The following is a 55,683-nucleotide window of genomic DNA, read 5'->3' as shown; positions in this document are numbered from 1 at the left end:
CTGCCGCAACTCCGTCTTTGTGGTCCTGAGCGGACAATCTTGAGCGTGCCATATCCACGCTAAGCGACACAGTACACTAGTATGAATAGTACTAGAGGGTGACGATACGGACAAGGGGTGACAACCCTCCTGTGGACACAGATCTCCGTCGAGCCAACTACTGACGGGCCCCGGCCCCCGGCGCCGCACCCCGCAACCCGCGCGTCCACCCGCGCCAGAACGGATCCCGCTACCGCCCAGCCATGAGGTCGCCGTCGCGGTCGAGCCGGTCGAGCACCTCGTCGGGGGACAGCTGTTCGAGGTCGTCGTCGGCCAGCTCGTCCCAGGTCCGCGGCGCGGCGACCGTGGGCACCTCGCGACCTCGCAGCGAGTACGGCGTGATCGTCGTCTTGCCCGGGTGGTTCTGCGACCAGTCGAGCAGCACCTTGCCTCCGCGCAGGTCCTTCCGCATCACCGCGACGATCCGGGACGGGTGTGCCTTCGCGAGCTCGAGCGCCAGTCGCCGTGCGTACTGCCGCACGTCCTCGGCCGACTGCTGCCCATCGAGCGACGCGTACAGCTGAAGTCCTTTGCTCCCGGAGGTCACGGGGACGGTCTCGAGCCCGTCGTCGCGCAGCCGGTCGGCGACCAGACGAGCGACCCGGATGCAGTCCCGGAGCGTGGCGGGCGCGCCGGGATCGAGGTCGATCACGAGCCGATCGGGGGTGCGGATCTCGCCCTCGCTCCCCACCCGCCACTGCGGCGTGTGCAGCTCGAGGGCCCCCTGGTTGGCCGCCCAGACCAGCGCCGCGAGATCGTCGAGGAACGGGAAGGTGACCTCCCTTCCCTCCTCGGGGGCCTCCGGCGCGGTGGGCATCGTCTGGCGGCGCAACCACGCCGGGGCACCCGCGGGGACGTTCTTCTCGAAGAACCGCTCCCCGTCGACCCCCTGCGGGTAGCGGATCCGGGTGACGGGACGGTCCAGCAACTGGGGGAGCAGCGCGCCGGCGACCCGGGAGTAGTAGTCGATCACCTCCGCCTTGGTCATGCCGACGGCGGGGTACATGACCTTGTCGAGGTGCCCGATCCGCACCTGACGCCCCTCCACATCGAAGAGCTGACCGTCGTCGTCAGGACTCATGGCTCCTCCCAGGGGTCCGCGGCGCTGTCGTCCCTGATCGCGCGGATGACGGGGTGGCGGAGCCGGCCGGACGGGGTGCGCGTGAGGTAGACGACGTCGACCAGCACGTCGGGGCGGACCCAGTGCGCGCCCCGGGCGTCGACCGCAGGAACCTCGTCCGTGAACGGGCTGCCGGGCAGGGGCGGCGAGGTGAGTGCCGCGACGAGGCCGTCCGCGAGCACCCTGCCCAAACCGCTGCCGGCACGGCCGAGGTAGCGCAACCCACCCGCGGCGTCGGGCGCGCCGAGCAGCACCGCCCCCAGCCGGCCGGTCCCCGTGGACTCCTCCCGCCAGCCGCCGACGACCGCCGTGCGGACGCTGCGGTGCGCGGCCTTGATCCAGTCCCGCGAGCGGCGCCCCGGCTGGTACGTCGACGCGCGCCGCTTCGCGAGGACCCCCTCCAAGCCGTGCTCGCGGGTGACGCGCCACAGGTCGTCCCCGTCGTCGTACACCGGCGAGAGCAGCGCCCGGGCGGGCAGGCCGAGGCGCTCCAACGTCGCGCGCCGCTTGTCGAACGATCGCGAGGTCAGGTCGACGCCGTAGAGGCGCAGCACGTCGAACACGATGTAGGTCACCGGGAGCCGCTCCGCCAGCACGCGCGCCCGGGCGGCGTCGCGCACGTGCATCCGCTCCGCGAGCGCCGCGAACGACGGGACACCCTCGACCATCGCCACGACCTCGCCGTCGAGCACCGCGCCCTGGATCCCGGCCAGGTTGGCGAGCTCCGGGTAGGCAACGGTCACGTCGCGCCCGGTCCGGCTGAGCAGTCGCAGGCGCGCGCCGGTGGTGTCGGCGAGCAGGCGGACGCCGTCCCACTTGACCTCGTAGACCCACTCGGGCCCGGTGGGCAGGTCGGCCGGATCGGCCGCTCGGGTGGCGAGCATCGGCTGCACGGGTCCATCCTGCCCAGACAGGCTCGTTTCGGCGCGGGGACACCCGCCGCGGGCTTCAGCCACGAGGAGGCGACGACGGTGCGAGCGATCTGGAAGGGCGCGGTGGCCTTCGGCCTGGTCAACGTCCCGGTCAAGCTCTATGCGGCCACGGGGGAGCACGAGGTTCCGCTCCATCAGGTGCACCGCGCGGACGGTGGCCGGATCCGCTACCGCAAGACCTGCGGGGTGTGCGGCGAGACGGTCGAGATGGGTGACATCGCCAAGGGCTATCAGACGGACGACGGCGAGCTCGTCGTCCTCACCGACGAGGACCTCGCAGAGCTGCCGCTGGCCACGGAACGGGAGATCTCGGTGCTCGAGTTCGTCCCGTCCGAGCAGGTCGACCCGATCCTGCTCGCCAAGACGTACTACCTCGAACCCGAGAAGACCGCCGCGAAGCCGTACGCACTCCTGCGGGAGGCCTTGGCGGCGAGCGAGCGGATGGCCGTCGTGAAGGTGGCCCTGCGCCAGCGCGAGTCGATGGCGGTGCTGCGGGTGCGTGGGGACGTGATCTGCCTGCAGACGCTCCTGTGGCCCGACGAGGTCCGCGAGGCCGACTTCCCGGTGCTCGAGACCGACGTCGCGGTCCGCCCGCAGGAGCTGACGATGGCGTCGTCGCTGGTCGAGTCCCTCGCGGGGGACTTCGACCCGTCCGAGTTCCACGACGCGTACGCCGGCGCGCTGGAGGCGCTCATCGAGGCCAAGGTCTCGGCAGGCAGCACCCAGGCGGTGCCCGCGCAGGACGCGCAGGGCGGCGCCCGCGGCGGCGGCGAGGTGATCGACCTGCTCGCTGCCCTGCAGCGCAGCGTCGACAAGGCCCGCGAGGCCCGCGGCGCACCGCCGCGCGAGCAGGCGGCGTCCGCGGCGTCGGCCGGCTCGAAGCGGGCCCGGCCGACGACGAAGCCCTCCGCACCGGCGGCGTCGACCTCGGTACCGAAGCCGGCGAAGAAGGCCGCGCCGCGGGCGGCGGCGCAGTCCACGCCGAAGCCGGCAGCCAAGCGGGCCGCCAGGCCCGCGGCCAAGCAGGCCGCCAAGCAGGACGCCGGGTCCGAGCCCACGTCGGCAGCGGCAGAAGCAGCAGCAGAACGAGCGTCCACGCCTGCCGCGGGCGAGCCGGCTGCCAAGGCCCGGGCTCGCTCGACGACCCGGCGCCGCGCGTCCTGAGCCGGGGCACCGATGACGCCTTCGGCCGCGAGCGAGGCGCAGGACGCTGCCGGGCAGACCCTGCGCCGGATCGCCTACCTGCTCGAACGCGCCCGGGCGACGCCGTACCGCAGCGAGGCGTTCCGCGGCGCGGCCCGCGCGGTCGAAGCGTGCGACCCCACGCGGTTCGGCCTCCTCGCGTCGTCGGGCCGGCTGCGGGACCTGCCGGGGGTGGGGGAGAAGACGGCGGGAGTGGTCGACGCCGTCCTGCGCGGCGACCCCGTCGAGTACCTCGAGCGGCTCGAGCGCGAGGCGGTCGCCACGCCCCCGTCCGGCCCGGCGGCGGCCTTGCGCGCGGCCCTGCGCGGCGACCTGCACTCCCACACCGAGGCGAGCGACGGCGTGAGCCCGCTGCCGGAGATGGTCGCGGCCGCGATCGACCTCGGGCACGACTACCTGGCGGTCACCGACCACTCGCCCCGGCTGACGATCGCCCACGGGTTGAGCCCGGCGCGGCTGCGCGCCCAGCTCGACCAGATCGCGGCCCTCAACGCCGCCCTCGACGCGGCCGACAGCTCGTTCCGGGTGCTCTCGGGGATCGAGGTGGACATCCTCGAGGACGGTTCGCTCGACCAGGAGCCCGACCTGCTCGCCGAGCTCGACGTCGTGGTCGCATCCGTGCACTCCCTGCTCCGGATGGAGTCCGGGCCGATGACCCGTCGCCTGCTCACCGCCCTGGCCGACCCGAACACCGACGTCCTCGGCCACTGCACCGGCCGTCAGCTCACCGGAAAGCTGCGGCCGCCGAGCACCTTCGACCGCCACGCCGTGTTCGCCGCCTGCGCCGAGCACGCGGTGGCCGTGGAGATCAACTGCCGCCCCGACCGGCTCGACCCGCCGCACGCCCTGCTGCAGACCGCGATCGACGCCGGCTGCCTCTTCTCGATCGACACCGACGCGCACGCCCCGGGGCAGCTCGACTGGCAGGCGGCCGGGTGCGACCGGGCCGCGGCGCACGACCTGGCGCCGGAGCGGGTCGTGAACACGTGGCCGCTCGAACGGCTCCTGGCCTGGCACCGATGAGGGTCGCGGTCGTCGGGGCGAGCGGGAATGTCGGCACCGCGCTGCTGCGCCGGTTCGCCGACGACGCCACGGTGACCTCGGTCGTCGGAATCGTCCGCCGGCCGCCACCGGCCGCCGTCGTCGCCGCGCGCGACCTGCCCGCGCCGTACGACGTCGCACGCTGGGTCGGGTGCGACCTGGCGGCCCAGGAGTCGGACGACGCCGTCGTCCACCGCCTCGCCGCGGCCTTCGCGGGGGCCGACGCCGTCGTCCACCTCGCGTGGGCGCACCGGCCCAGCCACGACCGGGCCGGCCTGCACCGCGCCAACGTGCACGGTGCGCGACGGGTGGCCGACGCCGCCGTGCTGGCCGGGGTGCCCCACCTCGTGGTGGCCTCGGCGGGCGCGGCGTACTCGCCCGCCGACGACGACGAGCCTCGGACCGAGTCCTGGCCGACGGGCGGTCACCCGGACTCGGCCTTCAGCGCCGACAAGGTGGCCGTCGAAGGGGCCCTGGACGACGTCGAACGCCTGCACCCGGGGCTGGTGGTCACGCGGGTGCGCTCCGGGTGGGTGGCCCAGCGGGCCGCGGGCCGGCAGGTCATGGACACGTATGTCGGCCGGTTGGGCGCCCTGACCCGGCTGGTGCCGGGCCGGCCCGTGCCCCTGCCGCGCGGGCTGCGGCTGCAGGCGGTCCACGCGGACGATCTCGCGGCCGCGTACCGAGAGATCGTCGTGCGCCGCCACGGCGGCGCGTTCAACATCGCGGCCCCCGACCTCGTGCGCGAGGACGACATCGCGGCGCTCGTCGGCACGGCGCGCGTACGGGACCTGCCGCCCGGTCTCGTGCGGGCCGCCGTCGAGACGGCCTGGCGGGCCCGGATCGCACCCGCGCCCGGCAGCTGGATCGGGCTGGCCCGCTCGGTCCCGGTCCTGGACACCGCGCGCGCCCGCCGACTGCTCAGCTGGACCCCGCTGCACTCGAGCGCGTCGGCCGTCGCCGAGCTGGTCGCCGGGATGATCGGCGCGGACGGGACCGCGAGCCCGCCGCTGCGTCCTGGCCGCGGCGTGCCCCCGAGGTGACGCACCGAGGTACTCACCGCGGGTTCGCTGCGGGCTCACCCCGTTCGAGGCACCGTCAGGTCAGATCGATGTCGGCCTCGCGCAGCCCTTCCGCCAGGCGCGCGCCGTTGCGGGCTGCGATCACCGGCACCCCCGCGGCAGCAGCGAGCCGCAGCGCGACGTGACCCGCCGTGGGCTTCGCGGGGGAGCCGTGGACGATCACCTGCTCGGCGCCGGACAGCTGGCGGATCGCGATCGCCCGCACCCGGTCAGGCTGCTCGAGGGCAAGCTCGGCGTAGATCTCGGGGTCGCGTTGTCCGTCGTCCCCGACGAGGATCCAGCGGATGTGCGGGAACTCGGTGGTCAGCCGGCGCAGCGCTGCGCGTTTGTGGTCGAAGCCGTCCCGGAACCACCCGGTGCGGGTCGGTCCCCAGTCCGTGAGCAGCAGCGGCCCGGCGGGGTAGTCGAACCGGCGCAGGAACCGCACGAGGGCCGGCGCGGCGTTCCACGCGCCGGTCGACAGGTAGATCACCGGAGCGCCCGGGTGATCGCGCAGCAGGTCCCCGTAGAGGTCCGCCATCCCGGGCACCGGTCGGCGGGTGCCCTCGTGCACGACGAAGGTGTTCCACACCGCGAGCAGCGGCCGCGGCGCCGAGGTGATCATCACGGTGTCGTCGATGTCGCTGACGATCCCCGCCGTCACGTCCGGCGCGACGACGTACACCGGCGCGCTGACCCGACCGCCCGCGTAGGTGAGCTCGACCTGGTGCCAGCCCGGCGCCAGATCGACCGGCAGGGTGACATCGAGATAGCCGCCGTGGTCGGAGACGGTCCGGTGGGAGCTCGACCCGGCCCGTACCTCGACCGCGACGCCCTCGACCTGGGCCGTCACGAGGTGGCGCCACCCACGGATCCGTGGCACGGCATCCGGAGGCAGGTCGACCGGGTCCGCGGCCCCGCCCCGGGCGGGGCCCGGGGGAGCGGCCGGCACGAGCGCGGCGCGAGCCAGCACCCGGATCCAGCCCTGCCCGCCGTACCCGGCGTAGGGCAGCACCGTCGTGCGCCAGCCCCGTCGCCACAGCACCCGCGCGACGACCCGGTTCATCGCGTCCTCGATCCGGCCACCACGGTGTCGGCCCATGGACCGCGCGGCGCCGCCGGCGTCGGGCCGCGGTGGAGAGTTCGTCACGCGCACCAGTCTGCCCACCCAGGTCGGGGCGTGCAGGATCGCGCTCAGCTGGCGGGCTCCCATGCGCCGCCCGATCGGCGCTGGCAGACCGCTGCCGGGACGCTCTCGTGCCCGGCGGCCACCTTGGCGTTCCATCCGGCGACCTGGTCGCGCACGCGAGCCTCGGTGTCCGGGGCGCCGTAGCGGCCCAGGCTAGGGAAGCCGGCGGTCCATTCGACGTCGAGCAGGCCGAGCAGCGCCTGGGCCGCCGCGCGCAGGCTGTCGCGCTCACCGGAGTCGGCGAACGCCAGTGCGTTGGCCGCCACGTCGGTGTGCCCGCCGAGGAGCGCGTCGATCGCGGTTGCCCCGCGCGAGCGCGGCGACCGGCGGATCAGCGGCATGTCGGGATGGGCGACCGCGAGCAGGGCCTCGTACTTGACCTCGGCGCGATGCAGCCTCAGGTGCTCGTCGAGGGACCAGCCCGGGCCGTTGGTCAGGGTCACCCCGCACGCGCAGTCGAGCTGGTTGACGGCTCCGGGCAGCGTGCGCACCACACCGGCCGTATGGTGCTCGGCTCGCACCTGCGCACCCACCCGACGAATCCCGGCGCTCACCGGCTCGACCTCACCCACGCCTCTGCTCCCCTTGCCTCGACTGCGCTGAACATCTTGCCGCATCGCCGGGCAGGGCCGACCTCCGGAGCGCCCGACTCACACGATCGCGCGCAGGTCGATAGGAGACAAGTCCTCTAGTCGATCGTGCCCGACGACGTCGCAGCGCGTCAGGCGGGAGGGGAGTACGTCCAGTGCCACGACTCACGCGGCGTGTCCGCGACGAAGCCGTAGGTGCCGGCGTTCGCCTTCATCCAGGCGAGAGCCTTGGCGTCGAGATCGAGGTCGAGGCTGCGACCCCAGCCGTGGTCGGAGGTTCCGGGCGCTGCGGCAAGCCCTCCCTGGGAGTACAGACCCTTGCGCTCGGCGACGTCGACCTGGCTCTCGTAGGACCGGTAGGAGTCCGTGATGCCGATCGTGACCCCGTCGCGTGCCGCGGCGGCGGTGAGCTGGTCGTACGCCTTGGTCGCGGGTGCCCAGAGGCGGTGACCGGTCGAGCCGATCGAGGCGAGCGCGTCGGCCGGGATCCGGCCGTTGCCATAGGCCGCGAGCTCCACCGGGGCGCCGTCCGCGGTGAGCCTGCCGGTGCTCGTCGCCACCGACGACCCGCCCGCGACCTCACCTGCGAGCACCGAGGCGAACGAGTCACCTGTGACAGCCGTGGTGGCGGTCAGCGTGCTGGCCCGCTCCGGAGCGAACACGGCGAGGGTGCCGCGGATCTCGGCGATGCGGTTGTTGATCGCGGCGATGCCGTCCACTGCAGTCCTGCCGCTCGTCGGGGATTCTCGCCCGGCCCATCGGCCGCCGGGGCGCGGGTATGAGAGGTCGTCGGCGGGAGGAGACGTGAAACGATGCGCACATGACCACGACCCACGTCGCCCTGCTCCGCGCCATCAATGTCGGAGGCGTCACGGTCCCGATGGAGCACCTGCGGGATCTGGCGTTCGAGCTCGGCTGGACCGACGTCATCACCTACCTCGCGACGGGCAACCTGCTGCTGTCGACCACGCAGACCGCGACGGCCGTCGCCGAGCGCCTGTCGGCGGCGCTGCGGGCCGAGTACGCCCGTGAGGTGCCCGTGGTGGTGCGTACGCCCGCACAGCTGCTGGCGACCCTCGACCGCGTCCGGCCGGTGTTCGCGCACGCCGAGCCCCGGCGGGTGCAGGTCGCCTTCCTCGACCGCGATCCCGGCCCCGACGCCGACGAGCTGCTCGGCGCGTTCGCGCCCGACGAGCACCGGTACCTCGGCGGCGAGCTGGCCCTGCACTACCCGAACGGCCAGGCCCGCACCAAGATGACCACCTCCGCCATCGAGCGCCGCCTCGGCGTGGTGGCCACGGTGCGGGGCGTGGCGACGATCGAGGGCATCCTCGTACGTTCCGGCGTGACGCCCGTCCGGGACGACCTGGACCGGGACAGCTGACCGGTCGCAATCGTTGACCGGGCGCCAAACCGGACCGTACCGTGCAGTAACCGTCATCTGCGTACCGGCGCTCGGCCCACCAGGCCGGCTCCGCGAGGAGTCCGTGACGGTCCGCCCACACGGCTGCGAGGAAGCACGATGACGCTCTTCCCGACGGTGTACCTGCCCGAACCGCTGCGCGTCGGCGCCCCCGCGCTGCGTGACCACCTGGTCTCCCACGGTCTGTCCCTCGTCGATCGGCCCGGCGTGGCCGATGTCGTCGTCGCGATCGGTGGCGCCGACGAGAGCGCCGTCCGCCGCGAGGGTGCCGGTGTCGTCGTCCTGGTCGGCGCGCAGCCGGTCGCCGAGGGACTGCTGGCCGCGCGCGGCATCATGACTCGCCCGCAGGAGCACCCGGCCCGACGCCGCATCGTGCCGGTCGAGCCCGGACCGGCCACGTCGGCCGAGGATCTCCTCGCCTGGACGACGACGCCCACGTTGCCCGTCAGCGCGGATCTCGCCGTCAGCCTCCCCGCGGTGGCGGCCCTGCGCCAGGCTGGTCGTGCGGGCCAGCCGGGCCCGGTCGTGGCCGCCGTGGCCGACGACGACGGCTGTCGCCTCGTCGCGCTAACGGTCGACGTCAGCGACGCCGCGCACCCGGACGAGCCGCTCGACGGCGTCCTCCCCGACCTCTCCACCGGCGCCGAGCTGCTCCTCAACGCGATCTTCTGGGCCGCGCCGCGCCCCGCCCCGGCGGTCCCCGCCACCGCCACCGCCACCGGGACCGGTGCGATCGCCGCCGACCCGGCCTGGCTGCGGCTGAAGGAGGCCGTCACGGCACTGCAGCCGCTGCAGGCCCCGGACGGCTCGGTGCCAGATCCGCGCCACCACGCGCACGCGCAGATGCTCGTCGAGACGATCTGCACCGCGACGGCCGAGCTGGCGCCGCGGCTGCCGCACGACGCGGACTACCTCGACGGCCTGGTCAAGGACTTCCACCGGTGGTGCGACCTCGGCCTGGGCGTACCCGACTTCCTCGACTCGCTCACCGCGTTCCACCCCGAGCTCCAGCGCACCGACGGACTCGACCACCTGGTCGTGTTCCCGATGTACACCCAGAACGGCAGCACCGAACGCAAGGTCGAGGCCGTGCTGCTGCGGGTGTTCTGGCCCGAGTTCGTCGCGGACCTCGAGGCCGGCGGGTACTCGAACCCGATGTTCGTGCCGATCACGTTCCTCGACTTCACCGCCGGGTACGACACGAACTCCGCGGTGCTCTTCCCCGAGACGGTCGCGATGCGCGAGATCCCCCGGTTCACCTGGGGCGGGATCTTCGCCGACCGCGAGGCGGCCCGGTTCCGCCGGGTCGTGCGGGCGGCAGCCGACACCACCCGGCTCGCCCTGCCGCCCGACGCCGCCCGGCTCCTGGCCGACCAGACGCTCGCGCAGGAGACGTTCGTGCTGTGGGACCTCATCCACGACCGCACCCACATGCGCGGCGACCTGCCGTTCGACCCGTTCATGATCAAGCAGCGGATGCCGTACTTCCTGTACTCGCTGGAGGAGCTGCGCTGCGACCTGACGGCGTTCCGCGAGGCGGTCACGCTCGAGGCCGAAGGCGTCCCGCACGCGCGGCTGGTCCAGTACGCGGTGATCTTCGACCGGATCTTCCGGTTCGCGGTCTCCGGGTCGCGGGTACGCAACTACGACGGCCTCGGCGGTCAGCTGCTGTTCGCCTGGTTGCACCAGCACCACGTCCTGCACTGGACCGACAGCCGCCTGACGATCGACTGGCCGGACGTCCCCGCGGCCGTGATCGCGCTCGGCGACGAGATCGACACCCTGTACTGGCGCTCGATCGACCGGCCGAAGGTCGCGCACTGGCTCGCCGCCTATGCGCTGGTCGCCGGCACGCTGACACCGCACCCGGCGTCGGCCTGGGCCCGGGCGGGGGAGGCACTGCCGCTCGACGGGCCCCCCAAGGGCCTGACGGACGCCGTCCTGCCCGACGAGTTCCCGCTCTCGATGTTCTACGAGGCCTTGGCCCGCAAGATCGGTGACGTGGTGGCCTCGACCTCCGGCATCACGGCGTGAGCGGCACGCGGGCGCCGTTCCGGACGCCGTCGCGCACGTCGCCCGATCGCCCGCACCGGCCGGGCGCCCGAGTGGGGGAGGATGTCGCCGTGACGACTCTCCACGACCCCGAATCCCGCGGTTTCGCCTCCGACAACTACGCCGGCGCCCACCCCGAGGTGCTCGCCGCCATCGCGGCCGCCAACGGTGGGCACCAGGTCGCCTACGGCGAAGATGTGTACACCGCCCGCCTCCAGGAGGTCATGGCCGGCCACTTCGGGGACAAGGCCCGCGCCTTCCCGGTGTTCAACGGGACCGGCGCGAACGTGCTGTCGTTGCAGTCGATGCTCCCGCGCTGGGGTGCGGTGATCTGCGTCGAGACCGCCCACATCAACATGGACGAGAACGGTGCACCCGAGCGGATCGGCGGCCTCAAGCTGCTGACCGTGCCCGCGCCCGACGGCAAGCTCACCCACGAGCTGATCGACCGACAGGCGTGGGGGTTCGGCGACGAGCACCGCGCTCAGCCGGGCGTGGTGTCGATCACGCAGACCACCGAGCTCGGCACCGCCTACACCCCGGGCGAGATCGCCGCCTTGACGACGCACGCGCACGACCTGGGCCTCACGGTCCACCTGGACGGCGCCCGGATCGCCAACGCGGCGGCCAGCCTCGACCTCCCGCTGCGCGCGTTCACCACGGACGTCGGCGTGGATGTGGTCTCGTTCGGCGGGACGAAGAACGGCCTGCTGTACGGCGAGGCCGTCGTCGTGCTCGACCCCGCGGCGTCGGCCGGGCTGCCCTACCTGCGCAAGATGGACATGCAGCTCACGTCGAAGATGCGGTTCGTCTCCGCACAGCTCCTCGCACTGCTCGACGGCGACCTGTGGCTGCGGTCCGCCCAGCACGCCAACGCGATGGCGACCCGGCTGAGGGCCGCGGTCGAGGGCACCGAGGGTCTCGTGATCACGCAGCCCACCCAGTCGAACGCAGTGTTCGCGATCCTGCCCGCCGGGGTGGCCGACCGGCTACGCACCCGGTTCCGCTTCTACGACTGGAACGAGGCGACCGGCGAGGTCCGCTGGATGTGCGCGTTCGACACCACCGAAGCCGACGTCGACGCCTTCGCCGCCGCGATCCGCCACGAGCTCATCCCCTGAGGCTCCGCGGCGGGCTGCCTTGTACAGTGGATTACCAGGACGAGGGCTTGTAGTCCTTGAGGAAGACGCCGTACAGGTCCTCGCCGGCCTCGCCGCGGACGACCGGGTCGTAGACGCGGGCGGCGCCGTCCACCAGGTCGAGCGGGGCGTGGAAGCCCTCCTCGGCCAGGCGCACCTTGGTCGGGTGCGGGCGCTCGTCCGTGATCCAGCCGGTGTCGACCGCCGTCATGAGGATCCCGTGCTCGGCGAGCTCGCCGGCGCTGGTCCGGGTCAGCATGTTCAGGGCGGCCTTCGACATGTTCGTGTGCGGGTGCCCCGGCCCCTTGTACCCGCGGGAGAAGACCCCCTCCATCGCGGAGACGTTGACGATGTACTTGCGCCGGGCGGCCGCGGCTTCCATCGCGGGGCGTAGCCGGCTGACCAGGATGAACGGCGCGGTCTGGTTGCACAGCTGGACCTCGAGCAACTCGAGCGCGTCCACCTCGCCGACCGTCGCCACCCAGCTGTTCGTGGCATGGGTGTCCGGGACGAGCCCCCCGGCGTCGATCGAGGTCCCGGCCACGAGGCGGGTGAGCGAGGCGGCGTCGGCCGTGAGCGCGAGCGTCGCGACATCCCCGGCCTCGACCTGCGCGACGGCGTCGGAGAGGGTCGCCACCGACCCCGCCAGCGCGCGCGGGTGGGCGTCGCTGGTGTGGCCGTAGGTGATGAGCTCGGGCATCGGACCGGCGGGCAGCGGCGCCAGCTCGGCGTCGGCCAGCGGGGCGTAGGCCCCGGGGGAGCGACGCACGGTCTGGGCGGCGTTGTTGATGAGGATGTCGAGCGGGCCGGCGGCGCTGACCTCGTCGGCCAGCGCGACGACCTGCGCGGGGTCGCGCAGGTCGATGCCGACCACCTTGAGCCGGTGCAGCCACTGATCGCTGTCGTCCATCGCGGCGAACCGGCGGGCGGCGTCGCGCGGGAAGCGGGTGGTGATCGTGGTGTGGGCACCGTCGCGGAGCAGCCGCAGCGCGATGTACATGCCGATCTTGGCGCGGCCGCCGGTGAGCAGCGCACGCCGTCCGGTCAGATCCGTCCGGGCGTCGCGCTTGGCGCGGTGCTGGGCCGCGCAGGACGGGCACAGCTGGTGGTAGAACGCGTCGACGTCGCGGTACAGCTCCTTGCAGATGTAGCACGCACGAGCCTTGAGCAACGTCCCGGCGAGGGCGCCCGGCGCCTGCGAGACGAGCGGGATCCCACGGGTCTCGTCGTCGATCCGCCCGGGGCTGCCGGTGGCGGTGGCGGCCACGACGGCCGAGTCGGCCGCGGACACCGCCGCACGCTTGGTCGTCCGCCGGTCCTTCTTCACCGCCTTGAACAGCTCCGAGGTGGCGCGCCGGGCGGCAAGGTTGGCCGGGTGATCGGCCGGGAGCGCCGCGAGCTCACGCGCGACCCGCAGGAAGGTCTCCAGGTCCGCGGGAGCGGGGTCGAACACCGGCACCACGTCGCCAGGCGCGACCTGAGCGGCCGGCACGAGCTCAGCGACCGACGCGACCTCGGCGACCGGGCGCGCGGCATCTGCATGCCGTGCGCCCGGTCCAGCCTGGCCGACGACGCCGATCGCGTCGTCGACCAGCATGCCGTCGAGGTCGTTCGTCATAGGGCCGGTGTCTCAGTACGTCGAGCGGCTGTACGTCTTGCGGTCGGTCGAGGGCGACCGGTGCTCGCGCGGGCCGGTGCTCGAACCGGTCGGCCGCGACGGGGCGTGGGTCGTGCGGGGCGCCGGGCCGTCGTCGAGGCGAATGCGCAGCGGCTGACCCGCGACGCGCGCCTTCGAGATCCGGTCGAAGGCCTCCTGGCTGAGGTTGCCCGAGATCTCCACGAGGCTGAAGCTCGGGAAGATGTCGATCTTGCCGAGATCCTTGCCGGTGAGCCCGCCCTCGTTCGTCAGCGCGCCGACGATCGCACCCGGCTGGGCGCCGTGGGACGTGCCGACCGCCACGCGGTAGCGGGTGCCACCCTCGGTGCGGCGCGAACGCTCGCCACCGCGGGGACCGTTGCGGTTCTCGCCACGGTCGCCACGGGAGTCGTTGCGGCCGCCACGCTCGGGACGCTCGGGGCTCATGCGGGCCCGGCTCAGCGCCTCGTCGAGGTCGTCGCCGTGGTTCGTGCGGGCCGTGGGACCGTCGTCGCCGACGGCGAGCGCGGCGAGCGAGGCCACGAGGTCCTCGATGTCGACCTCGGGGTTCTGCGCGAGGAAGACGGCGACGGCCTCGCGGTAGAGCTCGAGGCGACCGGCCTCGGTGCGCGCATTGACCTTGCCCAGCAGGGTCTGGACGCGGTGCGCCGAGACGTCGGCGGGGGAGGGGAGCGTCATCTCCTTCAGCGGCGTGCGCGTGAGGCGCTCGATCTGGCGCAGGCGGTGCTGCTCGCTCGGGGTGACGAACGTGAGCGCCTCACCGGTGCGGCCGGCCCGGCCGGTGCGGCCGATGCGGTGCACGTAGATCTCCGGCTCGCTCGGCGCGTCGAAGTTCACGACGAGGCCGATGCGGTCGACGTCGAGGCCGCGGGCCGCGACGTCGGTCGCGACCAGCACGTTCAGTGCGCCGCTGCGCAGGCGCTCGACGATCTTCTCGCGCTCGCCCTGGGCGACGTCGCCGCTGATGTACGCGGCGGAGATGCCGCGCTCGACGAGGGCGCTGCCGACCTCTTCGGCCGCACCACGGGTACGCACGAACACGATGGCCGCCTCGGCCTCGGTGACCGCGAGGACGCGGGCCAGGGCGCCGGCCTTGTGCCGGAACGGCACGACCGCGTACGACTGCTTGACCGAGGTCACCGTCGAGGACTGCCGGGAGGTGGCGATCTCGACGGGGTTCTTCATGTGCTGGTTCGCGACGCGGCGGATCGCGGGCGGCATGGTCGCGGAGAACAGCGCGACCTGACGCTCGACCGGGGCGAAGCTGAAGATCTTGTCGACGTCCTCGGCGAAGCCCATCCGCAGCATCTCGTCGCCCTCGTCCAGGACGAGGAAGCGGACGTCGTCGAGGTGCAGCGTGCCGCGCTCGATGTGGTCGATGACGCGGCCGGGGGTGCCGACGACGATCTGGGCGCCACGGGCCAGGGCGCGCTGCTGCGGCACGAACGGCGAGCCACCGTAGATCGCGATGACCTCGACGCCGTGCATGTGCTTGGCGAAGGACTCGATCGCCTCGGCGGTCTGCATCGCGAGCTCGCGGGTCGGGGCGAGCACGAGTGCCTGCACCCGGCCCAGGGTCGGGTCGATCGCGGCGAGCAGCGGCAGGCCGAAGGCCGCCGTCTTGCCGGTGCCGGTCTGGGCCACGCCCGTGATGTCGCGTCCCTCGAGCAGCGGCGGGATCGCCTGGGCCTGGATCGCGGACGGCTCGGTGAAGCCGAGGTCCGCGACGGCCCGCAGCAGCGCCGCGGGGAGGTTCAGGTCGGCGAAGCCGGTGGTGATGTCGCGCTCCGGGGACGTGCTGTCCGAGGGCGCAATGGAGTCATGGGTGATCGTCATGTGGTTTAAGAACCATTCCGTCGCATAGCGGAGTCTTGTAACGGGTGCCAGGTAGCGGACCGCATGGTCGCCATCCCCGAACACACAGGTGGTCGAACCACCGGCACAGACACATGAGGGATTACGCGACGAACTCCAGATTCGACGATGAGTCTACCGGACGCCGGGCATAGCTCGGTGGTGACGTCGCTCACGCACGGCGAATCGTGGGGCCGGGGGCGGGCTAGAGGCCGAACCGCGGCGCCTCGATCATGGGGCACAGGTCCATGACCACATCGAGCCCGGCGGACCGGGCCCGGGCCGCCGCGGCCTCGTCGACCACTCCGAGCTGCAGCCAGACCGCACCGGCACCGACGGCGATCACCTGGTCGACCACGTCGCCTGCCAGGGCGGAGTTCACGAAGACGTCCACGACGCCGACCGGCCCGGGCACGTCCCCGAGGCTGGCGTAGCCCACCTCACCATGCACGGTCGCGGCGGCCGGGTGCACCGGGACGATCGTCATCCCGAGGGCGCCCTGGACGTAGGCGGCCACCTCGTACGCGGCCCGCGCGCGGTTCGTGGACAGCCCCACCACGGCCCAGCGGGCGGGGGTCGTGAGCAGGCGCTGCACCACCGCGGGATCGTTCACGTGAGACATGGCGTCACCCTGCCACACCGGCCCGTGGCCGAGAGAACCACTGGCGGCCCCGGCGGCACCGCGCCCACCGTAGGGTGACGCCATGCGCGCCACCGTTCTGCACGGCCCGAAAGACGTCCGCCTCGAGCAGGTCCTGGACCCCGTCCTGCACCGACCGACCGACGCGATCGTGCGTGTGGTCGCGGCGTGCGTGTGCGGCTCGGACCTGTGGGGCTACCGCGGGATCCGACCCACGGCCAAACCGCGCCGGATCGGCCACGAGCTGGTCGGGGTCGTCGAGGCCATCGGCGCCGACGTCACGACCGTGCGCCCCGGCGACTTCGTGATCGCGCCGTTCGCGTTGGGCGACGGCACCTGCCCGCACTGCCTGAACGGCTTCCCGACCTCGTGCGTGCACGGCGTGATGTGGGGCGGCCTCGACCATGAGGGCCTGCTCGTCGACGGCGCACAGGGCGAGCTGGTCCGCACCCCGTTCGCCGACGCGAACCTCGTCGCGACGCCGACCTACCCCTCCGACGAGCTCATCCCGAGCCTGCTGGCGCTCTCCGACGTGATGGGGACCGGCCACCACGCCGCCATCTCCGCGCGCGTCGGCCCCGGTTCGACCGTCGTCGTCGTGGGCGACGGTGCCGTCGGGCTGTGCGCGGTCCTTGCCTCCGCGCGCCTCGGCGCCGGCCGCATCGTGGCCATGTCGCGGCACGCCGACCGGCAGGCCGTGGCCCGGGAGTTCGGGGCGACGGACATCGTGGCCGAGCGCGGACCCGCCGGGGTGGCCGCCGTGCTCGAGCTGCTCGGAGGTATCGGAGCCGATGCCGTCCTGGAGTGCGTCGGCACCCGTGAGTCGATGCAGCAGGCGCTCGACTCCACCCGCCCTGGCGGATTCGTCGGGTACGTCGGGGTCCCGGCGGGCGGTCCGGAGCTGCCCATCGGGCAGATGTTCGGGGCGAACCTCAACGTCGCGGGCGGCGTCGCGCCGGTACGCGCCTATCTGCCCGAGCTGCTCGCGGACGTGCTCGACGGCTCGATCGATCCGGGCCGCGTCTTCGACCTCACCCTTCCGCTCGACGCCGTCGCCGAGGGCTACGCCGCGATGGACGAGCGTCGCGCGATCAAGACGATGCTGCGCCCGTAGGCCACCGAAGCGCCGGTCCTTGCGGGCTGTGACCAGGCACGGTTCCCTTAGGATCGTGAATCAGTACGGCCCACAGGCGGGTCGCGACATCGACGGGGGAGCAGTGGCACGCGAGCTAGAGGTCAGCAGCCGCGTGCTCACCGTCCCCAATGTGATCAGCTTCGGCCGGCTCGCGCTCGTGCCGGTCTTTGCCGTCCTGATCGTCCAGGGTGAGGACATCTGGGCCCTCGCGGTGCTCGCGGTCTCCGGTGCGAGCGACTGGCTCGACGGCCTGATCGCGCGGCGCTTCAACCAGGTCTCCCGGCTCGGACAGCTCCTGGATCCCGCCGCCGACCGGCTGTTCATCCTCGTGACCCTGATCGGTCTCGCCCTGCGTGACGTCGTCCCGGTGTGGCTCGTGGTCGTGCTCGTCGGACGCGACGTGCTGCTCGCCGGCCTGCTGCCGGTGCTCGCGCGCCACGGCTACGGCCCCCTGCCGGTGCACTTCGCGGGCAAGGCCGGCACGTTCGCGCTGCTGTATGCGTTCCCCCTCCTGCTGCTCGCCGAGTGGAGCGGACCGGTCGGGACGGTCGCATCCGCGCTCGGCTGGGCCTTCGCGTGGTGGGGCGTCGGGCTCTACTGGTTCGCCGCACTGCTCTACTTCGCCCAGGCGCGCGCCCTGCTCCGTCAGCCTCAGGTCACGGCATGACGACGCGCCCACCTCAGGGCGCGCCCCCGAGCCCTGCGTCCGCCCGACCCGTCGACGCGTCGATGACGCTCCTCAACGAGGTCATGCTCAAGCCCCTCGACCCGGGCTACCAACAGGCCGCCGACCGGCGTCGCGCCGCCGGCAACCCGCCCGTCCGCCCGCTGCACACGGCCTGGCACTTCCTGCTGGCCATCGCGCTCGGTCTGGTCACGGCCGCCGCGGCCGCCGATCTGCGCGCCCCCGAGCCGGCCGTCGCCCAGGCCCGCGCGCTGCTCGAGGAGCAGATCGAGGAGCGGTCCGCCGTCGCCGAGCAGTTCGAGGAGGACAACGCGGAGCGCACGCAGGAGATCGCCGAGCTGCAGGCCGCGGCGCTCGGCGACCGCGATCCAGCCTCGCTCGCGCGCGTCGCGTCGGACGGCGTGAGCTCGGGGGCGGTGGCCGTGAACGGGCCCGGGCTCCGGCTCACGGTTGAGGACTCGGCCGCCGCGCGGGAAGACCTGGAGCGGGCGAACCCCAATGAGCGGGTGCAGGACGGCGACCTCCAGGTCACGGTCAACGGGCTCTGGGCGTCAGGCGCGGAGGCGATCGCGATCAACGGGCACCGCCTCTCCGCCGTGACCGCGATCCGCAGCGCGGGCAGCGCGATCCTGGTCGATCTCGTCCCGCTCTCGGGCCCGTACGTGGTCGAGGCGATCGGTGACCCCGCGGACCTCGAGACCAGGTTCGCGCGCACCGATGCGGGGCAGCACCTGTCCACGCTCCGCAACAACTACGGGATCGGCAGCAGGTTCTCGAGCGAGGACAGCCTCGAGCTGCCGGCGGCATCGAGCACCCGGCTGTGGTCCGCGCGGCTGCCGACCACGACCGAGGCCGGGACTATGGCATCGTCGAGCCCCACCGTCAAAGGAGTTGAGCCGTGATCGCGGTGCTGGGTCTGATCATCGGGGTCGTCGCCGGCCTGGTTCTTGAGCCAACCGTGCCGACGTCGTTGCAGCCGTACCTTCCGATCGCGGTCGTGGCCGCTCTCGACGCGCTGTTCGGGGGCCTGCGCGCCATGCTCGACGGCATCTTCAACGACCGGGTGTTCCTGGTGTCGTTCCTCTCGAACGTCGTGGTGGCCGCCCTCATCGTCTTCCTGGGCGACCAGCTGGGCGTCGGGACACAGCTCTCGACGGCCGTCGTCGTGGTGCTCGGGATCCGGATCTTCTCCAACGCCGCGGCGATCCGCCGCCACGTCCTCAAGGCCTGATGGTGCCCGGCGAGCACCGCAGCGAGGCGGCGACCGACATGATCCCGGCCGTCCCGGCGGCAGTGCCCCCGACGACCCCGTCGGACGACGAGCACGCTGCGGGTTCGACGCCGGCGGGGCCGTCCGGTCCACGCACGCTGTGGGCTGCGGGCAGACCGCGCGCGAGCCGGGCACAGTTCTTCGTCGCCCTGCTGTGCGCGCTGCTCGGGTTCGCCCTCGTCGTTCAGGTCCGCCAGACCAACGTCGAGGGACTCTCCGCCCTCGGGCAGTCCGACCTGGTGCGGATCCTCGACGAGACCGCACAGCGCACCGCCGATCTCGAGCGTGAGGCTGCTGCCCTGGAGCGCAGCCGTCAGGAGCTCCTCAGCGGGTCCGACCAGCAGCAGGCGGCGCTCGACGCGGCGACCAAGACCGCGACCACCCTGGGGATCCTGTCGGGCCGGCTCCCCGCCGAAGGGCCTGGCATCGAGGTCACGATCACCGAGTCCACCGGCACGATCCCCGCGTTGACGCTGTTCAACGTGCTCGAGGAGATGCGTAACGCCGGCGCCGAGGCGATCCAGGTCAACGAGCAACGCGTCGTGGCGAGCAGCTACTTCGTGGACACCGACGACGGGGTCGAGATCGACGGCATGCTCCTGACCCCCCCGTACCACTGGCTCGCCATCGGCGATCCCGCGGCGCTGGCCCCCACCGCGCTCGAGATCCCTGGGGGCGCCATGGCCGCGGTCCGGAACGCCGGCGGACGTGGATCCCCGGTGGCACGCGACAAGATCCAGATCACCGCCACGCGGACGGTGTCGGAGCCCGAGTTCGCCACACCCGCGCCGATCGGGGCGGGTTGAGGGCTGCGACCCCGCGCCGGTCCGCATAGGCTAAGGGCAGTCCCCGAGCCACAAGCCGATGTCTGATTTCTCTGTTCACCTCCCGGGAGGCGCGATGATGGACGACCCACAGGTATCCCCACCCGATGCGGGCGAGGGCGTACCGGGTCGTGCGCCGTTGCAGGCGAACGCGCCACGCGGGGCCGGCGACACCACCATCAGCCTGGGCCAGCTCGAGGCGGTCGAAGCCGATGCGGTCGCGGCGCCGGGGCTGTCCGGCGAGGAGCGTGCCGCTGTCGCCGCGCTGCCGCGCACGTCGGCACTGCTGATCATGCAGCGCGGCCCGAGCGCCGGGGCCCGGTTCCTGCTGGACGCCGAGAAGACCGTGGCGGGCCGCAGCGTCGACGCCGACATCTTCCTCGACGACGTGACCGTGTCGCGTCGGCACGCGGAGTTCGTCCGCGAGGGTGACGACTTCGTGGTCCGGGACATCGGTTCGCTCAACGGCACCTACATCAACCGCAACCGGATCGACTCCGCCGTGCTCCGGTCGGGCGACGAGGTCCAGATCGGCAAGTACCGACTGACCTTCCACCCGAGTCCGGGACGCGAGAGCGGTGGGGCGCCCGGCCCGATGTCTGGGCAGTGAGCGGCAGTCGTGCGTGAGGTCGCGTCGACACATCGGCACCGTGTGAACGGGGCGCGATGAGCGTCTCTCGGGGTCCGTTGCAGGAGACCCGCGCCCTGCTCGACCCCACGGCACCTGCCCGTCCGCACATCGTCGAACCCTGGCCGCGCGGGGTGTCCCGCAAGGCGTCCATGCGGATCTCCGACGTTCTCGGAGCTCTTCAGCTCGAGTTTCCCGCGGTGACCAACTCCAAGCTCCGGTTCCTCGAGGAGCAGGGTCTGGTCGAGCCGGTGCGCTCCGCGTCGGGCTACCGCCAGTACAGCCCGGCCGACGTCGAGCGCCTGCGGTTCGTGCTGCGCCAGCAGCGCGACCGGTACCTCCCGCTCAAGGTGATCGGCGAACAGCTCGACGCCTTGGACCTCGGTGACGAGAGCGCGGCGCCCGCCCCGGCGCGGCTCGCGACGGCCGACGGCGCCCATCGGCCCGCGATCGCCGGCCGATGGACGACCGCCGGCCTGGCCGCCGATGCCGGCGTCCCCGAGGATTTCGTCGTGGCGCTCGTCGAGGCGGGCGTGCTGCGTCCGACCGCGCGGGGGTACTTCGACCCCTGGTCGCGCGACGTCGTCGCGCTGGCCGCGGCCCTGAACGAGCACGGGATCGACACCCGGCACCTGCGGGCGTTCCGCACGGCGGCCGAGCGGCAGGTGGACCTGGTCGACCAGGTCGTCGCGCCGTGGCGCGGACAGCACGCGGCGTCGTCGCGGGCCCGCGCGGGAACCCTCGCGGCCGAGGTCGGCGAGCTGTGCAGCCAGCTGCACACGGTGCTCGTCCGCGCCGGCGTCACCGAACTCTCACCCTGATTCCCCCAGAAGGGGACGAAGGCCGTAGCGTGGAGCTGTGACGGGAGACGACGAGGAACTGGTCCCGGTGGAGGTCGTCGGTGTGCGCCAGCACCGCCTCGACGACGAGATCGTCGTGCTCCTGCTCGACCCGGCGGCCGAGCTTCTGGTCCCGATCCTCATCGGGCCGAACGAGGCCAGCGCCATCGCGGCCGCCCAGGCCGGCATCGTCCCGCCCCGTCCGATGACGCACGACCTGCTGCGTGACGTGCTGGCGGCGCTCGGCGTCGGGCTCGTACGTATCGAGATCACGAGCCTCACCGACGGCGTCTTCCATGCCGAGCTCGTGCTCACCACCGGGGTCCGGGTCGACTCGCGGGCGTCCGATGCCATCGCTCTCGCGGTGCGCACCGGAAGCCCGGTGCTCTGCTCGGCGGAGGTCGTCGCGATCGCCGGGGTCGAGGCATCGGCGGGGCCCGCGGAGCAGGAGCTCGAACGGTTCCGCGAGTTCCTCGAACAGGTCACCCCGGAGGACTTCGACACCGGCGAGAACCCCGCACCTCCCGGCGGGTGAGCGCGGCGGCACCCGCCGTGGCCCGGCGGTGAGACCTGCGCCACGACAACCCGCTCGCTCGGCCACGGCGCGGCGTCGTTGACTGCCCTACCGGCGCGGCCTAGCGTTGCACTGACATCCGAAGCACCCCGACTCACGCGCGGCCTTTGCAGGGCGCGCCGAGCCGGGAGACGAGCGCCGACATCTTCGGCGGATGCGTGCAACGGCCAGATGGAGGACCCGTGAGCGGCACCGGCGAGACAGGGGACGCCGCAGGCAGGGTCCCGCAGCGCGCGCAGGGCCTGCTCTTCGGCGATGAGCTTCCCGACCTCGACACCACGACCGGCTACCGCGGCCCGACGGCCTGCCGGGCGGCGGGGATCACCTACCGCCAGCTCGACTACTGGGCCCGCACCGGACTGGTCGAGCCGACGATCCGCACCGCGACCGGTTCCGGGACGCAGCGGCTGTACAGCTTCCGCGACATCCTCGTGCTCAAGGTCGTCAAGCGGCTCCTCGACACGGGCGTGTCCCTGCAGCAGATCCGTACGGCAGTGGCGCACCTGCGCGAGCGCGGCGTGGACGATCTCGCGCAGATCACGCTGATGTCCGACGGCGCCTCCGTGTACGAGTGCACGTCCGCCGACGAGGTCTTCGACCTGGTGCAGGGCGGTCAGGGCGTCTTCGGCATCGCCGTCGGCCGCGTCTGGCGCGAGGTCGAGGGCACGCTGGCGGCCCTGCCGACCGAGCGCCTCGAGGACAGCCCCACCAACGGCGCGAACGACGAGCTCGCCCAGCGTCGACACGCCCGCACCGCCGGCTGATCAGCACCGCTCACTGATCAGCACCCGCTCGCGGGGTCATACCCGCCGCCTGGCTCCCGGGCGGCATCAGCGTTCCGGACGGCTCCTGGGTCCCGGGCGGCGGCCAGTTCCTGGACGGCCCCGCGTCAGTTGGTGCGCGGCGCGCGCAGCACCCGGTCGAGCAGCTGGTCGAACATATCTGCCAGCTCGGCGGCCGAGGCCCCCGGCCACGAGTGCAACCCGCGGGCGGCTCCTTGTGCCTGCTGCAGCGCTGCGCGCTCCGGGATGGCCGGGGAGAGCACCAGCGGGCCATACAGCGTCTTGAGCTCGTCGAGCCGGTAGGTCTGCTCGACCGAGCGGCCCCGGACCCGGTTCACGATGATGCCGAGCGGTTGGAGCTCGCGGGCCGGACCGCGGCGGAGCTCGTCGATCGTGCGCATGGCGCGCCCGACGGCCATCACGGCGAACAGCCCGGGCTCGGTGACGATCACGGCGCGGTCGCAGGCCATCAGGCCCGCCTTCGTGAGGCCACCCAACGAGGGCGGGCAGTCGATCAGGACGAGCTCGTAGTCGCCGACGAACGAGAGCGCGAACGCGAGCCGGTCGAGATCCTCGTCGGACCCGGGCCCGTCGTGCGCCGCCGAGCGCGCGGAGCCCAGCATCACGTCGAGCCCGTCGGGCGCCCAGGCGCTCGGGGCGATCGAGCGGTCGACCACCGACGAGCGCGGGTCGTCGAGCACCGCCGCGACATCGAGCCGGTCGGTGCTGTCGGCACCCAGCGCCATGGTCGTGTCGCCCTGCGGGTCGAGATCGATCACCAGGGTGCGCACCCCCCTGGCGGCGGCGGCCGACGCGAGGCCGAGGGTCACCGAGGTCTTCCCCACACCACCCTTGAGACTGCACACCCCTAGCACCAGCACGCGCTCACCGTAGCGGCAGGAACGGGTTCACAGGGTGAGACCACACCGCGGTGGGACATCTGACGAGCACATCGCCCCCCGCATCGTGGGATGATCACGCCGATCGCTGGGGAGGCGCGGGTTCGCCCGCCGCCCTGACCGGGAGCACCCGAGTTCACACGACTCGCTGGCCGTGCGCCTGCGAACGGCAAGAAGATGGGGTGGCACGTGTTCTCGAAGGTGCTTGTCGCGAACCGGGCGGAGATCGCCGTCAGGGCCTTCCGGGCCGCCTACGAGCTCGGTGCGCGGACCGTCGCGGTGTTCCCGCACGAGGACCGCAACTCCGAGCACCGGCTCAAGGCCGACGAGTCCTACCCGATCGGGGAGACGGGCCACCCGGTGCGGGCGTACCTCGACATCGACGAGATGATCCGGGTCGCACGCGACTCGGGCGCCGACGCGATCTACCCCGGCTACGGATTCCTGTCAGAGAACCCCGAGCTCGCGCGCGCCTGCCAGGCCGCGGGCCTCGTCTTCATCGGGCCCCCGCCGGAGGTGCTCGAGCTGGCCGGGAACAAGGTGCTCGCCCTGCAGGCGGCGCGGGACGCGGGGATTCCCGTCCTCGCCTCCAGCGCGCCGTCCGCCGACATCGAGGTGCTCGTCGTGGCGGCCGAGGAGGTCGGCTTCCCGCTGTTCGCCAAGGCGGTCGCCGGCGGGGGAGGCCGCGGGATGCGGCGGGTCGAGCGCCGCGAGGACCTGCGGGAGGCCCTCGCGGCCGCGATGCGCGAGGCCAGCGGCTCCTTCGGCGACGACACGATGTTCCTCGAGCAGGCAGTGCTGCGGCCCCGGCACATCGAGGTCCAGATCCTGGCCGACAAGGCCGGGAACGTCGTACACCTGTTCGAGCGTGACTGCTCGCTCCAGCGGCGCCACCAGAAGGTCATCGAGATCGCGCCGGCGCCGAACCTGGATCCCGCGATCCGGGACGCGCTGTGCCGCGACGCCGTGACGTTCGCACGCAGCATCGGGTACGAGAATGCCGGCACGGTCGAGTTCCTCGTGGCCACCGAGGGGGACCGCGCCGGTCAGCACGTCTTCATCGAGATGAACCCGCGCATCCAGGTGGAGCACACCGTGACCGAGGAGGTCACCGACATCGACCTGGTGTCCTCCCAGCTGCGGATCGCGGCGGGGGAGACCCTCGCCGACCTCGGGATCTCCCAGGACTCCGTGCGGGTCAACGGCTTCGCGCTGCAGTGCCGCATCACCACCGAGGACCCGGCCAACGGGTTCCGACCGGACACCGGCCGCATCATCGCCTACCGCTCGCCGGGCGGCGCCGGGGTGCGGCTCGATGGCGCGACGGCCTCCGCGGGGGCGGAGGTCAGCGGCCACTTCGACTCGATGCTGGTCAAGCTCACCTGCCGCGGCCGGGACTTCCCGATGGCGGTCCGCCGGGCCCGCCGGGCGCTGGCGGAGTTCCGGATCCGTGGGGTGCGCACGAACATCTCGTTCCTGCAGGCCGTCTTGGCCGACGACGCGTTCGTCGCCGGCGACCTGTCGACGTCGTTCATCGACCTGCGCCCGCAGCTGCTGGCCGCGCGCGCGAGCGCCGACCGGGGCACCAAGCTGCTCGGGTTCCTCGGCAACGTCACGGTGAACAAGCCGTACGGTGTGGCCCCCACGCTCGCGGACCCGCGCTCCAAGCTCCCCGTGCTCCCGCTCGGCGTGGCCATCCCGGACGGCAGCCGGCAGCGGCTGCTGGAGCTCGGCCCGGAGCGCTTCGCGGCCGCGCTGCGTGCCCAGCGCCCGTTGGCCGTCACCGACACCACGTTCCGCGATGCGCACCAGTCGCTCCTGGCGACCCGCGTGCGCACGCACGACCTGGTCGCCGTCGCGCCGCACGTCGCGCTGCTGACGCCGCAGCTGCTGTCCGTCGAGGCGTGGGGCGGCGCCACCTACGACGTCGCGCTGCGGTTCCTCGGCGAAGACCCGTGGAGCCGCCTCGCCACGCTGCGCGAGACGCTCCCGAACATCGCGATCCAGATGCTGCTGCGCGGCCGCAACACGGTCGGCTACACGCCCTACCCGACCGAGGTCACGGACGCCTTCGTGCGCGAGGCCGCGGCGACCGGGGTGGACGTGTTCCGAATCTTCGACGCCCTGAACGACGTCGAGCAGATGCGACCCGCGATCGAGTCCGTGCGCGCGACGGGGACGACGGTCGCCGAGGTCGCGCTGTGCTACACCGGCAACCTGCTGGACCCGGCGGAAGACCTGTACACGCTCGACTACTACCTCCGGCTGGCCGACCGGATCGTCGAGGCCGGCGCCCATGTCCTGGCGATCAAGGACATGGCCGGCCTGCTGCGCCCCGCCGCCGCCACGGCGCTCGTGGCCGGGCTGCGGGCGCGGTTCGACCTGCCGGTCCACCTGCACACCCACGACACCACCGGCGGCCAGCTGGCGACCCTGCTCGCGGCCGCCGACGCCGGGGTCGACGCCGTCGACGTGGCCAGCGCTCCGATGGCCGGCACGACCAGCCAGCCGCCCATGTCGGCGCTGGTGGCCGCGCTGGCGTTCACCGAGCGGGACACCGGGCTCTCCCTGCGGTCGGTCTGCGACCTCGAGCCGTACTGGGAGGGCGTGCGCCGCCTGTACCGGCCGTTCGAGTCCGGCCTGCCCGGACCGACCGGTCGCGTGTACGACCACGAGATCCCGGGCGGTCAGCTGTCCAATCTGCGCCAGCAGGCGATCGCGCTCGGTCTGGGCGACCAGTTCGAGGCGATCGAGGAGATGTACGCCGCGGCCGACCACATCCTCGGCCGGCTGGTCAAGGTCACCCCGTCGTCGAAGGTGGTGGGCGACCTCGCCCTGCACCTGGTGGCCCGCGGCGCGGACCCGGCGGACTTCGCCGACCGGCCGCAGGACTTCGACATCCCCGACTCGGTGATCGGGTTCCTGTCGGGCGAGCTCGGCGTTCCGCCGGGCGGGTGGCCCGAGCCGTTCCGCACCAAGGCCCTCAAGGGCCGCGCCGTGCGGTCCGGCGTGCAGCCCCTGACCGACCAGGACCGCCAGGACCTGGACGGCGACTCCGCGACCCGCCGGGACCGGCTCAACCACCTGTTGTTCCCCGGGCCGACCAAGGAGTTCGAGGCGTCCCGTGCGGCCCACGGCGACGTGTCGGTGCTCGACACCAAGAGCTACCTGTACGGGATGGACCCGGGCGGCGAGGTCGAGATCGTCCTGGAGAAGGGCGTGCGGCTGCTCGTCGGGCTCGAGGCGGTCGGCATCCCGGACGAGCGGGGCATGCGCAGCGCGATGTTCACCCTCAACGGGCAGCTGCGCCCGCTGCAGGTCCGCGACACCGGGATCGAGGTCGACCTCGCGTCGTCCGAGAAGGCCGATCCCGGGGTCGCCGGTCACATCGCGGCGCCGTTCGCCGGGGCGGTCACGCCGGTGGTCCAGGAGGGTCAGCGGGTCAAGGCCGGCCAGACCGTCGCCACCGTGGAGGCCATGAAGATGGAGGCGGCGATCACGACCCCGATCGGGGGAGTGGTGCGCCGGCTGGCGATCGGGGCGACCCAGCAGCTCGAGGGCGGCGACCTGGTGCTGGTGATCGGCTGACCCTCGTGGCAGGCTGGCGGCCATGTTCCTGACACGGCTGAGCCACGCGTGCGTACGTCTGGAGAAGGACGGCGCCCGGCTCGTGATCGACCCCGGCTCGTTCAGCGCGAGCGACGCCACGCACGACGCCGACGCCGTCCTGGTCACCCACCAGCACGCCGACCACGTCGTGCCGGTCACGTTGCGTCGCGACCTGGTGTCCCGGCCGGATCTCGAGGTCTGGGCCCCGGCCGACGTCGTCGCGCTGCTGCTCGAGGGTGCTCCAGAGCTCGCCGACCGCGTCCACGCCGTGCGCGCAGGGGACACGTTCGAGGTGGCCGGTTTCGAGGTGGAGGTCTACGGCGGCCTGCACGAGGCGGTCCATCCCGACGTCCCACGCCTGGCCAACGTCGCCTACCTCATCGACGGGTCCGTCCTGCACCCGGGGGACTCGTTCACGGTGCCGCCCCGCCCGGTGGCCGTGCTGCTGATCCCGATCGCCGCTCCGTGGCTGCGCCTGGGCGACGTGGTCGACTACGTCCGGGCCGTCGGCCCGCGCCTGACGATCCCCATCCACGACGCGCTGTACTCCCGGATCGGCTGCGACCTGGTCGACCGCCTGCTCGGTCCGCACGGGCTGGGACTGGGCGGCGCGCAGTACCTGCGGCCCGTCGACGGCGTCGGGCTCGAGCTGCCCTGAGCCTGCCTCGACCGCGCAGGGCGCCCCGCCGGCGGGGGAGGGGATGCCTCAGAGGCCGTCGGTGCGCCGGCGCTGGGCGATCTGCTCGCTGAGGACGTACCGGTGCAGGGCGTCGGCCTCGCGCTGCGTGGTGCCCACGAACCGGCAGCCGTAGCGGTGCCCCCGCGGGACGTCCTCGCTCCGGATCGCATCGGCGACGAGCACCATCTCGTCGAAGTCGGTACTGAAGTGGAAGCCGAAGCGATAGGCCTCGGGCAGCGCGGTCGAGCAGAACAGGCTGAACCCGGTCGCGCTGAGGTCGAGCATCCTGCCCTGGATCGGGATCTCGGCGTCGACGAGCTCGTCGCCGATCATCTCGTACACGAGGGTGACCGGAAGGTCGGTCTCCACCCGGACGATCGCCCGCTGCTGGAAGGCGGAGATGAGCTCGATGTCGGTGACGACCAGCATCTCCTGGTTGACCGACTCGACCGTGACGACGTACTCCCGGCGGCCACGGATCGCCTCGAACGTGCGCACCACGACCTCGTCACCGGGCGCGGGAAGGTCACCGAGCACCTCGGCCAGCCGGATGCTCAGGGACAGGCCCGCATCGACGCTCACCTCGCCGCGCGCGACCTCGGCCTCGCCGACGATCACCACGCTCGGGCTGCCTTCGAGCACCCGCGTCACCACCCTGAGATGCACAAGCACGGTATCCGGACGCTCCACCCTACGAGACGACGAAGGCCTCCCGTGCGAGGCGGGCCCGGAACGGACCGAATCTCACCCCAGCGCGCCACCATCGGCGTACTGGCCTGTCGCCGGCCGGCGCCGTACCGTGGGGATCTCGCCCCGAAGGAGCCCGCCATGACCGAGCCGTTCTCCCACGACGAGGTCGTCAACCTCGAGTTCGACGAGACGATCCCGCCGCGACCCGAGGAAGAGATCGCGGACGTGGCCCGCGCGGACCGCGAGCCGGTCGATCCTCAGCGCGGGTAGGCCCGCACGAGGCGGGCAGCACCGGTGGCGGCCAGGGCGATGCCGATCCCGGCGACCGCCCAGTTCAGCCAGACCCCACCGGAGTCGTTGATCGGTCCGACCTGGAACAGCACCACCACGACGCCGATGACGATGGCGAACGAGGGCGACCACCACCAGTTGTCCCGGATCGAGGTCGGGGCGTCGTCGTCCTCGGACTCGGTCGGATCGGGCTCGTCGGACGGGATCAGTTCGGGCATGGCAGATACTGTGCCACGAACCGCCGGTGTCGTCGGTCAGCCGCGACAGCGCGGTCGCCGGTCCCGCGGTCGCCGGTCCGTCGCGCCGGCGGCCCGAGGAGGAGCCAGCGGGCCGCGGAGGAGGGGCCGGGCCCCCGATCGACCAGTTTCCTCGGGTCGTTTGTCATAATGTACCTTATCGGCGTTGTCGGGTGAGCGTGCGGAGCGGGGTCCGGCCCCCCGGGCCCGACCGGGCGGCGGACCGGCCACCTGCGTACGATCGCCGGCATGAGCGCACCCGATCCCACCGTCCTGGCCACGATCGCGACCCTCGAGGCGCACGAGCGCGACCTGGTGTTCACCCGGTTCGACAACGCCGACGCGTGGCAGTTGGGTTGCCTGCTCGTCGAGCTCGCCCAGGAGCGCGAGCTGCCGATCACGATCGATGTGCGCCGCGGCACCCAACAGCTGTTCCACGCGGCCCTGCCCGGCACGGTCGCCGATAACGACACCTGGGTCGAGCGCAAGGTCCGGGTGGTCGAGCGGTTCGGGGCGTCGTCCTACCTCGTCGGCCTGCGCGCGGTCGCCAAGGGCACCACGTTCGCCGTCGCGCACGACCTGCCGCTGCAGCAGTACGCCGCGCACGGCGGGTGCTTCCCGGTGCGCGTGGTCGGGGTGGGCGTGGTCGGCACGGTGACGGTCTCGGGCCTGGCGCAGGCCGACGACCACGCCCTGGTGGTCGAGGCGCTGCGGGTCTTCCTGGCCTGACGGCCGCGCTGCGCCAACCGCGAAACCCGCCGCCGGGCAGGCGACAGACGGCGCACGCGCACCGCACACTGTGGGCGTGCCAGACAACACTGGGGGCGTGCCAGCCACCCCACCGCACGCGAGCACCCCGGAGGTCGCGGCCTCCCCCGCCCTGCTGCGCCGGATCGGCGCGCTGCTCACGCCCTACCGGGGCCGGCTGGTCCTGGTCGCCGTCGCGATCCTGGTCGCCTCGACGCTCGGGGTGATCACCCCGTTCCTCACCCGTCGCGTGTTCGACGACGCGCTCGGGTTCGCCACCGGCACGGGCGTGGACCTGCCGCTGCTGGCGCAGCTGACGGCCGCGATGATCGCGATCCCGCTGCTCAGCTCGGCGATCGGCGTCGGGCAGACCTACCTCACGACCAAGGTCGGCAACCTCGCGATGGCCGACCTGCGCGGGCGGCTGTTCGAGCACCTCGAACGCATGGAGCTGGCGTTCTTCACGACCACCAAGACGGGGTCGATCCAGTCCCGGCTCGCCAACGACGTCGGCGGGGTCGGCTCGGTGCTGACCACGACGGCGTCGTCCATCCTGTCCAGCTCGGTGACCGTGATCGCGTCCATCATCGCGATGGTGCTGCTGAGCTGGCAGCTGACGGTCGTCGCACTGGCGCTGATGCCGGTGTTCATCGTGCTGCAGCGCCGCGTCGGGGCGCGCCGCCAGCGGCTCGCGCGCGCCACCCAGGAGTCGCTGTCGGACATGACCGCGATCACGCAGGAGGCGCTGAGCGTCTCGGGGGTGCTGCTCGCGAAGATCTTCAACCGGGCCGACTCCGAGGTCACCCGGTACCGCGACGAGAACGACCGCTTGGTCGACCTGCAGGTGCGGCAGGCGATGGCCGGCCAGGGGTTCTTCGGGGTCGTGTCCGCCTTCATGGCGATCACGCCCGCGCTGGTCTACCTGGTGGCGGGGTACATGCTCGCCGGCTCCACCGACACCCAGGTGCTCACGGCCGGCACCCTCGTGGCGTTCTCGACCCTGCAGGCCCGGCTGCTGATGCCGATGCTGTCCCTGATGCGGGTCGCCCTGGACGTGCAGACCTCGCTGGCGCTGTTCCGCCGGATCTTCGAGTACCTGGACCTCACCCCCGCGATCACCGACCGCCCCGGCGCGGTGGCGCTCGATCGGGCGACCACGCGCGGGCGGGTCGAGCTCGACGGCGTCTGGTTCGCCTACCCCCCTCCCCCGCGGCTGTACGCACCGGCGCCGGTGCCCCGCCTGCCCGGGATGCACGGCGGCGGCATGGGTGGCGGCGGGAAAGGGATCGGGCTGGCGTTCGGGCTCGCGCCGACCGGCGGCGGCCGACCCGGCGGCTCGACCCAGCCCGCACCGCCCCTGGCGGACCCCGGCGCCGCCCGGGGCCCGGACACCCGGCCGCGTCCGTGGGCCGTGCGTGACACGTCATTCGTGATCGAGCCGGGTCAGCTCGCGGCGTTCGTCGGGCCGTCGGGCGCCGGCAAGACGACCCTGAGCTACCTGGTCCCCCGGCTGTACGAGGTCGACCGTGGCGCCGTCCGCGTCGACGGTTTCGACGTGCGGGACGTCACGATGGGGTCCCTGGCCGACGTCGTCGGCATGGTCACCCAGGATCCGTACCTCTTCCACGCCACGATCGCCGAGAACCTGCGGTACGCGCGCCCGGACGCCACGGACGCCCAGCTGGAGGACGCCTGCCGCGCGGCGAACATCCATGACCGGATCGTGGCGTTCGCCGACGGCTACGCGACGACGGTCGGCGAGCGGGGCTACCGCCTGTCCGGGGGCGAGAAGCAGCGGATCGCGATCGCCCGGGTGCTGCTCAAGGACCCGCGCATCCTCATCCTCGACGAGGCGACCTCCGCCCTCGACTCGGCGTCCGAACGGCTCGTGCAGCAGGCACTGGCGGTGGCGATGACCCGGCGGACGACGCTCGCGATCGCGCACCGGCTCTCGACGATCCGGCATGCCGACGTGATCTTCGTGGTCGACGACGGCCGGGTGGTCGAGCACGGGACGCACGAGGAGCTGGTCGCCGCACCCGACGGGTTGTACGCCCGGCTGTACGCCGAGCAGTTCGGTGGCGGTCGGGTCGAGGCCCGGTTCGCGGACGGTGTGATGTTCACCGACGGCGTGGTCCTGGCCCAGCCCGGCGGCCCCGACCTCTGAGTCGACCCGCCCACAGGACCACCGCTCGGGCAGGTCGTCCCCAGCGCCGCAGGCCCGCGGGGTGCGCACCGGACGCCGTGGCGAGGCTGACCGGCATGACGAACCTCAACGACAGCTGGGACGACGACCTCGACGGCGCCGACTCCCCCGACGATCCGCATGCGCTCGACCGGACGTTCCCGTTCGGTGAGAGCTTCCCGATGTGCGCCGACCGCTTCGGCAACCCCCTCTCGCACGAGGAGATCCTCCGCCGCGGCCCGTTCGACCCCATGCCCTTCGATGACGACTCCGACGAGGACGATCTGGACGCGTTCGGCTACTTCGGAGGTTTCGACGAGGACGACGAGGACGACGACGAGCGGATACCGCGACCGTGGCGGATCCTGTGCACGGCCGACGACGTGCACGAGCACCTCCTCGCCCTCGTGGGCCCCGAACGCGATGGCCCCCGCGCCCTGTGGGTGGTGTTCCTCGACGAGCACGACCGTGTGCTACCGCTCGTGATCCCGATCGGCGACCTGCCCACGATCGTCAACCGCGCGATGGTCGCCAATCTCGCCCGGCAGCTGCGCACGCTCCTCGACGAGAACGCGCCCGGCGGGTGCCTGGCGTTCGGGCTCGTGCGCCGCGGCGGCGGTGACCGCGGCACGTTCGAGGCCGGCTGGTCCCAGGCGCTGTCCGAGGCGATGGCCGAGGCCGGGGTCGCGGTGCGGGCCATGGTCGCCATCGGCCGCGACCGCTCCCGGGTCCTTCCGCTCGGCCTCACATGAGGCGGAAGTCCTAGAAGGAGTCGAGCGTCACACCGGGAAAGTTTGCAGCGGGGCTCGCGGGCCGCCACCATGAGTCCGGGGCGCCGAGGCGGCGTACTTCACCCGGATCGCCCCGCACAACCTGGCCAACCGAGCCACGCAGACCGACGTTCACGGGACCTTCACCTCGTCGTGGAACACGGGCGGGGTCGTATGCGTTGAACACAACGGTAGAGCACGAGTCGAATGACGGCACCACGGAGGTACAGATGGCGAACCGATCTTTGCGCGGAATGCGCATCGGTTCCAACAGCCTGGAGACGGAAGAGGGCGTGGAATTCGCTCCCCGGCTGCAGGCCCACTACGACTGCCCGAACGGGCACACCATCATCCTGCCCTTCTCGACCGAGGCCGACGTGCCCCTGGTCTGGGAGTGCCGGTGTGGCGAGGAGGCGTTGCTGCGCGACGCCACCCGGCCCGAACCGAAGAACGGCAAGAAGCCGCGTACGCACTGGGACATGCTCCTCGAGCGTCGCACGGTCAAGGAGCTCGAGGAGCTGCTCGAGGAACGCCTCGACCTGCTCCGCGCGGGCAAGCTCCGTCGGAGCGCCTGAGGCTTCACCGCTCGTCCCCGGGCTCGCACCCGGGAGCTACCTCGCTCGACCAAGCAGCCGGCGCACCGCGTCGGCTGTTTGGCGTGCGTGGAAGGCGACTCCCCAGCTGGTGATCCGGACGAGCGCCTCGACCACGATCTCGCGGCTCATCTTCGAGGTGCCCTGCTCGCGCTCGACGAACGTGATCGGCACCTCGACCACGCGACCGCCGGCGCGCAGCACCCGCCAGGCCATGTCCACCTGGAAGCAGTACCCGTGCGATGCGACCGCCCCGAGGTCGAGGCTGGCGAGCAGCGGCGCGCGGTACGCCCGAAAGCCGCCGGTGGCGTCGCGCAGCGGGAAACCGAGCATGAGCCGCGTGTAGGTGTTGCCGCCGCGGGAGAGCAGCTGGCGATGCGTCGGCCAGTTCACGACGCGGCCACCCGGGACCCAGCGAGACCCGAGCACCAGATCGGCGTCGGGCAGGGCCGCCAGCAGACGCGGGAGGTCCTCGGCGCGGTGCGAGCCGTCAGCGTCCATCTCGACGACGACCTCGTAGCCCCGGGCCAGCGCCCAGGTGAACCCCGCCACGTACGCCTGGCCGAGCCCCAGCTTGCTCGCGCGGTGCAGCACGTGCACGCCCGCGTCGTCGGCCGCGGCCCGGTCCGCGAGCTGGCCCGTGCCGTCCGGGCTGCCGTCGTCGACCACGAGCACGTCCGCGTCGGGCACGGCGGCGCGCACGCGCGCGAGCGTCACCGGCAGGGCGTCGCGTTCGTTGTAGGTCGGGATGATCACGACCGTGCGCATCACAGGCCCTCCGGCCGGTTCGGGCGGCGGACCCTCGTGGCGCCCACCATGCCGGAGAGCACGATCACGACCGCGAGCCCCGCGACGCCCCACGCGAGCCAGTCCCCGATCCGCGTCGCCGGGGTCAGGGAGGTCCGCAGCGGCAGCGACGCGACCAGCTGGGCAGCGGTGAACAGGTCGGTCTGCTGGCTCACGACCCCGTTCGGCGCGATGATCCCGCTCACGCCGACGGTCGAGATCTGCACCGTGGCACGACCGTGCTCGATCGCCCGCAGCCGGGACATCGCGAGCTGCTGGGTGGACTCGTCGGTGAAGCCGAACGACGCGTTGTTCGTCTGCACCACCAGCACCTCGGCGCCGGCGCGCACCGACTCGCGGACCAGCGGGTCGTACGCCACCTCGAAGCAGATGACGTCCCCCAGCGGCACGGTCCGCTCCAGGCGGGCGGACTCCAGCGGCACCACCCCCACCTTCGTGCCGGCGATCATGTCGTTGCGGACCAGGTCCACGGCGGACGAGAACGGCCGCACCCAACGCCGCAGCGGGATGTACTCGGCGAACGGCGCCGGGTGCTGCTTGACGTAGGTCGCCACCACCCCCTCGCCGGGAACCCACAGCACCGCCGTGTTGTACCGGCCGCCGGTCGACGGGTACTCCACCGTGCCGACCAGCATCGGGGCGTCGACGGCACGCGCCGCGGCGTCGATCTCCGCGGCCGCGGCCGCGTCCACCTGGGGGTCGACGTCGGTGCCGTTCTCGGGCCAGAGCACGACGTCGAGCTCACCCGGCTCGACCTGGTCCAGGAGGGCCCGGGTGCCCTCCGCGTGCAGGCGGAGCACCTCGCGTGCCTGCGAGAACGCCTCGGCGCCCGGTGTGGGTACGTTGCCCTGCACCGCGCCGACGCGCAGGTGCCCCTCCTGGGCCTGGGTGTCGAGCGGGACGAGCAGCCCGACGCCGACCAGGAGCAGGGCGAGCGCGGTGGCGAACACCGTGCGGAGCAGCGTCAGCCGACGCGCCGCGAGCATGGCCACGGCCAGCAGCGCACCGATCGCGACCACGGCCGCCGACACGAGCGGGGCCCCGCCGAGCCAGGCGAGCCGGACGAGCGGGGAGTCGGCCTGGGAGAACGCCAACCGGCCCCACGGGAAGCCCCCGAACGGCGCGACGGACCGGAGCTCCTCGACCGCCACCCACAGCACGACGAACGCGGTCACCTGCAGCCCGGCGCTGCGCCAGATGGCCGTGCCGCGGCGCGCCCAGGTCCACAGGGCGCCGAACAGGGCGATGTACAGGGCCTCGAACACGGTCAGCGCCACCCATGGCACGCGCCCGACGACGTAGTCGGCCCAGGTGATGTGCGGGGCGAAGAAGGCCAGCCCCCATACGAAGCCGACCAGGGCGTTCCAGAGGGCACCGTCGCGGCGCAGCGCGAGGAAGAGCAGGGCCATCCCGACAAAGCCGGCACCCCACCAGCCGCGGTCGGGAAAGGCTGCTTCGGTGAGCAGTCCGCTGCCGGCGGCGAGGGCGAGCACCCACCATCGGTTGGGCTCGGGGTGGGGCATTCCAGAAGGGTACGACAGCGGACCCCTCCCGCCGACCGACCGACCCGCGCGTCCTTCGTACCAAGGGCCGCCCCTTGCGAGGGCGGCGCTTGTTTTCTGTTGAACACGCGGGCCCAGCCGGTGTCCACTTCCCGCCCGGGCGGGTGCCGGCAAGAGATGAACTCCCGGGGCACCAGCGCCTATGAGAAGAGGAACAAGACGTGAACCTACCGGGTCTGGGAGCGCTGTCAAGGGGACATATGTCCAGTTCAGAGGCGTTGCTGCAGGTCAGCCAGATACCTCATCGACGGATCTCGGCCGGGCGACGGCGTGTCGTGCGGCGTGTCGGACTCTGCCCTCCCCCGTCACCCGGGTGCGTCGTGGCGCCACCCCGTGCGGGGCGCCCGCGCGGTGCCCGGGTCGAGCAGTCAGTCGAGGGCGTCGTGCACGACGACGCCGTCGCGCACGGTGCGCAGGCACCGGGGAGGGACGGCGTCGGGTCCCACCTCCGGGAGCAGCGGCGTCCCGGCGCGCGCGTCCGTGCTCCAGGCCGAGACGCGCCCGTCCGCGGCCTGGACCACCAGCTGCTCGGCGCGCCACACGGCCAGGTGGGCGGGGGCTCCCAGCCGGATCTCCCCCGCCCCGGTGTGGTCCAGCCCCGCCAGCCGCCAGCCGCCGCGGGTGTGCGCGCGGAACGCGGCCCGGGCGGAGATGCGTTGGTCGGCCTCGTGCAAGGTGACCGCCGCGCCCACCCCTGCCCACGGGTCGAACGGCGTCACGGGCGAGTCCGAGCCGAACGCCATCGGGACCCCGGCCGCCGCAAGATCGGCGAGCGGGTTGAGCGCCGCACCGCGGCCGGCCCCGAGCCGGGCCGCGTACATCCCGTCCGGCCCGCCCCACGCGGCGTCGAAGGCGGGCTGCACGCTCAGGCGCACCCCGAGCAGGACGAGCGCGGCCAGCGTCGGGGCGTCGATCATCTCCGCGTGCTCGACCCGGTGCCCGGCGCCGCGGATCGGACCGGCCCCGACCTCCTCGACCGCCAGCTGCAGCCCGGCGAGGAACTCGTCCATCGCGCGGTCGCCGATGACGTGGAAGCCGGCCTGCACCCCGGCCCGGGTCACCGCGACCAGATGGGCGGCGATCTGGTCGGCGGTCAGGTACAGCGACCCCGCGTGCGCGTGGCGGGCGGGCAGGTCCGAGTACGGCGACCGCAGGGCAGCGGTGCGCGACCCGAGCGACCCGTCGACGTTGAGGTCGCCGCCGATGCCCGTCAGGCCCGGCAGGGCGGCCAGGATCTCCCGGGCGTCGTCGACCGTGGTGCACAGCTCGCCGCGGTAGGCCACGACGTGCGGCAGGGCCGCCGCCGGATCGGTGGTCAGCGCCAGCAGCTCGAGGAGCCCGGCGCGGGTGTCGATGAAGGGCGCGCTGTGCTCGTGCACCGACGCGATGCCGTGGGCCGCGGCCCGGGCGAGCGCCTGTCGGTAGAGGCCCTCGCGCCGGGGCTGGTCGACGTCCCGCGCCGCTTCGCGGGCGGCGTGATGGGCCTCGCCCAAGACGCCGCCGTCGGCGGTCCAGCCCGCGAGCCCCGCCAGGCCGGCGACCGCCGCGAACGACGACGACACCACCGCCGAGTGCACGTCGACCCGCGCGAGGTAGACCGGCGCCCCGCCGGCCGCCAGGTCGAGCTCCTGAATGGTCGGCGCGCGACCCTCCGGCCAGGTCCGCTCGTCCCAGCCGTGCCCGAGCAGCGGCCCGGACGCGCCGCCGGCCCGCGCGGCCCGCGCGGCCGCGGCGAGGGCGGAGAGCGCACCCGCCAGCGAGTGGATCCCCGCCGCCGCGGACAGGTCGAGCCCCTCGAGCGCGAGCCCGGTCTCGAGCAGGTGCGCGTGGGCGTCCACGAAGGCCGGGGCGACCAGCGCACCGTCCAGGTCCACGACCTCGTCGACGGTGGCCACGAGCCCCGCTGCCGTGTCGTCAGCGCCGAGCCAGGTGATGACCCCGTCGGCGACGAGCACTGCCTCGGCGAACGGGTCGGAGGAGGAGTGGATGACACCGTTGCGGTACAGGCTGGAGCTCACAGTCGCTCACGATAGGCCTCCCGGGCGGGACCGCCGACCGCCCCACCGCCGACCGTCTAGAGCGACGAGTAGGCCACCACCCCGCGCCGCAGCCCACGGATGCTGCGATGCGCTGTCTCGCGCACCTTCGCGGTGGGCGCCGCCTGCGCGATCTGGTCGAGCAGGTCGATGATCTGCTTGCACCACCGCACGAAGTCGCCGGCCGCGAGATCGGTGCTCTTGAGCACCACCTCGAGGCTGCGACCGGCGGCCCAGCGGTGCACGACCTCCACCAGGCCGAGGTCGAGCGGTCCGGTCGACTCGATCTGGTGCTCGGCCTCGAGTGTCTCGAGCGTGGACCAGATCCGGCTGGTCTCCTCGAGCGCCCGGCCGAGCGTCCCGGCGGGTCCACCGGGGATGCGCGGCTCGCCCTCGCGGTCGTCCCGGCGGGCCGAGTACAGGACGGTCGACACCGCGGCGGCCAGGCCCGGGGCGTCCAGGTCCTCCCAGACCCCGCGGCGCAGGCACTCGGCCACCAGCAGGTCGTTCTCCGCGTAGAGCCGGCGCAGCCACTGCCCGTCCGCGGTCACGGTCACCGGCTGGTCGGGTGCGGCCGCGAGGTAGCCCAGGCGCTGCAGCACGTCGCAGATGCGGTCGAAGACCCGCGCGATGGAGCTCGTGCGGCCCTCGATCCGGGCAACGAGCGCAGCGTGCTCGCGGCGCAGCTTGTCCCAGCGTTCGGCCCAGCGCGCGTGGTCCTCGCGGTCCGGGCAGGCATGGCACGGGTGGGCGCGCACGCGGCGGCGCAGGGACGCCAGCTCGGCGTCCTCGGTCGCGGCCTTGCGCCCCTTGGCCGGTCGCTGCCGTCCGCCGCGGGGTGGTGCCGCCTGCGGGAGCCACTCGCGCAGGTCGGCACTCAGCGCCCGGCGCGCGGCGGGGTTGCGGCCGTTGAACCCGCGCGGGACCCGCAACGAGCCGATCCGGCGGACGCCGTCGGGCACCTCCGCGATCGAGACGCGTCGCACCTGGCGGTCGTCCATCAGCAGCGTGGGGCGTGGCCCCTCGACGCCGACGTCCGACCCCGGGTCGAGCACGACGGCGTGCCCCGCGCGGCGCCCGCTGGCGATCTCCAGCACGTCGCCGACCTGCAGGCCCTCGAGCGACCGGGCCGCCGCCGCCCGACGCTCGCGGGACGCGTCCCGGGTCAGGCCGTGCTCGCGCTCCGTGATCGCCCGGCGCAGTCCGGCGTACTCGGCGAAGTCGCCCAGATGGCACCGCATGGCCTCGGCATAGCCCTCGAGCGCCTCCGCGTGCGCCTTGGCCTGCTTGGCCAGCCCGACGACCCCCCGGTCCGCCTGGAACTGCGCGAACGACGTCTCGAGCACCTCACGGGCCCGTTCCCGGCCCACCTGCGCCACGAGGTTCACGGCCATGTTGTAGGTGGGGATGAAGCTCGACCGCAGCGGGTACAGGCGCTTGGACGCCAGGCCGGCCAGCGCGACCGGGTCCAGCCCGGGGTGGTCGACGACGACCGCGTGCCCCTCGACGTCGATCCCCCGGCGCCCGGCGCGGCCCGTGAGCTGGGTGTACTCCCCCGGGGTGACGTCCACGTGCGCGGAGCCGTCCCACTTGACCAGCTTCTCGAGCACGACGGACTTGGCCGGCATGTTGATGCCCAGGGCCAGCGTCTCGGTCGCGAAGACCACCTGGACCAGCCCGCGGGAGAACAGGTCCTCGACGGTCTCCTTGAAGATCGGCAGCATGCCGGCGTGGTGGGCCGCCAGGCCTCGCGCGAGGGCCTCGGTCCACTCCCAGTACCCGAGGACCGCGAGGTCCTCCGACGGCAGCGTCGCGCACCGCTCCTCGACGATCTGCCGGATCTGCGCCTCCTGCGCCGGCGTGGTGAGTCGGAGCCCGGCCGCCAGGCACTGGCTGACCGCCCCCTGGCACCCCGCCCGCGAGAAGATGAACACGATCGCCGGGAGCAGGCCGGCGTCGGCCAGCAGGCGCACGACGGCGAACCGCGGGGTCGGCCGGAAGGCGGGCCGGGGCGGCCCGCCAGGTCGGTCGCCGCCGCTGCGGTAGCCGCCACCGCGGTAGCCGCGGTCTCCCCGTCCGCGTGGGCCGCGACCGACCGGCCCGCCGCCGGCCGAATCGCCCGCCTGGCGCCGGCGCATCGCGTCGGCCAGCTCGGGGCTGATCGGCGGGTCGACGCCCGGCGCGGTCGGGTCCACGTGCCCGGCGTACAGGTCGTACAGGTCGCCGCGCGTCAGGACGTGCTGACCGAGCGGGACGGGGCGCACCTCGCTGACGACGACCGCGGTGTCGCCGCGGACCATCTCGAGCCAGTCGCCGAACTCCTCGGCGTTGGAGACCGTGGCCGACAGGGACACGAGCTGCACGTCGGGGGCGAGGTGGATGATCACCTCTTCCCAGACCGGACCGCGGAACCGGTCGGCGAGGTAGTGCACCTCGTCCATCACGACGTACCCGAGCCCGTCGAGGGTGGGCGAGTCGGCGTACAGCATGTTGCGCAGGACCTCGGTGGTCATCACGACGATCGGCGCCTCGCCGTTGACGGTCGTGTCTCCGGTGAGCAGACCCACGCGCTCGGGCCCGTACCGGCGCACGAGGTCGCCGTACTTCTGGTTCGACAGCGCCTTGATCGGCGTCGTGTAGAACGCCTTCCGGCCGGCCGCCAGCGCCAGGTGCACGGCGAACTCGCCGACGACCGTCTTGCCGGCCCCGGTGGGCGCCGCCACGAGGACGCCGCGGCCCGCCTCGAGCGCCTCGCACCCGGCGACCTGGAAGTCGTCCAGGGTGAAGCCCATCAGCGCCCGGAAGACCTCGAGCTCGGTCGGGCGGCCGACCGTGCCGGACGGCAGGTCGGCGTCGGCGGTCGGATGGACAGCGGCGGACCGCTCGGACGGCGACGGCTCGGGGTCTGCGGACACATCCGCCAGCCTAGGCACCCCGACCACCAGGTCGACACGCCCGCGCCGGAACACCCCGACCCGGGTCAGGCGAGGACGGCGAGGGCGCCGGGGTGGATCTCGGCGCGCAGCGGGAGCGGGCCGAGGCGCTCGCCGTCGGCGAACGCGGCCGGGGGCAGGCCGCCCAGGCGCAGGTCCGACTCGATGAGGACCGAGCGGGACCGGAACACCTGCACCGCGGGGTGACGGACGTGCCGGCCGGCGTACATCCCGGGGAAGATCCGGACGACGCCGAGCTTGGTGAACGGCCCACCGACGACGACGTCGAGCAGCCCGTCGTCCATCACGGCGTCCGGCGCGATCCGGATCCCACCGCCGAAGACCGACGAGTTCGCGACGGCCACCAGGGTGCCCGCGGACTCCCAGACGGCGTCGTCCAGCGTGACCTTGTAGCCGTAGGGCGTGAACCCGCCGAGCTCGGCCGCGACCGCGCGCACGTACCGTGCACTCCCCCGCGGCCAGGTCATCGTGTTCGCGCGGGCGTTCACGGCGGCGTCGAACCCGCACGACAGCACGCCGAGGAACCACTCCCGCGCGCTGTAGTCGGGCGGGCCGGCGCTCACCGCGTCGATCCGCCGGGGCCCGTCCGTCAGCCCGTGCTCGATGGCGCGCACCGACGCCGCGACGTCCGACTGCGGGAGCCCCAGGGCGCGCGAGACGTCGTTGCCGGTGCCGGCCGCGACGATCCCGAGCGGGAGGTCCGTGTCGGCGACGACGTTCGCCCCCAGGTGCGACATGCCGTCCCCGCCGACGACGACGATCGCGTCCAGACCGGCCACTGCCGCGTGCCGGGCGCGGGCGGTGGCCTCGGCCAGGGTGGGCGCCGACAGGTCCTCGATCGTGTGGCCGCGCCGGCGGAGCGCCGCGAGCACGGCGGATCCGACGTCGGCGCCTCGCCCTCGACCAGCCGTCGGGTTGATCACGACACCGAGATGGCTCACGCGTCGTCCGCGCCGGCGGCGAGGTCGTCGTCGGCGAGCCCGTCGGCCAGGTCCGCAGCCCGGGCCCGCTTGGCCGCGCGTCGGTCGAGGTGGAGCGTGATCCCGACCGCGATGAAGTACAGGGTCGTGATCGGGACCGCGAGCACGAGCATGGAGATCGCGTCGCCCGTGGGCGTCGCGACCGCACCGAACACGAACGACAGCAGCACGGCGACCCGCCAGCCCCCGAGCCAGGTGCGTCCGGCGACGATGCCGACCTTGGTCAGCCCGACCATGATCACCGGCAGCAGGAAGCCCGCGCCGAACGCGAGCACCATCCGCATCACGAAGGTGAGGTACTCCTGCGCGGAGATGAGGTTGGTCGAGTCCGCGGGGGTGAACCCGGTGAGGACCCCGACCGCCTTGGGAAGGAGCCACCAGGCGAGGAACGCCCCGGTGAGGAACAGCGGAACGGCCGCACCCAGGAAGCCGACCGTGACCAGCCGCTCGCGCCGGGTCAGGCCGGGGGTGATGAACGCCCAGAGCTGGTAGACCCACCACGGGCTGGAGATCAGCACCCCGACGAACAACGACACCTTGAGCTGCATGTCGAACGCCGACAGCACGCCGCTGAAGTTCAGCGCGATCAGCTGGCCGCGCTCGGAGTTGAGGTCCACGACCGGTGCCTGCAGGATCGCGAACACCGTCGGATAGACGATCCACCCGGCGATCGAGCCGATCACGAGCCCGATCGCGGCGAGGCCGAGGCGCTTGCGCAGCTCGATCAAGTGCGCACGAAGAGGCATCCGGCCTGCGGCGTCCTTGCGCTGCCGGGTGGGGCGTGCGTTCACTTCCGGCTCAGACCTGCTTACGGTCGTTGTCGTCCGCCGGCTGTGCGGGCGTCACGGGCTCGGTGTACGCGACGGCGGGCGGCGCGGTCGGCGGCGGGGTGTACGCGACGGGCGCCGGTGCGACGGGGGCCGGGGCGGAGGCAGGCGGAGCGGCGGACGTCGGAGCGGCCGCGGTCGGATGGTCGTCGTCGTTCAGGTCCTTGACCTCGGACTTGAGGATCTTCATCGACTTCCCGACGCTCCGGGCGAGGTCCGGCAGGCGCTTCGCCCCGAAGAGCAGCAGGACGACGAGCACGATGAGGAGGATCTCCATCGGCTTCAGGTTTGGCATGACGACCATCCTTGTCTTGGCACTGGGGCCATCGTATCTCTGCGGCCGTGAACGATCCCGGCCGTCGAAGGCGCATGTGCTCGGTTCAGCGACAGTACCCGCGCCACTGCGCGATCGTCTGGTCGTGGCGCTGCTGGCGCACCGCCCGCCGACGGTCCCGTGCCGCGCGCAGCTCGGCGCGGCGGGCGAGCGGGACGGCGCGGACGGTGAACAGGTCGTGCGTCACGGCGAGCTGCTGCCCCGCGGCGGTGAGCTCGTCCGTGCGGACCGCGAAGGTGCTGGCCAGATCCCCGGCGCGGCCGACCTCGACCAGCAGCGCCTTGCCCTTGCGCCACAGGTCACGCCCGAGCAGGAACCCGCCGCCGAGCGTGGCGAGCACGAGGACCGACCAGACCGTGAACCAGAGCATGCGGTCAGGTTAGCGGGCTGCGGGCGTCGGTCAGGCCCTCGAACGGACCGAGCTCGGCGTAGGCGGCCAGGGCGGTGCGGGCCGCCTGGGCCGCATCCGCCGCCACCCGCGCCGGGGTGACCGAGCGGACGTCGTCGGCCACGCGCAGCAGCAGGTGGCGCAGCCACGCAGGGTCCGCCACCCGCAGCGCGACGCGGAAGTCGCCGTCGGGCAGGTTCTCGACGCGTTCGACCGGGACCTGCTCGGCGATCCATCGGGCCCGACTGGCGAGCTCGAGGGTGACCAGCTCGTCGTCGGGGTCGGGGGCGAACGTCGCCGTGTGCGCGCTCACCTGATGGGTGGCCGCGGGGGTGTCGAGCACCTCGGCCGCCAGGATCCGGTCGACCCGGAACAGGCGCTCGTCGCGCGCCCGGTGGCACCAGGCCTGGAGGTAGGAGTGCTGGTCCTCGGTGAGCAGTCGGATCGGGTCGACGTCGCGCACGCTGGTGACGTCGGCCGCGGTGACGTACCGCAGCCGCAGCCGCAGCCCGCGCACGACGGCCTCGCCGAGTGCTGCGAGCACCACGGGCGCGCCCTCGACCGCCAACCGGACGTCGACGGCGGCGGCCGCCTCGCCGGTCGCGGCCGTGAGCTTGTCGAGGGCCGAGGTGAGCACCGCCGTGCGGCCCGCGTCCAGGCCGGGGGGCAGCACCGCGCGCATGGCTCGCAATGCCGCGATCAGCGCCACGGCCTCGCGGGTGCCGAGCCGCAGCGGGCTCGTCATCCCGCGGGACTCCACCAGGCGCACCACGCCCTCGTCGTAGGACGCGGCGTCGAAGTCGATGAGGTCGTGCGGCCAGTACCCGGGCGTGCCGGTGACCCACAGCGTGTCGATGTCCTCGACCACCTGGTGCGTGCTCACCCCGAACTGGTCCGCCAGCTGCTCGAGGGGCACGCCGGCGTGCCGGTCGAGGTAGGTGATCATGCCGAGCATGCGCAGGAGCCGGTCGCTCGCCTTCTCAGCCACGAGCATCTCCGGTCTCGGGGGTCTCCAGCGGTGCGGGCAAGGCGAGCGCGGCCGTGTCGGGCACGGCGGAATCGGGCGCGGCGACGTCGAGTGCCGCGACGTCGAGCGCTGCGGCGGCGCGCAGCCGCTGCAGGACCGCCGCGCGCAGGTCGTGCGGCGCGAGGACGACGACGGCGTCGGCGTAGCCGGCGACCTCGTCGGCCAGGTCCGTGGTCGAGGTGAACGGGATCTGCACCACGTCGCGATCGGCCAGTGCGGTCGCGCGGGCTTCGGGTGCCAGGCCGATGGCGTCGGCGGCGGTCTCGGTGGCAAGGGCGGTGGGGGCGGTGGCGGTGGGGGCGGTGGCGGTGGCGGTGGGCTCGGACGAGACCGCGCGGGCCCGCAGCGCGCTGGCCCGCTCGGGACGCAGCGCGAGGGTGGCGATCCGCACCGGGTCGGCCGGTCGGCCGGAGAGCACGGCCGCGGCGTCGAGATCGGTCGGGATCGCGTACGACCCGGGGGCACCCACGGGACGGACGGCGCCCTCGAGCCGGCTCAGCCGGAACGAGCGGGGGGCGTCGCGGTCCCGGTCGCGCCCGACGACGTACCAGCCGCCGCCGCGGGCGAGCAGCCGCCACGGCTCGACGGTGCGCTCCCCCACCTCGCCGGTGTTGGCCGCCCGGTAGGTGAACCGGACCGCCTGCCGCGCCTGGACGGCGTCGAGCAGCGGCCCGAACGCCTCCCCCGCGGCCCGCACCCGCGGCGCGAGCCCCGCCACCAGGTCGGTGCCGCCGGGCTCCGCGGCGACCGCGCGCAGCTTGGTCAGGGCGCGCTGCGCGTCGGTGCGCAGGGACTTGTCCTGCCAGAACCCCGCCGCGAGCGACAGCACCCCGAGCTCGGCCGCGGTCAGCTCGACCGCCCGCAGTGCGTACGCCTCCTGGTCGATGCGGTAGCCGACGTCGTCGCTGTGCCCGCTCCCGGCCACCGTGAGGATCGGGATCCCCAGCTCGCGCAGGGTGTCCTTGTCCCGTTCGAACATGCGCTCGAAGGCATCAGGGGTGGAGGCGTCGGCGTATCCCGCGACGGTGGTGCGGATCTGCTCCTTGGTCAGGCGACCGGCCGTGTTGACCAGGGCGATGACGAGGTTGAGCAGCCGCTCGGCGGGGTGCAGGTGATCAGGCATCGGGCACCACGGTAGTGGCCGGGCGGGCCCGCGCCGGCCGGTAGCGTGGCCGGGTGATCACGTGGCGAGCAGGAGTGGTGGTGTCCCGCGGTGCGGCGTGGACCGGAGCCGTCGAGGTGCAGGTCCGGCTGGAGGGCGCGCCGGGGGCCGACGACGCGGCGGAACCGGTGGTCCTGCCCGCGGGGACCGAGGTCCGCGCGCTGGCCTACCCCAGCCTGGTCGGCGACCCGGCGGTCGGGGACCGGGTGCTGCTGAACGTCTCGGCGCTGGCCCGGGGGCTCGGCACGGGCGGGTACGCGCTCGTCGTGGCCCTTCCGGACGCACCGCCGCCCGACCCCGCCCCGGGTCCGGGCCACCTCGTCAAGGCGCGTTACACGCCGCTGCAGGCGCTCGTGCTGGGCGTGGACGAGCAGGAGTCCGCCCACCACGCGACGTTGCGCGACGCCGACGACCTCGCCGGGATGCCCGTCGTGGTCGCCGACCTGCACTCGGCCCTGCCCGCCATCATCGCCGGCGCTCGGCACGCCGCCGCGCTCGCCGGGCGACCCGCCCCGAAGATCGCCTACGTCCTGACCGACGGCGGCGCCCTGCCGGCCTGGTTCTCGCGGACCGTCGCCGGTCTGCGGGCCGCGGGCTGGATCGCCTCCTGCCTCACCGCCGGGCAGGCGTTCGGCGGGGACCTCGAGGCTGTCACGGTGCACACCGCGCTGCTCGCGGCCCGGCTCGTCGTCGGCGCCGATCTCGTGGTCGTCACCCAGGGGCCCGGGAACCTCGGCACGGGCACGCGGTGGGGCTTTTCCGGGGTGGCCGCGGGTGAGGCGATCAACGCCGTCGGCGTCCTGGGCGGCCGACCGGTCGCGGCCCTGCGGGTGTCCGGGGCGGACCTGCGCGACCGGCACCTCGGGATCTCGCACCACTCCCTGACCGCCTACGGGCGGGTCGCGCTGCTGCCCGCCGACGTCGTCGTGCCGGTGTTCGAGCCCGGCCCGTTCGAGGGCCTCGCAGACAGCGACGGCGTCCCCCCGCTCGAGAGCGGGTCGCTCGATGCGCTCGGCGCGCGGGTGCACCAGCAATCCCTCGCCCTCGGCACGCCGGTCGGGCGGCACCGGCTGGTCCCGGTCGAGGCCGGGTCCGCGTTGCTCGCTGCGCTCGCCGCCTCACCGGTCCGGCTGTCCACGATGGGGCGCGGGCTCGCCCAGGACCCGGCCGCCTTCCTCACCGCCGCGGCCGCCGGCGTCCACGCTGCTCGCCTGCTGTAGCGGCGCGCCTGCTGGGGCGGTCAGTCGTTCTGGGCCGTGCGGGTGTGCAGCGCGACCAGGGTCGCGAGCCGGCTCGCCTCCGCCGCGGCGAAGTCGCCGTCGGCCCGCTGGATGCCCATCACGGCGAGCGTGTCGCCGTCGGCCAGGTCGAGCTGAACCCAGGGACGGCCCTGGCCGAACCGGACCGAGACGACCTCGGCCCACTCGACCCGGCGCGAGAGCATGAGGTTGCGGACCGCGATCCCGTGCTCGTCGACCTGCGCGCGCACCCCGGCCTGACGCCAGCAGAACCAGACGATCGCCCCGCCGACCAGCGCGAACCCGACCAGGTCGGGAACGCCGTACTCGCCGGGGATCGTCAGCACGAGCGCCGGTGTCGCCACCGCGACGACGACCCCGAGAACGAGCGCCACGACCCGCGCGAGCCGCGGCCGGAACGGCGCGTGCAGCGCGCGCCGGGCCGCGTCGCGCGGGTCGGCGGGCACCGTCAGAGCCGGCAGGCGTGGATCGAGGTGACCAGGATGGCGCGCGCGCCGACGTCGTACAGGTCGTCCATCATCCGGTTGGTCTGGTCGCGGGGCACCATCGCCCGCACCGCCGCCCAGTCGCGGTTGTGCAGCGGCGACACCGTCGGCGACTCGAGGCCGGGGGTGATGGCGATCGCCCGGTCGACCTGGTCGACCGGCACGTCGTAGTCCATCAGGACGTACTGCTGGGCGACGAGCACGCCCTGCAGGCGGCGCATGAGGGTGTCGAGCCCGCTGGTCACCTCGCTCGCACGCGGGCGGATCAGCACCGCCTCGGACACGAGGATCGGATCGCCGAACACCTCGAGCCCGGCGCCGCGCAGGGTCGTCCCGGTGGACACGACGTCGGCCACGACGTCGGCGATGCCCAGCTGGACGGCCGACTCGACCGCGCCGTCGAGGCGGACGACCTTGGCCGTCACCCCGTGCGCGGCGAGGTGGTCGGTCACGAGCACGGGGTAGGACGTGGCCAGGCGCAGGCCCTGGATCTGCTCGATCGACCCCACGCGCGCCGGCGGCGCCGCGAACCGGAAGGTCGACCCGGCGAAGCCGAGCGGCAGGTGCTCGACCGCGTCCGCCCCGGAGTCGAGCAGCAGGTCCCGGCCGGTGATCCCGGCGTCGACCGTGCCCGACCCGACGTAGACCGCGATGTCCCGCGGGCGCAGGAAGAAGAACTCGACGTCGTTGTCGGGATCCTGCAGCACGAGCTCACGCGGGTCGCGACGCTGGCGGTAGCCGGCCTCTTTGAGCATGGTGACGGCGGGCTCCGACAGGGAGCCCTTGTTCGGTACGGCGATGCGGAACACGAGGATCCTCACGAAGAACGGTGACGGACGGGAGCGAGCGCCCCGAGGGGCGGATCGCGCGGGTCACGCGCCCACCGGGCCGAGCGGCCGGGCGGGCAGCGCGTTGACGAAGGTCTTACAGGAAGCGGTAGACGTCCTCGAGGGTGAGGTCGCTCGCGATCATCATGACCTGCAGGTGGTAGAGCAGCTGCGAGATCTCCTCGGCCGTGCGGTCGCGCCCCTCATGCTCGGCGGCCATCCAGACCTCGGCGGCCTCCTCGACGACCTTCTTGCCGATGGAATGCACGCCGGCATCCAGCTCGGCAACCGTGCGGGACCCGGTCGGGCGGGTAGCGGCCTTGTCGGCCAGCTCGGCGAACAGCGACTCGAACGTTTTCACGGCCCCGAGTTTAGACGCCGCGGCAGGCGGCCCAGCGCGGCCGGCCGGGGCCATCCGTCAGCCCACCGCCGCGGGCGATGATTCGGCCGCCGGGTCGATCGACGGACGCTCGGCCCGCTGCGCCCGCAACCACACCGTGAAGCCGTACGCCACGACGACGGCGTACACCAGGTACAGCACCGCGGACGGGTAGTACCCGGCGCGCAGCAGCAGCGGCACCCCGACGGCGTCGACCGCGATCCAGATCAGCCAGAACTCGGTCCAGCCGCGGGCCATCCCGTAGGTGGCGAGCAGGCTGCCGGTGAAAATCCAGGCATCCGCCCAGGGCCCGTAGGAGTCGAGGGCCCGGAAGATGTAGGCGAAGACGACCGTCCCGACGACCGCGACCGTGCCGATCTGGATCCAGCCGGTCCGGCCGGCCCAGCGCGGGATCACCGCAGGCCCCTCTCCCCCGCTGGCCTGCCGGGTGCGGCGCCACTGAACCCAGCCGTAGACCGAGACGACGATGAAGAAGACCTGTCGCCCGGCCTGCCCGTACAGGTCGACCGCCTGCGGGGTGCTGAACACTCCGCCCAGGAAGACGGTGAACAGCAGCACGTTGGCGGTGATCCCGACCGGCCACGCCCAGATCTGGCGTCGCATCCCCCCGATCGCCGAGGCCAGGCCGAACAGGTTGCCGATGATCTCGCGCCACAGGATCGGGTGCCCGGCGATGGTGACCTGCGCGTCGAACAGCCAGCCGAGCAGCCCCATCAGATCCCCCGGAGGGCGACGACGGTCGCGACGGCGGCCTGGGCGGCCTCGGCCCCCTTGTCCTCGTGCGAGCCGGGCAGCCCGGCCCGGTCGAGGGCCTGCGCCTCGTCGTCGCAGGTGAGCAGGCCGAAACCGACCGGCACACCCGAGCGCAGCGCGACGTCGGACAGGCCCTGGGTCGCGGCGGCGCAGATGTAGTCGAAGTGCGGGGTGCCGCCCCGGATCACGACGCCGAGCGCGACGACGGCGTCGGCCCCGTGGTGCGCGGCGCGGGAGGCGGCCACCGGGAGCTCGAACGAACCCGGCACGCGCACCTCGCGGACGTCCGTCACGCCCGCCTCGGCCAGCGCCCGGCGGGCACCGGCCAGCAGGCCGTCCATCACCACGGTGTGCCAGCTCGCCGCGACGATCGTGACGCGTAGCCCCGTCCCGTCGACGTGGCTCGTGGGTGCTCCGGTACCGCTCATGCGGGGGTCTCCTGGGTGCGGACGGGGGTGGCGGGAACGGCGGGGATGCCGTGCGGTGCGGTCGTCGGACGCGTGAGCACGTGGCCCATCTGGTCGACCTTGGTGTGCAGGTACGCGGCGTTCTCGGGCGTGCGACCCACCTCGAGCGGGATCACCTCGATGACGTCCAGCCCGTGGGCGCGCAGCCCGAGGGCCTTGGCGGGGTTGTTGGCGAGCAGCCGCAGGCGGTGCACGCCGAGGTCGGCCAGGATCGCCGCGGCGGCGCCGTACTCGCGCCGGTCGGCCGGCCAGCCGAGGTCGAGGTTCGCCTGCACGGTGTCGCGCCCCGCGTCCTGGAGCGCGTAGGCCTCGATCTTCGACAGCAGCCCGATGCCCCGTCCCTCGTGCCCGCGCAGATAGACGACGACGCCGCCCTCGGCCGCCGCGCGTTCCATCGACGCCTCGAGCTGGGGTCCGCAGTCGCAGCGCAACGACCCGAACGCGTCCCCGGTGAGGCACTCGGAGTGCACGCGGACGATAGGGGCGTCTCCGAGCGGGTGCGTGGAGACGAGCGCGAGGTGGTCGGCGCCGGTGCGCAGGTCGCGGTAGCCGTGGACGCGGAACTCGCCGTGCCGGGTGGGCAGGGTCGCGCTGCTGCCGCCGTGCACCCGCGGTATCCGCGCGGCGGCGTCGACCTCGACGGTGGGCGGCAGGTCGTTGTGCGCGCGCCGCCACACGATCAGGTCGGCGATCGTGAGCAGCACCAGGCCGGTGCGCTCGGCGACGGCAGCCACCTGCGGGAGCCGCATCATCGAGCCGTCGTCGTTCACCAGCTCCGCGATGCCCGCGACCTCCGCCAGCCCGGCCAGGCGGCACAGGTCCACGGCCGCCTCCGTGTGCCCCGCGCGGTGCAGCACGCCACCCGGGACCGCGCGCAGCGGCAGCACGTGGCCGGGACGGATGAGATCGACGGCGCCCGACGCCGGATCGGCCAGCACCCGCAGCGTGCGGGCCCGGTCGTGCGCGGAGATGCCGGTGGTCACGCCGCGGGAGGCGTCGACCGTCACGGTGTACGCCGTGCGCCGCGGGTCCTCGCTGCGCGGCACCATCAGCGGCAGCTCGAGCGCGTCGGCGCGTTCCACGGTCATCGGCGCGCACAGGTACCCGGACGAGTGCCGGATGGTCCAGGCGACCCAGTCCTCGGTCGCCGAACCGGCGGCGAGGATCACGTCCGCCTCGTTCTCCCGGTCGGGCGAGTCCGCGACCAGGACCGGGCGACCCTGCCGCAGCGCCTCGAGGGCTTCCTCGACGGTGCCGAGGTGGATCTGCTCGGGGTCGAGCCCGATCTCCGCGGGATCCAACGGCGCGTTCATCGCTGGGCCACCGTTCCGGTCACGAGCAGTCGTTCGACGTATTTTGCGATGACGTCCACCTCCAGGTTGACGGGGTCGCCGACGGCGAGGGTGCCGAGCGTCGTGGCGGCGAGAGTGGTCGGGATGAGGCTCACGCCGAAGGTGTCCGGACCGACGTGCGTGACGGTGAGGGAGACCCCGCTGACGGTGATCGACCCCTTTTCGGCGACGTACCCGGCGAGCTCGATCGGCATCGACACCACGAGGTCGTCCCAGCGCGCACCGGGCTCGCGGCTCACGATCCGGCCGACGCCGTCCACGTGCCCCTGCACGACGTGACCGCCCAGCCGCCCGTCGGCGCGCACGGCGCGTTCGAGGTTCACCGGGCTGCCGGCCACGAGCGAGCCGAGCGCCGTGCGCCGCAGCGACTCCGGCATGACGTCCGCCGTGAACGTGCCGTCGGCGAGGTCCGCGACCGTGAGGCACACCCCGGCGACCGCGATCGAGTCCCCCCGGGCGGCGTCGGAGGTGACAAGCGGCCCCCGGACCGTCAGCCGCGCGTCGCCGTCGGCCGAGCCGTCGGCCGCGGCGTCGATCGCGACCACTCGGCCGACCTCTTCGACGATCCCTGTGAACATCAGCGCGACTCCTCGGTGGTGGTGGCCGGTGCGCGCGAGGCCCGCACCGGGGTGGACACGATCAGGACGTCCGGTCCCAGCGGTACGGGTTCTCGCGGGACGAAGCGCAGCGCCTCGCCGATCGAACCGACGCCGAGGTCGCCGACGGCGGTCAACCCCGTCCCGAGCAGCACGGGCGCGACGTAGGTGTACAGCTCGTCGACGAACCCCCCGCGCAGGAACGCCGTGGCGAGCATGGGGCCGCCCTCGACGAGCAGGTGGCGGACCTCGCGCTCGTGCAGCGCGGCCAGCACCGCGGCGACGTCGTGCGTGCGCAGGTGCACCAGCTCGCCGCCCGGGCCGCGCAGCCGCGCCCCGGCCGGGACCTCGCGGTGCCCGACGACGACCCGCAGCGGCTGGTGCCCGGTCAGTCCGCCGGCCGCGTTCCGGGCGGTGAGGGACGGGTCGTCCGCGGCGACGGTGCCGGTGCCCACCGCGATCGCATCGACCTCGGCGCGCAGGCCGTGGGCGTGCTGGCGGGCCACCTCCGAGGTGATCCAGCGGCTCGAACCGTCGGCGGCGGCGATGCGCCCGTCGATGCTGACGGCGAGCTTGAGTGTGACGAACGGCCGGGCGCGGTCGACCGCGGCGAGCCAGTGCTGCAGCAGCGCGCGCCCCTGTGCCTGGCCGACGCCGACCGCGACGTCGACACCGCCCGTGCGCAGGTGCTCCGCTCCCCCGGCCGCCTGCGGGTTCGGGTCGGGCACCGCCACCACGACGCGGGCGATCCCGGCGTCGAGCAGGGCCTGGGCGCATGGCCCGGTCCGGCCGGTATGGTTGCAGGGTTCGAGGGTGACGACCGCCGTCGCGCCGCGCACGTCGACCCCGGCGCCGAACGCGCTGGCGAGGGCGGCGGCCTCGGCGTGCGCGGTCCCCGCGCCCTCGTGCCAGCCCTCGGCGAGCACCCGGAGATCGCCGTCGACCGGGCCGGTCAGCCCACGGTCGGGGGCGCCGAGCAGCACGCAGCCGACGCGGGGATTGGGACCGAACGCGGGACCGCGGCGGGCGAGCTCGAGGGCACGGTCCATGGCGGCGCGCTCGGACGGCATCGTCCGGGGTGATGCGCCGTACGAGTGTGCGGACTGCCTGGCCATGCCACCTCCGGAGTGCCTGAGACGGCTCCGGGGACGGATGGGCGGCGCGGGGCTCGTTGGAGCCCGCGAAGCCACGGTGCGACGGCCGAGGCCGAGCACACCGCCACGTACTTCCTCCCATCCGGACTTTCACCGTCGGTCCCGGAGTTTCACCAGGTCAACCGCGCTCCACCCTCGAGAGGGTCTTGCGCGGGTCGCGGACTGTCACCGCCGGCTCGGAATTGCACCGACCCCGGAGCACGTGTGTGTTCTTGCCCTCGATCATGCCACAGCGGGTTGTCAACTCCCCCGGACGTTCCGCCCGGGCCGCTCCGGTCCGGCCGATCGTCGCCCGCTCGGGTCCGTTCCGCCGGACCGCTCCGCTCCGGGCCGCTCCGGTTCGCCCGACCGCTCCGCTCCGGTCCGCCCGCTCCGGTCCGCCCGCTCCGCTCCGGTCGGTCCCGTCCGCCCGACCGCTCCGGTCTCAGCGCAGTTCTCAGCGGATCCGGTGCGGGGTCCGCGCGGACTGCTCTGAGAAGTGGGTCAGTGGCGATGGGTCGAGGCGTTCGCGAGGGCGCGCAGGGTGTCGATCTCCGCCGGGATGCTCGCCGCGCCGTAGACGGCCGAGCCGGCGACGAACACGTTCGCGCCGGCGTCCGCGATCCGCTCGATGGTGCTGCGCGAGACGCCGCCGTCGACCTGGACCCATACGTCGAGGCCCGCTTCGCTGATCGCCGCACGCGCCCGACGAATCTTCGGCAGCGTGCCCTCGATGAACGACTGGCCCCCGAACCCGGGCTCCACCGTCATCACGAGCAGCATGTCGATCTCGGACAGCAGGTCGAGGAACGGTTCGACCGGGGTCGCAGGCTTCAGCGCGAGTCCCGCGCGCGCGCCGAGGCGCCGCAGCTCACGGGCCAGCCGTACGGGCGCCCGCGCGGCCTCGGCGTGAAAGGTGACCGACGCCGCCCCGGCCTCCGCGAAGCCGGGCGCCCACCGATCCGGGTCCTCGATCATCAGGTGCACGTCGATGGGTATCGGCGAGACCTCGACGAGCCGCGAGACCAGCGGGAGCCCGAGGGTCAGGTTCGGCACGAAGTGGTTGTCCATGACGTCGACGTGCGCGTAGTCCGCGGTCCCGATGGCCGCCAGATCGCGTTCGAGGTTGGCGAAGTCGGCGGACAGGATGCTCGGGTTGATCAGGGCGGCCATGCGCCCACCGTACTGGGACCGGTCGCCCGTCCCCGGCCACGCCCGCCCGGTCGCACCCCCGTCCCCGGCCACGCCCGCCGCGCGGCGCGACCGACCGGTGCGGACAGCCGCGTCTGTGACTTCTGGTGCGGGTGGGGAGGGTGAGGCGTCGCACTCACCCCGTGGAACACACCTGTCCCACGCGCGGCTGTCAGCACCGCCGACCCGCGCCGGCCCACGCCAACCATGCGCCGACCCGCGCCGGCCGGCCGGCCGAGACTTGCTACGCGGCGGCTAGACCGCTTCGTCGACGGCGGTTCCCTCGAGGGCGCGCCGCAGGAGCGTGAGGTGCATCGCGTCGGTGCCGTGCACGTGCGGCCAGAGCTGGATGTCCGGCCGGTCACCGAGCGGGATGTTCTGGCCGGCGATCCGGCGCACCGCGGGGCGCGCGTCGATCACCTCGACGTCGGCCCGCTTGCGCAGCACGTCCTTGATCACGAGCTGGGTCTCGGCCAGGTGCGGCGAGCAGGTGACGTAGGCGACGACGCCGCCCGGTCGCACGGCGGTCAGCGCCGACGTCAGCAGCTCCCGCTGCAGTGTGCCGAGCTGCGCCAGGTCCGACGGCGTCCGTCGCCAGCGGGCCTCCGGCCGTCGACGCAGGGCACCCAGCCCCGTGCACGGCGCGTCGACCAGCACGCGGTCGTAGCTGCCCGGCTCGTCCTGCCCGACGATCCGCCCGTCCCCGGTGCGGATCTCCTCGATGGTGTCGCGCGGCAGCGCCGCCAGGGCGTGCTCGACCAGGCGCACCCGGTGCGGGGTCACCTCGTTGGCGACGAGTCGGGCTCCGCGCTCGTGCGCGACGGCGCCCAGCAGCGCGGCCTTCCCGCCCGGGCCCGCGCACAGGTCCAGCCACCGGGAGTCGCTCTCGCCGAGCAGCGGCGCCACGGTCAGGGCGAGGGCGACCAGCTGGCTGGCCTCGTCCTGCACGCCGGCCCGGCAGTCACGCACCGCGGGGATGACCCCCGGGTCGCCGCCGCTGAGCACGACGGCGGTCGGCGTCCAGTGCCCACGCGTCCCGGCCCCGCGGGTCTCCTCGACCAGGTCACCGGTGCGGATCAGCCCCGGCCGGGCCACGAGCGTGACCTGGGGTGCGAGGTTGTCGGCGCGCAGCAGGTCGCCGAGCTCCTCGGCGGACCGACCGTTGCCGACCAGCGCCTCGCGCATCGCCCGGGCGACCCACGCCGGGTGGCTCTCGGTCACGGCCAGGCGGGCGACGACGTCGGTCCCGGCCGGGTCGGCGACCTCGCCGATGCGCTCGAGCCAGGTCTCGAGCGACTCGCGCCCGACCGAGCGCAGCACGGCGTTGACGAACTGTCCGCTGCCGACGCCGGTGCGCTCGCGCGCCAGCCCGACGGTCTCCGAGACCGCGGCGTGCGCCGGGACCCGCATGCCGAGCAGCTGGTGCGCGCCGAGGCGCAGCAGGTCGAGCACGGGCGCCTCGATCTTGTCGAGCGTGCGGGCCGCACAGATCTCGATGATCGCGTCGTACCGGCCGCGCAGCCGGAGCGTCCCGTAGGCGAGCTCGGTGGCGAACGCCGCGTCGCGGCCGGAGATCCCTCGGTCCCGCAGCAGCGGCGGCAGGACGAGGTTGGCGTAGGAGTCCGACTCGTCGACGTCACGCAGCACGTCGAACGCGGCGTTGCGCGCGAGGTCCGTCCCGCGACGGCGGTCGGCCGGCGCGGCCGCGGTGTGGTGGCCCTGGCCGGATGCGCGGGCCGCGCCCCGCTCGCGCCCGCGGCTGTCGCG

54 protein-coding genes and 1 riboswitch are annotated in these 55,683 nt (G+C 73.4%); of the genes, 23 read left to right on the top strand and 31 right to left on the bottom strand.

What is annotated here, in order from left to right; genetic code table 11:
• Positions 1-229: 229 nt before the first annotated feature.
• Together ligD and EUA98_RS12305 are read right to left on the bottom strand one after the other, a co-directional pair.
• The gene (gene ligD / locus EUA98_RS12310; protein ID WP_130102978.1) at positions 230-1,120 is read right to left on the bottom strand and encodes a non-homologous end-joining DNA ligase; all 891 of its coding nucleotides are present in this window, start codon (positions 1,118-1,120) and stop codon (positions 230-232) included.
• On the bottom strand, positions 1,117-2,043 hold the full coding sequence (locus EUA98_RS12305; protein WP_350339498.1) for an ATP-dependent DNA ligase: 927 nt from the start codon (positions 2,041-2,043) through the stop codon (positions 1,117-1,119). The genes ligD and EUA98_RS12305 overlap by 4 nt, the downstream gene beginning before the upstream one ends.
• 87 nt (positions 2,044-2,130) lie before the next feature.
• Between EUA98_RS12305 and ku the strand changes: the two genes are divergently transcribed.
• The 3 genes from ku to EUA98_RS12290 are packed head-to-tail and all read left to right on the top strand — an operon-like array spanning position 2,131 to position 5,378.
• The gene (ku, locus tag EUA98_RS12300; RefSeq protein WP_130102976.1) at positions 2,131-3,255 is read left to right on the top strand and encodes a non-homologous end joining protein Ku; all 1,125 of its coding nucleotides are present in this window, start codon (positions 2,131-2,133) and stop codon (positions 3,253-3,255) included.
• 12 nt (positions 3,256-3,267) lie between these two features.
• A complete protein-coding gene (locus EUA98_RS12295) occupies positions 3,268-4,317 on the top strand; it encodes a PHP domain-containing protein (protein WP_130102975.1) in 1,050 nt (349 codons plus the stop codon).
• Complete coding sequence (locus tag EUA98_RS12290; RefSeq protein ID WP_130102974.1) at positions 4,314-5,378, top strand: NAD-dependent epimerase/dehydratase family protein; 1,065 nt, start codon at positions 4,314-4,316, stop codon at positions 5,376-5,378. The genes EUA98_RS12295 and EUA98_RS12290 overlap by 4 nt, the downstream gene beginning before the upstream one ends.
• A 55-nt stretch (positions 5,379-5,433) precedes the next feature.
• On the opposite strand, the gene EUA98_RS12285 is transcribed toward EUA98_RS12290, so the two are convergent.
• From EUA98_RS12285 to EUA98_RS12275, 3 genes are all read right to left on the bottom strand, one after another.
• Positions 5,434-6,609, bottom strand: coding sequence for an App1 family protein phosphatidate phosphatase (locus EUA98_RS12285; RefSeq protein WP_130102973.1), 1,176 nt, complete (start codon positions 6,607-6,609; stop codon positions 5,434-5,436).
• Complete coding sequence (locus EUA98_RS20275) at positions 6,591-7,157, bottom strand: hypothetical protein (RefSeq protein WP_242511448.1); 567 nt, start codon at positions 7,155-7,157, stop codon at positions 6,591-6,593. The genes EUA98_RS12285 and EUA98_RS20275 overlap by 19 nt, the downstream gene beginning before the upstream one ends.
• Positions 7,158-7,306: 149 nt before the next feature.
• The gene (locus tag EUA98_RS12275; RefSeq protein ID WP_130102972.1) at positions 7,307-7,894 is read right to left on the bottom strand and encodes a M15 family metallopeptidase; all 588 of its coding nucleotides are present in this window, start codon (positions 7,892-7,894) and stop codon (positions 7,307-7,309) included.
• 101 nt (positions 7,895-7,995) lie between these two features.
• Between EUA98_RS12275 and EUA98_RS12270 the strand changes: the two genes are divergently transcribed.
• From EUA98_RS12270 to EUA98_RS12260, 3 genes are all read left to right on the top strand, one after another.
• A complete protein-coding gene (locus EUA98_RS12270; protein WP_130102971.1) occupies positions 7,996-8,559 on the top strand; it encodes a DUF1697 domain-containing protein in 564 nt (187 codons plus the stop codon).
• A gap of 771 nt (positions 8,560-9,330) precedes the next feature.
• Positions 9,331-10,632 (top strand): DUF6421 family protein, encoded by a 1,302-nt coding sequence (locus EUA98_RS12265; RefSeq protein WP_130102990.1) that lies wholly within the window; start codon positions 9,331-9,333, stop codon positions 10,630-10,632.
• Between the two features lie 89 nt (positions 10,633-10,721).
• Positions 10,722-11,771, top strand: a complete 1,050-nt coding sequence (locus tag EUA98_RS12260; RefSeq protein WP_350339497.1) for a threonine aldolase family protein — start codon at positions 10,722-10,724, stop codon at positions 11,769-11,771.
• 31 nt (positions 11,772-11,802) lie between these two features.
• On the opposite strand, the gene EUA98_RS12255 is transcribed toward EUA98_RS12260, so the two are convergent.
• The 3 genes from EUA98_RS12255 to EUA98_RS12245 form a co-directional block, all read right to left on the bottom strand.
• Positions 11,803-13,407 carry an SDR family NAD(P)-dependent oxidoreductase gene (locus EUA98_RS12255; RefSeq protein WP_242511446.1) on the bottom strand — a complete coding sequence of 535 codons (1,605 nt, stop codon included), beginning with the start codon at positions 13,405-13,407 and terminating at the stop codon, positions 11,803-11,805.
• A 12-nt stretch (positions 13,408-13,419) separates the two neighbouring features.
• On the bottom strand, positions 13,420-15,282 hold the full coding sequence (locus EUA98_RS12250) for a DEAD/DEAH box helicase (protein WP_130102970.1): 1,863 nt from the start codon (positions 15,280-15,282) through the stop codon (positions 13,420-13,422).
• A gap of 223 nt (positions 15,283-15,505) precedes the next feature.
• A complete protein-coding gene (locus EUA98_RS12245; RefSeq protein ID WP_130102969.1) occupies positions 15,506-15,922 on the bottom strand; it encodes a CoA-binding protein in 417 nt (138 codons plus the stop codon).
• An 82-nt stretch (positions 15,923-16,004) separates the two neighbouring features.
• On the opposite strand from EUA98_RS12245, the gene EUA98_RS12240 reads away from it, so the two are divergent.
• The 9 genes from EUA98_RS12240 (at position 16,005) to EUA98_RS12200 (ending at position 22,659) form a co-directional block, all read left to right on the top strand.
• Entirely contained in the window at positions 16,005-17,054 is a 1,050-nt protein-coding gene (locus EUA98_RS12240; protein WP_130102968.1) for a zinc-dependent alcohol dehydrogenase family protein, read from the top strand.
• 103 nt (positions 17,055-17,157) lie between these two features.
• Entirely contained in the window at positions 17,158-17,742 is a 585-nt protein-coding gene (gene clsA, locus EUA98_RS12235) for a cardiolipin synthase ClsA (RefSeq protein WP_130102967.1), read from the top strand.
• Positions 17,739-18,662 (top strand): DUF881 domain-containing protein, encoded by a 924-nt coding sequence (locus EUA98_RS12230; protein WP_130102966.1) that lies wholly within the window; start codon positions 17,739-17,741, stop codon positions 18,660-18,662. Before clsA ends, EUA98_RS12230 begins: the two co-directional genes overlap by 4 nt.
• A complete protein-coding gene (locus tag EUA98_RS12225; RefSeq protein ID WP_130102965.1) occupies positions 18,659-18,991 on the top strand; it encodes a small basic family protein in 333 nt (110 codons plus the stop codon). The genes EUA98_RS12230 and EUA98_RS12225 overlap by 4 nt, the downstream gene beginning before the upstream one ends.
• 2 nt (positions 18,992-18,993) lie before the next feature.
• The gene (locus EUA98_RS12220) at positions 18,994-19,836 is read left to right on the top strand and encodes a DUF881 domain-containing protein (RefSeq protein WP_165372817.1); all 843 of its coding nucleotides are present in this window, start codon (positions 18,994-18,996) and stop codon (positions 19,834-19,836) included.
• A gap of 94 nt (positions 19,837-19,930) precedes the next feature.
• A complete protein-coding gene (locus tag EUA98_RS12215; RefSeq protein ID WP_130102963.1) occupies positions 19,931-20,464 on the top strand; it encodes an FHA domain-containing protein in 534 nt (177 codons plus the stop codon).
• A gap of 56 nt (positions 20,465-20,520) precedes the next feature.
• Positions 20,521-21,303, top strand: a complete 783-nt coding sequence (ftsR, locus tag EUA98_RS12210) for a transcriptional regulator FtsR (protein WP_207219075.1) — start codon at positions 20,521-20,523, stop codon at positions 21,301-21,303.
• Positions 21,304-21,340: 37 nt separating this feature from the next.
• Positions 21,341-21,856, top strand: a complete 516-nt coding sequence (locus EUA98_RS12205; protein ID WP_242511443.1) for a bifunctional nuclease family protein — start codon at positions 21,341-21,343, stop codon at positions 21,854-21,856.
• Positions 21,857-22,077: 221 nt separating this feature from the next.
• Complete coding sequence (locus EUA98_RS12200; protein WP_130102962.1) at positions 22,078-22,659, top strand: MerR family transcriptional regulator; 582 nt, start codon at positions 22,078-22,080, stop codon at positions 22,657-22,659.
• A gap of 125 nt (positions 22,660-22,784) precedes the next feature.
• On the opposite strand, the gene EUA98_RS12195 is transcribed toward EUA98_RS12200, so the two are convergent.
• A complete protein-coding gene (locus EUA98_RS12195; protein ID WP_130102961.1) occupies positions 22,785-23,558 on the bottom strand; it encodes a ParA family protein in 774 nt (257 codons plus the stop codon).
• A 207-nt stretch (positions 23,559-23,765) separates the two neighbouring features.
• On the opposite strand from EUA98_RS12195, the gene EUA98_RS12190 reads away from it, so the two are divergent.
• Entirely contained in the window at positions 23,766-27,164 is a 3,399-nt protein-coding gene (locus tag EUA98_RS12190; RefSeq protein WP_130102960.1) for a pyruvate carboxylase, read from the top strand.
• A gap of 22 nt (positions 27,165-27,186) precedes the next feature.
• Positions 27,187-27,843 (top strand): MBL fold metallo-hydrolase, encoded by a 657-nt coding sequence (locus EUA98_RS12185; protein ID WP_130102959.1) that lies wholly within the window; start codon positions 27,187-27,189, stop codon positions 27,841-27,843.
• Between the two features lie 48 nt (positions 27,844-27,891).
• Here the strand turns inward: EUA98_RS12185 and EUA98_RS12180 are convergent, their stop codons facing one another.
• On the bottom strand, positions 27,892-28,506 hold the full coding sequence (locus EUA98_RS12180) for a PilZ domain-containing protein (protein ID WP_130102958.1): 615 nt from the start codon (positions 28,504-28,506) through the stop codon (positions 27,892-27,894).
• A gap of 186 nt (positions 28,507-28,692) precedes the next feature.
• On the opposite strand from EUA98_RS12180, the gene EUA98_RS20450 reads away from it, so the two are divergent.
• Positions 28,693-28,824, top strand: a complete 132-nt coding sequence (locus tag EUA98_RS20450) for a hypothetical protein (protein WP_255424308.1) — start codon at positions 28,693-28,695, stop codon at positions 28,822-28,824.
• Here EUA98_RS20450 and EUA98_RS12175 read toward each other — a convergent pair.
• Positions 28,812-29,063 carry a hypothetical protein gene (locus EUA98_RS12175; protein ID WP_130102957.1) on the bottom strand — a complete coding sequence of 84 codons (252 nt, stop codon included), beginning with the start codon at positions 29,061-29,063 and terminating at the stop codon, positions 28,812-28,814. The genes EUA98_RS20450 and EUA98_RS12175 overlap by 13 nt on opposite strands.
• Before the next feature lie 267 nt (positions 29,064-29,330).
• Here EUA98_RS12175 and EUA98_RS12170 point away from each other — a divergent pair, with 267 nt between their 5' ends.
• The 4 genes from EUA98_RS12170 to EUA98_RS12155 all read left to right on the top strand — a co-directional run bounded on the left by EUA98_RS12170 (position 29,331) and on the right by EUA98_RS12155 (position 33,358).
• The gene (locus EUA98_RS12170) at positions 29,331-29,810 is read left to right on the top strand and encodes a heme-degrading domain-containing protein (RefSeq protein ID WP_130102956.1); all 480 of its coding nucleotides are present in this window, start codon (positions 29,331-29,333) and stop codon (positions 29,808-29,810) included.
• A 97-nt stretch (positions 29,811-29,907) separates the two neighbouring features.
• On the top strand, positions 29,908-31,995 hold the full coding sequence (locus EUA98_RS12165; protein ID WP_130102955.1) for an ABC transporter ATP-binding protein: 2,088 nt from the start codon (positions 29,908-29,910) through the stop codon (positions 31,993-31,995).
• Positions 31,996-32,090: 95 nt separating this feature from the next.
• A complete protein-coding gene (locus EUA98_RS12160) occupies positions 32,091-32,765 on the top strand; it encodes a hypothetical protein (RefSeq protein WP_130102954.1) in 675 nt (224 codons plus the stop codon).
• Positions 32,766-33,013: 248 nt separating this feature from the next.
• Entirely contained in the window at positions 33,014-33,358 is a 345-nt protein-coding gene (locus EUA98_RS12155) for an RNA polymerase-binding protein RbpA (RefSeq protein WP_130102953.1), read from the top strand.
• 36 nt (positions 33,359-33,394) lie between these two features.
• Here EUA98_RS12155 and EUA98_RS12150 read toward each other — a convergent pair whose 3' ends face one another.
• The 10 genes from EUA98_RS12150 to EUA98_RS12105 all read right to left on the bottom strand — a co-directional run bounded on the left by EUA98_RS12150 (position 33,395) and on the right by EUA98_RS12105 (position 45,414).
• On the bottom strand, positions 33,395-34,144 hold the full coding sequence (locus tag EUA98_RS12150; RefSeq protein WP_130102952.1) for a polyprenol monophosphomannose synthase: 750 nt from the start codon (positions 34,142-34,144) through the stop codon (positions 33,395-33,397).
• Positions 34,144-35,706 carry an apolipoprotein N-acyltransferase gene (gene lnt / locus EUA98_RS12145; RefSeq protein WP_130102951.1) on the bottom strand — a complete coding sequence of 521 codons (1,563 nt, stop codon included), beginning with the start codon at positions 35,704-35,706 and terminating at the stop codon, positions 34,144-34,146. Before lnt ends, EUA98_RS12150 begins: the two co-directional genes overlap by 1 nt.
• 407 nt (positions 35,707-36,113) lie before the next feature.
• Positions 36,114-37,763 (bottom strand): amidohydrolase, encoded by a 1,650-nt coding sequence (locus EUA98_RS12140; RefSeq protein ID WP_130102950.1) that lies wholly within the window; start codon positions 37,761-37,763, stop codon positions 36,114-36,116.
• A 56-nt stretch (positions 37,764-37,819) separates the two neighbouring features.
• Positions 37,820-40,696 (bottom strand): DEAD/DEAH box helicase, encoded by a 2,877-nt coding sequence (locus EUA98_RS12135; protein WP_242511441.1) that lies wholly within the window; start codon positions 40,694-40,696, stop codon positions 37,820-37,822.
• 65 nt (positions 40,697-40,761) lie between these two features.
• Positions 40,762-41,676 carry a diacylglycerol/lipid kinase family protein gene (locus EUA98_RS12130; protein ID WP_130102949.1) on the bottom strand — a complete coding sequence of 305 codons (915 nt, stop codon included), beginning with the start codon at positions 41,674-41,676 and terminating at the stop codon, positions 40,762-40,764.
• Positions 41,673-42,506, bottom strand: a complete 834-nt coding sequence (gene tatC / locus EUA98_RS12125) for a twin-arginine translocase subunit TatC (protein ID WP_350339496.1) — start codon at positions 42,504-42,506, stop codon at positions 41,673-41,675. The genes EUA98_RS12130 and tatC overlap by 4 nt, the downstream gene beginning before the upstream one ends.
• Before the next feature lie 7 nt (positions 42,507-42,513).
• The gene (gene tatA, locus EUA98_RS12120; protein ID WP_130102948.1) at positions 42,514-42,837 is read right to left on the bottom strand and encodes a Sec-independent protein translocase subunit TatA; all 324 of its coding nucleotides are present in this window, start codon (positions 42,835-42,837) and stop codon (positions 42,514-42,516) included.
• An 85-nt stretch (positions 42,838-42,922) separates the two neighbouring features.
• The gene (locus EUA98_RS12115) at positions 42,923-43,246 is read right to left on the bottom strand and encodes a hypothetical protein (RefSeq protein WP_130102947.1); all 324 of its coding nucleotides are present in this window, start codon (positions 43,244-43,246) and stop codon (positions 42,923-42,925) included.
• Between the two features lie 4 nt (positions 43,247-43,250).
• On the bottom strand, positions 43,251-44,252 hold the full coding sequence (locus tag EUA98_RS12110; protein WP_130102946.1) for a helix-turn-helix transcriptional regulator: 1,002 nt from the start codon (positions 44,250-44,252) through the stop codon (positions 43,251-43,253).
• On the bottom strand, positions 44,245-45,414 hold the full coding sequence (locus tag EUA98_RS12105) for a helix-turn-helix transcriptional regulator (protein WP_130102945.1): 1,170 nt from the start codon (positions 45,412-45,414) through the stop codon (positions 44,245-44,247). Before EUA98_RS12105 ends, EUA98_RS12110 begins: the two co-directional genes overlap by 8 nt.
• A 53-nt stretch (positions 45,415-45,467) precedes the next feature.
• Here EUA98_RS12105 and EUA98_RS12100 point away from each other — a divergent pair, with 53 nt between their 5' ends.
• Entirely contained in the window at positions 45,468-46,673 is a 1,206-nt protein-coding gene (locus EUA98_RS12100; protein ID WP_130102944.1) for a DUF3866 family protein, read from the top strand.
• 20 nt (positions 46,674-46,693) lie between these two features.
• Here EUA98_RS12100 and EUA98_RS12095 read toward each other — a convergent pair whose 3' ends face one another.
• The 10 genes from EUA98_RS12095 to EUA98_RS12050 all read right to left on the bottom strand — a co-directional run.
• Positions 46,694-47,158, bottom strand: a complete 465-nt coding sequence (locus EUA98_RS12095) for a PH domain-containing protein (protein ID WP_242511438.1) — start codon at positions 47,156-47,158, stop codon at positions 46,694-46,696.
• Positions 47,159-47,160: 2 nt separating this feature from the next.
• Positions 47,161-48,006: an ATP phosphoribosyltransferase gene (hisG, locus tag EUA98_RS12090; protein ID WP_130102982.1), complete on the bottom strand. Its 846-nt coding sequence runs from the start codon at positions 48,004-48,006 to the stop codon at positions 47,161-47,163.
• Positions 48,007-48,121: 115 nt separating this feature from the next.
• A complete protein-coding gene (locus EUA98_RS12085; protein WP_130102943.1) occupies positions 48,122-48,385 on the bottom strand; it encodes a phosphoribosyl-ATP diphosphatase in 264 nt (87 codons plus the stop codon).
• A 57-nt stretch (positions 48,386-48,442) separates the two neighbouring features.
• On the bottom strand, positions 48,443-49,138 hold the full coding sequence (pnuC, locus tag EUA98_RS12080; protein WP_207219073.1) for a nicotinamide riboside transporter PnuC: 696 nt from the start codon (positions 49,136-49,138) through the stop codon (positions 48,443-48,445).
• Positions 49,138-49,605, bottom strand: a complete 468-nt coding sequence (ribH, locus tag EUA98_RS12075; RefSeq protein ID WP_130102942.1) for a 6,7-dimethyl-8-ribityllumazine synthase — start codon at positions 49,603-49,605, stop codon at positions 49,138-49,140. The genes pnuC and ribH overlap by 1 nt, the downstream gene beginning before the upstream one ends.
• Positions 49,602-50,957 carry a GTP cyclohydrolase II gene (ribA, locus tag EUA98_RS12070; protein WP_130102941.1) on the bottom strand — a complete coding sequence of 452 codons (1,356 nt, stop codon included), beginning with the start codon at positions 50,955-50,957 and terminating at the stop codon, positions 49,602-49,604. Before ribA ends, ribH begins: the two co-directional genes overlap by 4 nt.
• Positions 50,954-51,574 carry a riboflavin synthase gene (locus tag EUA98_RS12065; protein WP_130102940.1) on the bottom strand — a complete coding sequence of 207 codons (621 nt, stop codon included), beginning with the start codon at positions 51,572-51,574 and terminating at the stop codon, positions 50,954-50,956. The genes ribA and EUA98_RS12065 overlap by 4 nt, the downstream gene beginning before the upstream one ends.
• Positions 51,574-52,707, bottom strand: coding sequence for a bifunctional diaminohydroxyphosphoribosylaminopyrimidine deaminase/5-amino-6-(5-phosphoribosylamino)uracil reductase RibD (gene ribD / locus EUA98_RS12060; protein WP_242511437.1), 1,134 nt, complete (start codon positions 52,705-52,707; stop codon positions 51,574-51,576). The genes EUA98_RS12065 and ribD overlap by 1 nt, the downstream gene beginning before the upstream one ends.
• Before the next feature lie 103 nt (positions 52,708-52,810).
• Positions 52,811-52,952, bottom strand: a riboswitch (FMN riboswitch).
• A gap of 277 nt (positions 52,953-53,229) precedes the next feature.
• The gene (gene rpe / locus EUA98_RS12055; protein WP_130102939.1) at positions 53,230-53,898 is read right to left on the bottom strand and encodes a ribulose-phosphate 3-epimerase; all 669 of its coding nucleotides are present in this window, start codon (positions 53,896-53,898) and stop codon (positions 53,230-53,232) included.
• A gap of 273 nt (positions 53,899-54,171) precedes the next feature.
• Positions 54,172-55,683, bottom strand: a 1,512-nt coding sequence (locus tag EUA98_RS12050; protein WP_242511436.1) for an RsmB/NOP family class I SAM-dependent RNA methyltransferase, incomplete at its 5' end; no start/stop codon positions are given.

It is taken from the genome of Pengzhenrongella frigida (assembly GCF_004168625.1).
GTDB lineage: Bacteria > Actinomycetota > Actinomycetes > Actinomycetales > Cellulomonadaceae > Pengzhenrongella > Pengzhenrongella frigida.
Note: the sequence above shows the minus strand (reverse complement) of the source record. Positions and strands in the feature narration are given on the sequence as shown.

What these genes read in the sequence shown, in the direction of transcription:
- ligD (WP_130102978.1), bottom strand. Translation starts at nt 1,120, where the DNA reads ATGAGTCCTGACGACGACGGTCAGCTCTTCGATGTGGAGGGGCGTCAG.
- EUA98_RS12155 (WP_130102953.1), top strand. Translation starts at nt 33,014, where the DNA reads ATGGCGAACCGATCTTTGCGCGGAATGCGCATCGGTTCCAACAGCCTG.
- pnuC (WP_207219073.1), bottom strand. Translation starts at nt 49,138, where the DNA reads ATGGGGCTGCTCGGCTGGCTGTTCGACGCGCAGGTCACCATCGCCGGG.
- EUA98_RS12115 (WP_130102947.1), bottom strand. Translation starts at nt 43,246, where the DNA reads ATGCTCTGGTTCACGGTCTGGTCGGTCCTCGTGCTCGCCACGCTCGGC.
- ribA (WP_130102941.1), bottom strand. Translation starts at nt 50,957, where the DNA reads ATGAACGCGCCGTTGGATCCCGCGGAGATCGGGCTCGACCCCGAGCAG.
- ftsR (WP_207219075.1), top strand. Translation starts at nt 20,521, where the DNA reads ATGAGCGTCTCTCGGGGTCCGTTGCAGGAGACCCGCGCCCTGCTCGAC.
- EUA98_RS12270 (WP_130102971.1), top strand. Translation starts at nt 7,996, where the DNA reads ATGACCACGACCCACGTCGCCCTGCTCCGCGCCATCAATGTCGGAGGC.
- EUA98_RS12230 (WP_130102966.1), top strand. Translation starts at nt 17,739, where the DNA reads ATGACGACGCGCCCACCTCAGGGCGCGCCCCCGAGCCCTGCGTCCGCC.
- ribD (WP_242511437.1), bottom strand. Translation starts at nt 52,707, where the DNA reads ATGGCCAGGCAGTCCGCACACTCGTACGGCGCATCACCCCGGACGATG.
- EUA98_RS12255 (WP_242511446.1), bottom strand. Translation starts at nt 13,407, where the DNA reads ATGACGAACGACCTCGACGGCATGCTGGTCGACGACGCGATCGGCGTC.
- EUA98_RS12250 (WP_130102970.1), bottom strand. Translation starts at nt 15,282, where the DNA reads ATGACGATCACCCATGACTCCATTGCGCCCTCGGACAGCACGTCCCCG.
- EUA98_RS12150 (WP_130102952.1), bottom strand. Translation starts at nt 34,144, where the DNA reads ATGCGCACGGTCGTGATCATCCCGACCTACAACGAACGCGACGCCCTG.
- EUA98_RS12245 (WP_130102969.1), bottom strand. Translation starts at nt 15,922, where the DNA reads ATGTCTCACGTGAACGATCCCGCGGTGGTGCAGCGCCTGCTCACGACC.
- EUA98_RS12290 (WP_130102974.1), top strand. Translation starts at nt 4,314, where the DNA reads ATGAGGGTCGCGGTCGTCGGGGCGAGCGGGAATGTCGGCACCGCGCTG.
- EUA98_RS20450 (WP_255424308.1), top strand. Translation starts at nt 28,693, where the DNA reads ATGACCGAGCCGTTCTCCCACGACGAGGTCGTCAACCTCGAGTTCGAC.
- EUA98_RS12105 (WP_130102945.1), bottom strand. Translation starts at nt 45,414, where the DNA reads ATGCCTGATCACCTGCACCCCGCCGAGCGGCTGCTCAACCTCGTCATC.
- ribH (WP_130102942.1), bottom strand. Translation starts at nt 49,605, where the DNA reads ATGAGCGGTACCGGAGCACCCACGAGCCACGTCGACGGGACGGGGCTA.
- EUA98_RS12305 (WP_350339498.1), bottom strand. Translation starts at nt 2,043, where the DNA reads ATGCTCGCCACCCGAGCGGCCGATCCGGCCGACCTGCCCACCGGGCCC.
- EUA98_RS12175 (WP_130102957.1), bottom strand. Translation starts at nt 29,063, where the DNA reads ATGCCCGAACTGATCCCGTCCGACGAGCCCGATCCGACCGAGTCCGAG.
- EUA98_RS12185 (WP_130102959.1), top strand. Translation starts at nt 27,187, where the DNA reads ATGTTCCTGACACGGCTGAGCCACGCGTGCGTACGTCTGGAGAAGGAC.
- lnt (WP_130102951.1), bottom strand. Translation starts at nt 35,706, where the DNA reads ATGCCCCACCCCGAGCCCAACCGATGGTGGGTGCTCGCCCTCGCCGCC.
- EUA98_RS12285 (WP_130102973.1), bottom strand. Translation starts at nt 6,609, where the DNA reads ATGGGAGCCCGCCAGCTGAGCGCGATCCTGCACGCCCCGACCTGGGTG.
- EUA98_RS12295 (WP_130102975.1), top strand. Translation starts at nt 3,268, where the DNA reads ATGACGCCTTCGGCCGCGAGCGAGGCGCAGGACGCTGCCGGGCAGACC.
- EUA98_RS12240 (WP_130102968.1), top strand. Translation starts at nt 16,005, where the DNA reads ATGCGCGCCACCGTTCTGCACGGCCCGAAAGACGTCCGCCTCGAGCAG.
- EUA98_RS12170 (WP_130102956.1), top strand. Translation starts at nt 29,331, where the DNA reads ATGAGCGCACCCGATCCCACCGTCCTGGCCACGATCGCGACCCTCGAG.
- EUA98_RS12065 (WP_130102940.1), bottom strand. Translation starts at nt 51,574, where the DNA reads ATGTTCACAGGGATCGTCGAAGAGGTCGGCCGAGTGGTCGCGATCGAC.
- EUA98_RS12160 (WP_130102954.1), top strand. Translation starts at nt 32,091, where the DNA reads ATGACGAACCTCAACGACAGCTGGGACGACGACCTCGACGGCGCCGAC.
- tatA (WP_130102948.1), bottom strand. Translation starts at nt 42,837, where the DNA reads ATGCCAAACCTGAAGCCGATGGAGATCCTCCTCATCGTGCTCGTCGTC.
- rpe (WP_130102939.1), bottom strand. Translation starts at nt 53,898, where the DNA reads ATGGCCGCCCTGATCAACCCGAGCATCCTGTCCGCCGACTTCGCCAAC.
- EUA98_RS12215 (WP_130102963.1), top strand. Translation starts at nt 19,931, where the DNA reads ATGATGGACGACCCACAGGTATCCCCACCCGATGCGGGCGAGGGCGTA.